This window comes from Collinsella sp. AF28-5AC (assembly GCF_003457875.1).
Taxonomy (GTDB): Bacteria; Actinomycetota; Coriobacteriia; order Coriobacteriales; family Coriobacteriaceae; genus Collinsella.
In genome coordinates this window covers 57672-115342 of sequence record NZ_QRTA01000004.1, presented here as the reverse complement: position 1 = coordinate 115342, position 57671 = coordinate 57672, and the positions used below count along the sequence as shown (strand labels likewise).

General features: G+C 58.7%; 53 protein-coding genes and 1 riboswitch (2 of these 54 cut by a window edge). Of the genes, 22 read left to right on the top strand and 31 right to left on the bottom strand.

Annotated elements, in window-relative coordinates:
• Window positions 1-1421 carry the 3' portion of an RNA helicase gene (locus tag DWZ01_RS04625; protein ID WP_117769816.1) on the top strand. Its footprint begins 1261 nt before the window's first position, so the window shows 1421 of its 2682 coding nt (coding positions 1262-2682); the start codon falls outside the window, past its left edge; its stop codon occupies window positions 1419-1421.
• Between the two features lie 79 nt (window positions 1422-1500).
• Here the strand turns inward: DWZ01_RS04625 and DWZ01_RS04620 are convergent, their stop codons facing one another.
• The 6 genes from DWZ01_RS04620 to DWZ01_RS04595 form a co-directional block, all read right to left on the bottom strand.
• On the bottom strand, window positions 1501-3258 hold the full coding sequence (locus DWZ01_RS04620) for a DUF2130 domain-containing protein (RefSeq protein ID WP_117769817.1): 1758 nt from the start codon (window positions 3256-3258) through the stop codon (window positions 1501-1503).
• Window positions 3259-3408: 150 nt separating this feature from the next.
• Window positions 3409-3954: a metallophosphoesterase gene (locus DWZ01_RS04615; RefSeq protein ID WP_117769818.1), complete on the bottom strand. Its 546-nt coding sequence runs from the start codon at window positions 3952-3954 to the stop codon at window positions 3409-3411.
• A 66-nt stretch (window positions 3955-4020) separates the two neighbouring features.
• The gene (locus DWZ01_RS04610; protein ID WP_117769819.1) at window positions 4021-4200 is read right to left on the bottom strand and encodes a hypothetical protein; all 180 of its coding nucleotides are present in this window, start codon (window positions 4198-4200) and stop codon (window positions 4021-4023) included.
• 18 nt (window positions 4201-4218) lie between these two features.
• Window positions 4219-4545: an HIRAN domain-containing protein gene (locus DWZ01_RS04605; RefSeq protein ID WP_117769820.1), complete on the bottom strand. Its 327-nt coding sequence runs from the start codon at window positions 4543-4545 to the stop codon at window positions 4219-4221.
• Between the two features lie 425 nt (window positions 4546-4970).
• Window positions 4971-6350, bottom strand: coding sequence for an aldehyde dehydrogenase (locus tag DWZ01_RS04600; RefSeq protein ID WP_117769821.1), 1380 nt, complete (start codon window positions 6348-6350; stop codon window positions 4971-4973).
• A 9-nt stretch (window positions 6351-6359) separates the two neighbouring features.
• Window positions 6360-7580: an iron-containing alcohol dehydrogenase gene (locus DWZ01_RS04595; RefSeq protein ID WP_117769822.1), complete on the bottom strand. Its 1221-nt coding sequence runs from the start codon at window positions 7578-7580 to the stop codon at window positions 6360-6362.
• Window positions 7581-7833: 253 nt separating this feature from the next.
• On the opposite strand from DWZ01_RS04595, the gene DWZ01_RS04590 reads away from it, so the two are divergent.
• Complete coding sequence (locus DWZ01_RS04590; protein ID WP_070097113.1) at window positions 7834-8397, top strand: ferritin family protein; 564 nt, start codon at window positions 7834-7836, stop codon at window positions 8395-8397.
• A 241-nt stretch (window positions 8398-8638) separates the two neighbouring features.
• On the opposite strand, the gene DWZ01_RS04585 is transcribed toward DWZ01_RS04590, so the two are convergent.
• From DWZ01_RS04585 to DWZ01_RS04580, 3 genes are all read right to left on the bottom strand, one after another.
• Window positions 8639-9520: a hypothetical protein gene (locus DWZ01_RS04585; protein ID WP_117769823.1), complete on the bottom strand. Its 882-nt coding sequence runs from the start codon at window positions 9518-9520 to the stop codon at window positions 8639-8641.
• A 325-nt stretch (window positions 9521-9845) separates the two neighbouring features.
• Window positions 9846-9989 (bottom strand): hypothetical protein, encoded by a 144-nt coding sequence (locus DWZ01_RS10710; protein ID WP_158556896.1) that lies wholly within the window; start codon window positions 9987-9989, stop codon window positions 9846-9848.
• A gap of 67 nt (window positions 9990-10056) precedes the next feature.
• Window positions 10057-11502, bottom strand: a complete 1446-nt coding sequence (locus tag DWZ01_RS04580) for a PLP-dependent aminotransferase family protein (RefSeq protein WP_117769824.1) — start codon at window positions 11500-11502, stop codon at window positions 10057-10059.
• Between the two features lie 139 nt (window positions 11503-11641).
• On the opposite strand from DWZ01_RS04580, the gene pdxS reads away from it, so the two are divergent.
• On the top strand, window positions 11642-12532 hold the full coding sequence (gene pdxS, locus DWZ01_RS04575; protein ID WP_117769825.1) for a pyridoxal 5'-phosphate synthase lyase subunit PdxS: 891 nt from the start codon (window positions 11642-11644) through the stop codon (window positions 12530-12532).
• Window positions 12533-12552: 20 nt separating this feature from the next.
• Window positions 12553-13140, top strand: a complete 588-nt coding sequence (pdxT, locus tag DWZ01_RS04570) for a pyridoxal 5'-phosphate synthase glutaminase subunit PdxT (protein WP_117769826.1) — start codon at window positions 12553-12555, stop codon at window positions 13138-13140.
• A gap of 285 nt (window positions 13141-13425) precedes the next feature.
• Here the strand turns inward: pdxT and DWZ01_RS04565 are convergent, their stop codons facing one another.
• Both DWZ01_RS04565 and DWZ01_RS04560 read right to left on the bottom strand, forming a co-directional pair.
• A complete protein-coding gene (locus DWZ01_RS04565; protein ID WP_117769827.1) occupies window positions 13426-14337 on the bottom strand; it encodes a hypothetical protein in 912 nt (303 codons plus the stop codon).
• Between the two features lie 152 nt (window positions 14338-14489).
• Window positions 14490-15905 (bottom strand): MFS transporter, encoded by a 1416-nt coding sequence (locus DWZ01_RS04560; protein ID WP_117769828.1) that lies wholly within the window; start codon window positions 15903-15905, stop codon window positions 14490-14492.
• Between the two features lie 204 nt (window positions 15906-16109).
• Between DWZ01_RS04560 and DWZ01_RS04555 the strand changes: the two genes are divergently transcribed.
• Complete coding sequence (locus DWZ01_RS04555) at window positions 16110-16520, top strand: peptide deformylase (protein ID WP_117769829.1); 411 nt, start codon at window positions 16110-16112, stop codon at window positions 16518-16520.
• 75 nt (window positions 16521-16595) lie between these two features.
• Here DWZ01_RS04555 and DWZ01_RS04550 read toward each other — a convergent pair whose 3' ends face one another.
• Together DWZ01_RS04550 and DWZ01_RS04545 are read right to left on the bottom strand one after the other, a co-directional pair.
• Window positions 16596-18077, bottom strand: a complete 1482-nt coding sequence (locus DWZ01_RS04550; protein ID WP_117848274.1) for an aminotransferase class I/II-fold pyridoxal phosphate-dependent enzyme — start codon at window positions 18075-18077, stop codon at window positions 16596-16598.
• A gap of 201 nt (window positions 18078-18278) precedes the next feature.
• Window positions 18279-19136 (bottom strand): LysR family transcriptional regulator, encoded by an 858-nt coding sequence (locus DWZ01_RS04545; RefSeq protein ID WP_233506171.1) that lies wholly within the window; start codon window positions 19134-19136, stop codon window positions 18279-18281.
• Between the two features lie 118 nt (window positions 19137-19254).
• Here DWZ01_RS04545 and DWZ01_RS04540 point away from each other — a divergent pair, with 118 nt between their 5' ends.
• Window positions 19255-20166: a DMT family transporter gene (locus tag DWZ01_RS04540; RefSeq protein ID WP_117848246.1), complete on the top strand. Its 912-nt coding sequence runs from the start codon at window positions 19255-19257 to the stop codon at window positions 20164-20166.
• 139 nt (window positions 20167-20305) lie between these two features.
• Window positions 20306-22555 (top strand): KUP/HAK/KT family potassium transporter, encoded by a 2250-nt coding sequence (locus DWZ01_RS04535; protein WP_117848245.1) that lies wholly within the window; start codon window positions 20306-20308, stop codon window positions 22553-22555.
• 79 nt (window positions 22556-22634) lie between these two features.
• On the opposite strand, the gene bsh is transcribed toward DWZ01_RS04535, so the two are convergent.
• A complete protein-coding gene (gene bsh / locus DWZ01_RS04530; protein ID WP_117848244.1) occupies window positions 22635-23600 on the bottom strand; it encodes a choloylglycine hydrolase in 966 nt (321 codons plus the stop codon).
• Between the two features lie 131 nt (window positions 23601-23731).
• Complete coding sequence (locus tag DWZ01_RS04525) at window positions 23732-24151, bottom strand: peptide deformylase (protein WP_035137017.1); 420 nt, start codon at window positions 24149-24151, stop codon at window positions 23732-23734.
• Window positions 24152-24344: 193 nt separating this feature from the next.
• Between DWZ01_RS04525 and DWZ01_RS04520 the strand changes: the two genes are divergently transcribed.
• Together DWZ01_RS04520 and DWZ01_RS04515 are read left to right on the top strand one after the other, a co-directional pair.
• On the top strand, window positions 24345-25655 hold the full coding sequence (locus DWZ01_RS04520; protein WP_117769832.1) for an NCS2 family permease: 1311 nt from the start codon (window positions 24345-24347) through the stop codon (window positions 25653-25655).
• Between the two features lie 137 nt (window positions 25656-25792).
• Entirely contained in the window at window positions 25793-26458 is a 666-nt protein-coding gene (locus DWZ01_RS04515) for an alpha/beta hydrolase (protein WP_147332623.1), read from the top strand.
• A gap of 60 nt (window positions 26459-26518) precedes the next feature.
• Here the strand turns inward: DWZ01_RS04515 and DWZ01_RS04510 are convergent, their stop codons facing one another.
• From DWZ01_RS04510 to DWZ01_RS04495, 4 genes are all read right to left on the bottom strand, one after another.
• Complete coding sequence (locus DWZ01_RS04510; protein WP_117848242.1) at window positions 26519-27853, bottom strand: uracil-xanthine permease family protein; 1335 nt, start codon at window positions 27851-27853, stop codon at window positions 26519-26521.
• A 123-nt stretch (window positions 27854-27976) separates the two neighbouring features.
• Window positions 27977-29110 carry a 5-methyltetrahydropteroyltriglutamate--homocysteine S-methyltransferase gene (locus DWZ01_RS04505; RefSeq protein WP_233504606.1) on the bottom strand — a complete coding sequence of 378 codons (1134 nt, stop codon included), beginning with the start codon at window positions 29108-29110 and terminating at the stop codon, window positions 27977-27979.
• Between the two features lie 155 nt (window positions 29111-29265).
• Entirely contained in the window at window positions 29266-30162 is an 897-nt protein-coding gene (locus DWZ01_RS04500; protein ID WP_117769836.1) for a LysR family transcriptional regulator, read from the bottom strand.
• Window positions 30163-30172: 10 nt separating this feature from the next.
• A complete protein-coding gene (locus DWZ01_RS04495) occupies window positions 30173-31081 on the bottom strand; it encodes an HAD-IIB family hydrolase (protein WP_117769837.1) in 909 nt (302 codons plus the stop codon).
• 163 nt (window positions 31082-31244) lie between these two features.
• Window positions 31245-31355, top strand: a riboswitch (TPP riboswitch).
• Between the two features lie 51 nt (window positions 31356-31406).
• On the opposite strand from DWZ01_RS04495, the gene thiM reads away from it, so the two are divergent.
• From thiM to DWZ01_RS04480, 3 genes are read left to right on the top strand one after another with little or no spacing between them, the layout of a single operon-like run.
• Complete coding sequence (thiM, locus tag DWZ01_RS04490; RefSeq protein ID WP_117769838.1) at window positions 31407-32246, top strand: hydroxyethylthiazole kinase; 840 nt, start codon at window positions 31407-31409, stop codon at window positions 32244-32246.
• Between the two features lie 3 nt (window positions 32247-32249).
• Window positions 32250-32591 carry a thiamine-binding protein gene (locus tag DWZ01_RS04485; protein ID WP_233504607.1) on the top strand — a complete coding sequence of 114 codons (342 nt, stop codon included), beginning with the start codon at window positions 32250-32252 and terminating at the stop codon, window positions 32589-32591.
• Window positions 32588-33283: a thiamine phosphate synthase gene (locus tag DWZ01_RS04480; RefSeq protein ID WP_117769839.1), complete on the top strand. Its 696-nt coding sequence runs from the start codon at window positions 32588-32590 to the stop codon at window positions 33281-33283. The genes DWZ01_RS04485 and DWZ01_RS04480 overlap by 4 nt, the downstream gene beginning before the upstream one ends.
• Window positions 33284-33395: 112 nt before the next feature.
• Here DWZ01_RS04480 and DWZ01_RS04475 read toward each other — a convergent pair whose 3' ends face one another.
• Window positions 33396-34265 (bottom strand): patatin family protein, encoded by an 870-nt coding sequence (locus DWZ01_RS04475; protein ID WP_199411352.1) that lies wholly within the window; start codon window positions 34263-34265, stop codon window positions 33396-33398.
• Between the two features lie 324 nt (window positions 34266-34589).
• Between DWZ01_RS04475 and DWZ01_RS04470 the strand changes: the two genes are divergently transcribed.
• The 6 genes from DWZ01_RS04470 to DWZ01_RS04445 all read left to right on the top strand — a co-directional run bounded on the left by DWZ01_RS04470 (window position 34590) and on the right by DWZ01_RS04445 (window position 41927).
• Window positions 34590-37307 (top strand): EAL domain-containing protein, encoded by a 2718-nt coding sequence (locus DWZ01_RS04470; protein ID WP_117848240.1) that lies wholly within the window; start codon window positions 34590-34592, stop codon window positions 37305-37307.
• A 127-nt stretch (window positions 37308-37434) separates the two neighbouring features.
• Window positions 37435-38964 (top strand): diguanylate cyclase domain-containing protein, encoded by a 1530-nt coding sequence (locus tag DWZ01_RS04465; RefSeq protein WP_117848239.1) that lies wholly within the window; start codon window positions 37435-37437, stop codon window positions 38962-38964.
• Window positions 38965-39038: 74 nt separating this feature from the next.
• Window positions 39039-39662 (top strand): flavodoxin family protein, encoded by a 624-nt coding sequence (locus DWZ01_RS04460; protein ID WP_117820872.1) that lies wholly within the window; start codon window positions 39039-39041, stop codon window positions 39660-39662.
• Between the two features lie 11 nt (window positions 39663-39673).
• Window positions 39674-40015: an arsenate reductase family protein gene (locus DWZ01_RS04455; RefSeq protein ID WP_117769844.1), complete on the top strand. Its 342-nt coding sequence runs from the start codon at window positions 39674-39676 to the stop codon at window positions 40013-40015.
• An 86-nt stretch (window positions 40016-40101) separates the two neighbouring features.
• Window positions 40102-41232 (top strand): GTP-binding protein, encoded by a 1131-nt coding sequence (locus tag DWZ01_RS04450; RefSeq protein WP_117635529.1) that lies wholly within the window; start codon window positions 40102-40104, stop codon window positions 41230-41232.
• Between the two features lie 95 nt (window positions 41233-41327).
• Window positions 41328-41927 (top strand): tRNA (cytidine(34)-2'-O)-methyltransferase, encoded by a 600-nt coding sequence (locus DWZ01_RS04445; RefSeq protein WP_117820871.1) that lies wholly within the window; start codon window positions 41328-41330, stop codon window positions 41925-41927.
• Window positions 41928-42030: 103 nt separating this feature from the next.
• On the opposite strand, the gene DWZ01_RS04440 is transcribed toward DWZ01_RS04445, so the two are convergent.
• From DWZ01_RS04440 to DWZ01_RS04425, 4 genes are all read right to left on the bottom strand, one after another.
• A complete protein-coding gene (locus DWZ01_RS04440) occupies window positions 42031-43419 on the bottom strand; it encodes an EcsC family protein (RefSeq protein WP_117848237.1) in 1389 nt (462 codons plus the stop codon).
• 11 nt (window positions 43420-43430) lie between these two features.
• Window positions 43431-44075: a DUF4230 domain-containing protein gene (locus DWZ01_RS04435; RefSeq protein WP_158556994.1), complete on the bottom strand. Its 645-nt coding sequence runs from the start codon at window positions 44073-44075 to the stop codon at window positions 43431-43433.
• 144 nt (window positions 44076-44219) lie between these two features.
• The gene (locus DWZ01_RS04430) at window positions 44220-45014 is read right to left on the bottom strand and encodes an FxLYD domain-containing protein (protein ID WP_199412390.1); all 795 of its coding nucleotides are present in this window, start codon (window positions 45012-45014) and stop codon (window positions 44220-44222) included.
• A gap of 213 nt (window positions 45015-45227) precedes the next feature.
• Window positions 45228-45830, bottom strand: a complete 603-nt coding sequence (locus DWZ01_RS04425) for a recombinase family protein (protein WP_117848231.1) — start codon at window positions 45828-45830, stop codon at window positions 45228-45230.
• Window positions 45831-46067: 237 nt separating this feature from the next.
• Here DWZ01_RS04425 and DWZ01_RS04420 point away from each other — a divergent pair, with 237 nt between their 5' ends.
• The gene (locus DWZ01_RS04420) at window positions 46068-47168 is read left to right on the top strand and encodes an AAA family ATPase (RefSeq protein ID WP_117848229.1); all 1101 of its coding nucleotides are present in this window, start codon (window positions 46068-46070) and stop codon (window positions 47166-47168) included.
• 40 nt (window positions 47169-47208) lie between these two features.
• Here the strand turns inward: DWZ01_RS04420 and DWZ01_RS04415 are convergent, their stop codons facing one another.
• The 5 genes from DWZ01_RS04415 to DWZ01_RS04395 all read right to left on the bottom strand — a co-directional run bounded on the left by DWZ01_RS04415 (window position 47209) and on the right by DWZ01_RS04395 (window position 54368).
• Entirely contained in the window at window positions 47209-49701 is a 2493-nt protein-coding gene (locus DWZ01_RS04415) for an excinuclease ABC subunit UvrA (protein ID WP_117848227.1), read from the bottom strand.
• 52 nt (window positions 49702-49753) lie between these two features.
• Window positions 49754-50308, bottom strand: coding sequence for a GNAT family N-acetyltransferase (locus tag DWZ01_RS04410; protein ID WP_117848225.1), 555 nt, complete (start codon window positions 50306-50308; stop codon window positions 49754-49756).
• Window positions 50309-50359: 51 nt separating this feature from the next.
• Window positions 50360-51478, bottom strand: coding sequence for an AAA family ATPase (locus DWZ01_RS04405; RefSeq protein WP_117848223.1), 1119 nt, complete (start codon window positions 51476-51478; stop codon window positions 50360-50362).
• Between the two features lie 93 nt (window positions 51479-51571).
• Entirely contained in the window at window positions 51572-53575 is a 2004-nt protein-coding gene (locus tag DWZ01_RS04400; RefSeq protein ID WP_117848222.1) for a translation factor GTPase family protein, read from the bottom strand.
• A 304-nt stretch (window positions 53576-53879) separates the two neighbouring features.
• Window positions 53880-54368: a GNAT family N-acetyltransferase gene (locus tag DWZ01_RS04395; RefSeq protein ID WP_117736485.1), complete on the bottom strand. Its 489-nt coding sequence runs from the start codon at window positions 54366-54368 to the stop codon at window positions 53880-53882.
• 76 nt (window positions 54369-54444) lie between these two features.
• On the opposite strand from DWZ01_RS04395, the gene DWZ01_RS04390 reads away from it, so the two are divergent.
• Window positions 54445-54741: a hypothetical protein gene (locus DWZ01_RS04390; protein WP_055310006.1), complete on the top strand. Its 297-nt coding sequence runs from the start codon at window positions 54445-54447 to the stop codon at window positions 54739-54741.
• 67 nt (window positions 54742-54808) lie between these two features.
• Here DWZ01_RS04390 and DWZ01_RS04385 read toward each other — a convergent pair whose 3' ends face one another.
• The gene (locus tag DWZ01_RS04385) at window positions 54809-55513 is read right to left on the bottom strand and encodes a class I SAM-dependent methyltransferase (protein ID WP_117758262.1); all 705 of its coding nucleotides are present in this window, start codon (window positions 55511-55513) and stop codon (window positions 54809-54811) included.
• 434 nt (window positions 55514-55947) lie between these two features.
• On the opposite strand from DWZ01_RS04385, the gene DWZ01_RS04380 reads away from it, so the two are divergent.
• Complete coding sequence (locus tag DWZ01_RS04380; protein WP_117848220.1) at window positions 55948-56349, top strand: hypothetical protein; 402 nt, start codon at window positions 55948-55950, stop codon at window positions 56347-56349.
• Between the two features lie 128 nt (window positions 56350-56477).
• Here DWZ01_RS04380 and DWZ01_RS04375 read toward each other — a convergent pair whose 3' ends face one another.
• Window positions 56478-57293 carry a putative RNA methyltransferase gene (locus DWZ01_RS04375; protein ID WP_117848219.1) on the bottom strand — a complete coding sequence of 272 codons (816 nt, stop codon included), beginning with the start codon at window positions 57291-57293 and terminating at the stop codon, window positions 56478-56480.
• Window positions 57294-57537: 244 nt separating this feature from the next.
• Here DWZ01_RS04375 and DWZ01_RS04370 point away from each other — a divergent pair, with 244 nt between their 5' ends.
• Window positions 57538-57671, top strand: partial view of an MATE family efflux transporter gene (locus DWZ01_RS04370; protein ID WP_117848217.1) — the 5' portion only. It continues 1249 nt past the right edge of the window; the window shows 134 of its 1383 coding nt (coding positions 1-134); its start codon is at window positions 57538-57540; the stop codon falls past the right edge of the window.

Sequence of the window (57671 nt, the reverse complement as noted above, 5' to 3'; positions counted from 1 at the left end):
ACGAGATCGAGAACGCTAAGCTCATGGCCAAGGCGGGCGACGACCCCAAGAAGCTCCGCAAGATTAAAAAGAAAAAGGCCCCCGAGGGCTTTGTCACCTGGAACAAGCAGACCTTTGAGCGCCTGATCGAGACGCAGCCCGAGACGCTCAAGCCGCGCCTTCGCATCACACACTCCATGGTGATTAGCGTGGTCGAGCAGGGCGGCGATGCCCGAGCCCGCGTACACGACCTCATCGAAACGAGCCTGCAGACTCCCGAGGAAAAGGCCAAGCTCGAGGTTCGCGCCGACGAAATCTTCGCCACACTCATCGATTCCGGCGTCGTCGTTCGCACCGAGGTGCCGCCCGCGCCCGACGCTCCGGCTGACGCCGCGCCGGACATCGACTACGCGCTGACGGTCGATCTGCCCGAGGACTTCGCACTCGATCAGCCGCTCTCGCCGTTCTTGCTTGCCGCGTTGGAGCTGCTCGACCCCGAGAGCGAGACCTATACCATGGATCTGATCTCAATGGTCGAGGCAACGCTCGAGGATCCCAAGCAGGTATTGCGCGCACAGGAGCGCGCCGCGCGCGACCGCGCGATGGCCGAAATGAAGGCTGACGGCGTCGATTATGAGGAACGCCTGGAGCGCATCCAGGATGTCACCTACGAAAAGCCGCTCGAGGACTTGCTCGATGCCGCCTTCGACAAGTACTGCCAGGAAGTACCCTGGGCCAACGACTACCAGCTCTCTCCCAAGAGCGTCCTGCGCGATATGCTGGAAAGCGCGAGCGATTTTAAGGGCTATATCCAAAAGCTCGGCATCGCCCGCTCCGAGGGCATTTTGCTGCGTTACCTGGCAGAGGCCTACCGTTCACTCGACCGCACCGTGCCCATCGAGAAGCGCGACGAGCGCCTGCGCGACATTATCTCGTGGCTGGGCTTTGTGGTGCGCTCGGTGGACTCGAGCCTGGTGGATGAGTGGGAGAACGCCGGCAACCCGACAGCCCTCGATGCTGCGCCGCCGCAGGGCATCGACGAGGTCGTGGCGGACCGTCGCGGCTGCACGCTATTGGTGCGCAACGCGCTCTTCCGCCGCGTGACCCTTGCCGCCCGCGAGCACGTTCGCGACCTGGGCGAGCTCGACGACGACTGGGGCATGAGCGAGATCCGCTGGCAAAAAGCACTCGACGCTTACCACGAGCAGCACGAGGAAATCCTCACCGACGGAGATGCCCGCAGCGCCGCGATGTTTTCCATTGACGAGTCCGACGAGAAGACCGCGCACATATGGCACGTGCACCAGATCTTTGCCGACGAGGATGGCGACCACGATTTTGGCATCATGGGCGATGTCGATCTGGACGCCACGCAAGACGGCGGCGAGGTCATCTTCAAAAACTACCGCGTCGGCTTTATCGAGGACCTGCTCGAGGACTAGCCGAACATGCTGGAACGAAACAAGCGGGGCCGTTGGCAATATCGCCAGCGGCCCCGTTTTTTGCGCGATACGCTATCCCCTACTCGGTATCCTCGACCTCATACGAATCCGCCTCGGCTGGCTCATCGTTTGTCTCTGTCGCAGCCCCGCGCGCCTCGTCAAACGCGGCCTTCATGGTCTTGTTGCCCCACGTGAGCTTGCGAATGGTAAGATCGTCGGCCTTCTTGTTGGCTAGGCGCAGATTGTTCTCGGAGGACAGCAACGCCTCCTTGGTTTTCTGCAGATGGCTAATCGTCTTGTCGATCTCATCAATCGCCGTTTGGAACTTGCGGCTCGCGATCTCGTAGTTGCGACCGAAATCATTCTTGAACTTTTCCATCTTGGCTTCGAAGTTCGTGACGTCGATATTCTGCTGTTTGTACTCCGCCAGTTCCTGCTTATAGCGCAGCGAACCCATGGCGGCGTTGCGAAGAAGCGTGATCATGGGAATAAAGAACTGTGGGCGAATCACGTACATCTTCTCGTAGCGATAGCTCACGTCCACGATGCCGGCGTTGTAAAGCTCGCTCTCGGGTTCGAGCAACGTGCAGAGCACCGCGTACTCGCAGCCTTTTTGGCGGCGATCGTGATCGAGCTTCTTAAAGAAGTCCTCGTTTTTGTGCTTGGTCGCAGTCTCGTCGTTCTCGTTTTTCATCTCGAACATAATCGAAATGACCTCGTTGCCGCTCGCGTCGCACTCGCGGAAGATAAAGTCGCCCTTGGTACCCTCGGACGCATCGTTATCCTTCTCGAAGTACGCGTTAGGAAACGCCGTCATGCGCAGACGGTTAAACTCGGTCTCACAGTGCTGCTCGAGCGACTCGCCCACCATCTTGGTGGACAGGCGGACCTTCATGTCCTTAAGGCGCTCGATCTCTTCATCCTTGTAGCGAATCAGGTCATCGCTCGCACGCTTGGCCTGCGCAAGCTCGAGCTCGTGTGCCGCCTTGGCCTGCTCCTCGCGAGAATCGCGCACTGCCAGCTCGCTCGTCAGTTTGGCACGTGCCTCATCGCGCTCACGCTCCGCCGCGGCGACCGCCTCTGACAGGTTCATTTTTGCCATCAGTTCCTGCTCGCGCAGCTGGGCACGCAGGCCCTCGGCCTCTTGCTCGGACTGAGCCTTTGCGGCGGAGAACTTCTCTTGCACCTTCGCGCGATAGTCAGTAAGCGCGCGCTCGGCCTCGCTGCGAGCGGCATCGAGCTCACGCTGCGACTCTGCCGCGGCAGCGGCAAGCGCCATCTCCTGGGCTTTGTCCGCCGCGGCGAGCCTGGCCTGCAGCTCGGCAATCTGAGCGTCGCGCGCAGCTAAATCGTTTTGAGCAGCGTTGCGCGCCGCCGACTCGGCAAGCTTTGCTTCGTCATCTTTGCGCCCAAGCTGCGCACGCAGGCTATCAATCTCACGCTGGAGTTCGGCATTTTCCTTTTGAGCATTGGCTCGTGCCTCTACCGCCGCGCGCTGGCTTGCACTCTCGCGCTCTGCGGCAGCGCCCTCGAGCTTAGCGCGCAGCTCGGCAAGCTCAGCATCGCGCTTGGCAACCTCTTGCGCCAGTTTCTGATCCGCAGTGTTCTTCTGCTCGACAAGCTGAGCGTTGCGCTGAGACTCTGCCTTTTGCAAGGCAGCCGTCGAACGCGAGCGCTCAAGCTCCAGCGCTTGCTCGCCCTCGCGCTGGACTGCCTTCACACGCTCGTCCAGGTCGCGCGAAAACTCGGCATCGCGTACTTGCTTGACGATATCCGCATAGCCGGACGCATCGACCTTAAAAACTTCGCCGCAATGCGGGCACTTAATCTCGTTCATAGCAGCTCCTCGATGGACGCAAATTTCGACCGCCTACACTCTACCGCGCCGCACGGACAAAAAAGGCGCCGCCGCCATAATGGCAACGGCGCCAGAACCACCACAAAGGTGCCTGTCCCCTTTGTGGTGGTTTGAGTGACAGTTTGAAAATTACAGTCCAAAATAGCCGAGGATTTGATCACGACTTACGGGCTTGTAGTCATTGGCGTCGAGGCCCACATCGTAGCGGTAAATGGGGCGCTCGCGATCGCGGTTGCGTGCGTTGGTGCGGTCACCCCTGCTGTGGATATGCCCATGCAGCATAATGGCGCCACGTGCCTTGCCGTTCCAGCTGAGCATGGGGTAGTGGCTCATCACCAGACGATGACCCTTGGCATAGCCGGGAGCAATCTCCAGGTAATCGCGCACGTCTTCCCAAATTTGCGGGGCGTCGGGATCTTCCCAGTCGCCGTCATGGTTACCGCGGATGAGCGTCGCATTCTTGCATTCGATACGCTCGCGCAGGCGCACCGCCTCCGCCATGGGCAAGCGATACGTAAAGTCTCCCAGGATATAGAGGCGGTCGTCCGCAGCCACGCACTCATTGATGGCATCGATGACCTTGCGGTTCATCTCCTCGACCGAATCAAACGGTCGATCCATGTCGTGCAAGATATTCGTATCGCCCAGGTGCAGGTCGGCGGTAAACCACATCATCGTCTATGCCCTCATTTCGCAATGCATCCAACTCGTGCTAAGTATACAGACACAGCGATGCGGCGGTTAGCCAAAGAGCCCGCCGAACAGTCCGCGGCGGCACTCGTCCTTTTTATTCGAACCTTTGCCCTGGGCGTTCTTATCCTTTTGCTTTTTGCGATCCTGCTCCAGCTCATCGTCATCGAGTAGCATATCCCACTCAAACGGATCATCCGTCAAATCGAACAGGTCATCGTCGTCAAGCATGGCAGCCTCCCTTACCGATTAGCGGGCATCCACCACATAGAGGCCAACGCGCACCTGGTGCCACGGGCTGCGCTCGGGGGCAACCTGTTGCACGCGGGCCTCAAACACGTCCTCGTGGCCGTAATACATCATCAAGGACAGTGGACCGACCTCGTTTCCCGGAACGCAGCCAAGTTTGGTCTTGCCATAGTAGATCGCAACTGCCTCGGGATCATGGGGATTATCGCGCTCGGCACACAGTGTCAGTTTATCGCCCGCTTTAAGATCGCCTAGGACCAAAGCGCCGTCGGCATATTGAAATCCTGCGATATGAAACGACAGAAGAACACGCGAAGGCTCGTACATAGCAGCTCCTCTAACGGCCGGATAAACCGGTGTGTAACCTTATTGAGAAGTCTACGGTCCCGTGCGGACACAAATACATCCTGTCTGCGTCCTTCAATCGTTTGCCTCAACGCTTGCGCGACAGAACGCTTGCAGATAAGATAGGAACACGGATGGCACCCGTTGCCGCGGGTCTTGCCAACTCCGATACACGTTTTCATCGTGAGAAGTGGCCGTCTTCGCTTACGCGGGGGCGGCTATTTCATTCGGCCGATAAACAGACCGAGTTCGATAGCCGCAATCAACAACGCCAATAACGAAATAACATCGCTTACGTTCATACCAAATCCCTTCTAAAGGGAGTTGGCCCATCCGTGCTCCATAACAGTAGTCTAACGCAAAATGCAGGTAATAGGAACACTTGTTCGTATTACCTGCGCCCTTTTCTAATGCACAAACATGCGCACGAACTTGTGCTTCCAGCTTGCGTAGGGCGCATACCGAAACGGCACGTCCAGCCAAGTTGCCTTGTTCACGATACTCTTCTTGTGGCTAAACGTATCGAAGCTCTCGCGTCCATGGTACTGCCCCATACCGCTCGCGCCCATGCCGCCAAAGCCCATATGGCTCGTAGCCAAGTGCATGATCGTGTCGTTGACACAGCCACCGCCAAAGGGCACGTAACGCACGAAGCGCTGCTGAACTGCGCGGTCCTGACTAAAGATATACAGGGCCAGCGGCGTCGGACGATCCGTAATAAACGCTTCGGCCTCGTCTAGGCTCTCAAACGTCAGCACCGGCAAGATGGGACCGAAGATCTCCTCCTGCATCACGGCGTCATCGGGGGTCACGCCGTCTAGGATCGTCGGCTCAATCTTGAGCGACGACTCGCGCGCCGTGCCTCCCAGCACGACCTTATCGGGATCGATCAGCCCGCGCACGCGCGCAAAATGCTTAGCATTGACGATATGCCCGTAATCCTCGTTATCGAGCGGATGCTCGCCAAACATACGGCGGACCTCTTCCTTGATGAGGCCCAGCAGCTCGTCGTGCACGCGCGTATCGACCAGCAGGTAGTCGGGCGCCACGCAGGTCTGCCCTACGTTGAGCCATTTGCCAAAGGCGATACGCCGTGCCGCGACCTTCAAGTTTGCCGTCGCATCCACGATGCAGGGGCTCTTGCCGCCCAGCTCAAGCGTCACGGGCGTGAGGTTTTTACTCGCGCGCTCCATGACGAGCTTGCCGACCGGAACGCTACCGGTAAAGAAGATCTTGTCCCAGCACTCATCGAGCAACGCTTCGTTCTCGGCGCGCCCGCCCTCGACAACCGTCACCAGGCGCGGATCAAATGCCTCTTCACAGATTTGCTTGAGCACCGCGCTCGATGCCGGAGCATAGGCACTCGGCTTGATGACCACGGTATTGCCCGCGGCAAGGGCGCCGGCGAGCGGCTCGAGTGTTAGCAAAAACGGGTAGTTCCACGGAGCCATGATGAGCGTGACGCCATAGGGCACGGCTTGCGTTTTGCACGCGCTCACGGCGTTGGCAAGGTCACACGGACGCAGGCGCGGACGACTCCATCGAGCCACGTGAGCGATCTGATGACGAATCTCGGAAAGCGACGTGCCGATCTCGCACATATATGCCTCGTCATGCGACTTTCCCAAATCGGTCTTGAGTGCATGGGCGATATCGGCCTCGTGCGCCCGTACCGCATCGCGTAAACTCACGAGCGCGCGACGTCGGGCATCAACATCAAACGTAGCGTGCGTTTTAAAGTAAGTGCGCTGATCGCCGACGATGCGCGCAATTTCCTCGGTGTTCATGGCACCCTCCTAGTTCTCGTCCTCAAACATACCACCCGCGACGACCTCGTACATACGCTCGAGCTCCAAGCGGTCCATCAAAAGCGGAACGGGGTACAGCGGATTGGCCTCGGCATCGGCATGCGCCGCCATCTCGGGAATGTCGGAGCGGCGAATGCCCGAGACATATTTGGGGATTCCCAGGATCTCGTTCATGCGGTCGACCCAATCGATAAAGGCCTCGGCCGCAAGACTATCCTGCGCGGTAGCCGGCGCAATGCCCGCCATGCGAGCAAGATCGGCAAGCTTGGGGGCGGCGGCGTCACCATAAGCGCGAAGCATGTGCGGCAGGATGATCGCGTTGGCCAAACCGTGCGGAATTCCGTATCGGCCGCCCAGACTGTGCGCGATGGCATGCACATATCCGACATAGGAGCGGGTAAACGCAACGCCCGCCTTATACGCCGCCGAAAGCATATTGCGACGAGCGCGCATGTCGTCACCATGTTCATAGGCCTCGAGCAAATTGTCGTGGATAAGCTGCACCGCCTGTCGCGCCATCTTGCGCGTATAGGGCGTGGTGCTTCGCCCGATAAAGGCCTCAACGGCATGCGTCAGGGCGTCCATGCCCGTCTGCCCCGTAATGGAAGCGGGCAAGCCGCACGTAAACTCGGGGTCGTGGACTGCAAAACGCGGGATGAGCACAAAGTCGTTAATGGGGTATTTGTAGTGCGTCCCGTCATCGGTAATTACCGCCGCAAGCGTGACTTCGCTTCCCGTACCGGCGGTAGTGGGAACGGCGATGAGCAGCGGCAGGCGACGATGAATCCGCAGCAGGCCACGCATCTTGTTGATGGGCTTGTTTGGCTGCGCAATGCGTGCGCCCACGCCCTTGGCACAGTCCATGGCCGAGCCACCGCCAAAGCCGATAATGGCCTGGCAGGCGCTCTCTCGATACAGGGACGCCGCTTCTTCCACGTTTGAAACCGTGGGGTTTGCACGCGTTTCGGCATAGACCGTAACGCCAATCCCCCTGCATGCGAGCGCCGTCTCGAGCGGTGCCGTGAGCCCCAGACGGGCAATGCCGGGATCCGTCACGATAAGGACCTTCTGGATCGAGCGCTTTTGAAGCACCGCGGGCACATCCTCGGCATGCTCTAAAATGCGCGGCTCGGTATAGGGCAGGATCGGCAATGCAATGCGAAAAACCGTCTGATATGTTCGGCACCAGGCACGACGGGCTAGATGCATAAAGGAAACTCCTTCATTTGTTGATAGGTCAACATTTGCTCGCCCGATTGTACTCAGCGGCGGTCAAAGACGGCCTGCCAATCGTTAATCAATCAACATCTTCATATCTCAAAATTGTTTTATTAAAAATCATTCCTAATAGGCTTCACATTTGGTTGCATTTATGGATAATAGAACTCGTCAAGACGCACGTCCGGAGAGGGCCCTTACGGGACCGGACGAGCGCACAATCGCCATCGATCGAAAGGATCGAATCATGAAGTTTGTTTGCCCCGTTTGCGGTTATGTGGAAGAGTTCGACGGCGACCAGCTGCCCGAGGATTTTAAGTGCCCCCAGTGCGGCGTTCCCGGTTCTCGTTTCCTGAAGCAGGAGGAGGGTCAGCTCGAGTGGGCTGCCGAGCACGTCGTGGGCGTCGCCAAGATGGAGGGCGTCTCCGAGGACATCGTTGCCGACCTGCGCGCCAACTTTGAGGGCGAGTGCTCCGAGGTCGGTATGTACCTGGCCATGGCTCGCGTCGCTCATCGCGAGGGTTATCCCGAGATCGGCCTGTACTGGGAGAAGGCTGCCCACGAGGAGGCCGAGCATGCCGCCAAGTTCGCCGAGCTCCTGGGCGAGGTCGTGACCGACTCCACCAAGAAGAACCTCGAGATGCGCGTTGAGGCCGAGAACGGCGCCACCGCCGGCAAGACCGATCTTGCTAAGCGCGCCAAGGCCGCTGGCCTCGATGCCATCCACGACACCGTGCACGAGATGGCTCGCGACGAGGCTCGCCACGGCAAGGCTTTCGCCGGCCTGCTCAAGCGCTACTTCGGCTAAGCCAGCAACCTGAGACATAACCTCTAGCTCGATGAGGCCCGGACCGCATGGTTCGGGCCTTTTTCGTGCCTCATAAACTTGTTAACTACCTGAAATAGGACCGCCTTCGGCATCGGCTTCTCGTCAAAAACTAAGTGAGTAGACTTTTTGGAACTTGCCGAGCAGACCATCCATATCACTTTATAAAGCCGCAGGTAAATGCCTTGTTGCAAAACGACCTAGTCGCCAAAGTGCCAAAAGTCTACTCACTTAGATTCGCAGCCGTCCACGATCGAGCCATTTTGTGTCTAACGGGCATCTTTCCGTCGATTACTCCCAATTTTGTCCAGTCAACGAATAGTTCAGACCTGAGTAATGTCTCAGCCCTTTGCTCATCTGAGCTTTTATCACGATATTCAGCATCGAGCATCCTGCATACGGCCTTAACGATCGCGCGGAATCTATCCTCATCCGATATCTGTCTGTGTGTCAGGAGAAGCACATCGTAGCCCATGGCCTGAAGGGCCGTCATGCGGTCAGCGTCACGCAAGCCATCCCCTGCGCGTCCGTGCGAGGCCTTTCCCTGACATTCAATGGCCACCTGTCGCCTGCCGTCCGGCGAAGACAGAAGTATGTCGATATATACACGGGACTTTCCCACAATCGCTCGAGCACTTGTGCTTAGCATCACTTCAACATTAAGCTCTATGTCGCAAAAGCCTACGCCTCCCAGGGATCGCGGCAGTGCAAGTAGCAAATACGCCTCGACCTCAAAAGGCGACGCGGCACCCAATGGAACAAGTTGCGACACCGTCCTAAATCTATTGCCGTAACGTATCCCGCAAACATCTGAACAAAAACGGTCAAGGTCTCCGCCCAAAACCAAAGCGTCTCGACGCCATAAATTTGAAGCGGCGCCGCTCTCGGACGGGCAGCGCACCCAACCGAACGTTGTCGAAATCGCACCCGAATCAATTGCACGCGAAAGCTCCGCCTCGAGTGCCGTCGGCAGGGCGCACACCGCAAACAAGCCGCACATCTCCGCCAATACAAAAAGAAGTTGGAGATCCGTCAGATGCCGCGACATGATAAATGCCGTCAGTAGAGGAGACGTAACCAAAAATCCATGCTCCGTTTCCAGCACGGATTCCCTGGGGAGCTCACCAAGAAACAGCCGCTGCTTAATGCTGGCAGGGCAAGTCCGTTTGTTTCTCGTCCGAACCAATGTATACAACGGAAAACCGAGCGCAACCGCAGCTGTCGGGTTGCGGGCGAGATCATATCGCTGCCGGTCTTCTTCCGGTCGTGGAAGCGGCGGGCACAAAGCGCGGACTTGAGGAGGCAAACGCCAGTACCTAAAAGCCGATATGTCACAAAGTAGATCCTTCATAGGCACAGGAAAACACGGATTTCAACCCAGTCGGTCTCCCATTGGCGCAAACGCAACAAAAATGGCACCGAACGGACTGCTAAGTTTTCAACAGCCCTCCCCAACTGGCCAAAAGCTTGCCAAGAGCTGGACGAAGCCCTGTTGAAAACTCATTTTTTCTCATGCGGAAGCTTTGCACGGCAAGTGAGTAGACTTTTTGGAACATCCCGATCAGACCGGTCATCCTGCTTCTCAAAACCACAGGTAGATAGCTTGTGGCAAAACGGCCTGGTCGCCAAAGTACCAAAAGTCTACTCACTTAGATTGCAGAGCTCCCCCATTAGCTGCAATTCCAAGGTATTAAGCACTTTCGGACTCAGGTCGTCATACTGGACAAGAATTTGAGTTGAGTTTTCAGGAACAAATGCGCCATCGGCGCACCAATAACAGTCACTGATATCGATGAACGGAATGCCCGAGCGCGTGAGAGCCCGCGCAAAAGAGCTTCCGCCCGTTCCGCGCTCCGCAAATACAGTGCAGTAAAGACCCGCGTCTGCATGCTCAATCGAGACCTCCCCTGCCGGAAACGCTTTCCGCACAAGCGACGCCAGGCCATCACGCGCCTCGCGAGCACGAACGCGTACGCGGTTCGCATGTCGCTCGTAATCACCCGATTCCAGCAAACGAGCCAAAGCGACCTGGTCAACAGAACTCACCGACGAGGCGTAAAAACCAAGGTTGCGCCTAAACCGCTCAATTAGCTCATCAGGCAACACCATGTACGCTAGACGCAACGCCGATGAAAGGCTCTTCGAAAACGTGTTGGTGTAGATGACCGATTGAGCGGCATCGATCGACGCGAGCGCGGGAATCGGCTTGCCGGCTAGACGAAACTCGCAATCAAAGTCATCCTCAATGAGATACCGACCTGGTCGCTCGGCGGCCCAGCTCAGCAGCGCATATCGGCGCGCAATGCTCGTCACAAGGCCGGTCGGATACTGATGGGACGGCATCAGGTGAAGGACATCGGTCCCGCTTTTCTGCAGAGTGTTCAAGTCCACGCCCTCATCATCCAACGGGATATGTCGAACTTTGCAGCCCATAGCCTGGTAGATGCGCGTCAGACGCAAATAGCCCGGGTCCTCAACGGCATACACCTTGTCAGCGCCAAGCAACTGAACCAACATGGTATCGAGCAGCTGGGCGCCCGCGCCGATAACAATGTTATTAGGATCGATATTCATGCCCCTTGTCCCGCGCAGATGGTGAGCAATTGCGCGTCGTAGCCGAGCGGTGCCCTGTGCCGGTGCGGGCGAAAAGATCTCGCGTTCGTCTTCGGATGCCAGCGTCGCCCGTAGCGCGCTTTGCCAAAGTCGCGCCGCCTCCAAAGCGGAAGGAGAAAGTGCGTCGAATCGCTCGACCTGTCTGTTGACATCATGCGCGCTGGGGCCCACAGAGACGGCATCTCGGTCGATACTCCCCGTAGCCAAAGGCAAAACTGGTGCATCCGGAAGCTCGCAAGCGTAGTAGCCACGACGCGGCATTGAGCAAATATAGCCCTCGGCAAGTAGCTGGCTATATGCATTCTCGATGGTAATGACACTGATTCCCAGATGGCTGGCAAAGGCGCGCTTAGACGGAAGATGCTCCCCCGCCGCAATGCGCCCAGCAACAATATCGTCTCGAATTTGCTGGTAAACATATTCATAGAGCGATGCTTCGCCGCGTTTTTCCAAATTGTAGTCAAGCATGAGCATATCACCTGACCTTATTAAGCCATTCAATCTGGTATTAGTCTGACCTTGTTATTATCTCGAAAACTGAGTATTTCGCCATACCCAGCTCCCCGATAGGATGTTCCGTCAAGCAATGCACATGCCAACCAAGGGAGCAACCATGGCAGAACAGACCAGCAAGGCCGATCGCGTCAAACTCAATCGAGAGCTCGCGCAGATGCTCAAGGGCGGCGTCATCATGGACGTCACCACGCCCGAGCAGGCACGCATCGCCGAGGAGGCAGGCGCCTGCGCCGTCATGGCACTCGAGCGTATCCCGGCCGACATCCGTGCCGCAGGCGGCGTCTCGCGCATGAGCGACCCCAAGATGATCAAGGGCATCCAGGAGGCCGTCTCCATCCCCGTTATGGCCAAGTGCCGCATCGGCCACATTGTCGAGGCGCAGGTCCTTCAGGCCATCGAGATCGATTACATCGACGAGTCCGAGGTTCTCTCCCCTGCTGATGACGTCTATCACATCGACAAGACCCAGTTTGACGTGCCGTTTGTCTGCGGCGCCCGCAATCTGGGCGAGGCGCTACGCCGTGTTGCCGAGGGCGCCACGATGATTCGCACCAAGGGCGAGCCGGGCACGGGCGACGTCGTTCAGGCTGTGCGTCACATGCGCAAGATCCAAAAGCAGATCCGCGACGTTGTCGCTCTGCGCAATGATGAGCTCTTTGAGGCAGCCAAGCAACTGCAGGTTCCGGTCGAGCTGGTACGCGAGGTTCATGCCACGGGCAAGCTTCCCGTGGTGAACTTTGCCGCCGGCGGCGTAGCGACCCCCGCCGACGCCGCGCTGATGATGCAGCTGGGCGCCGAGGGCGTCTTTGTCGGCTCGGGCATCTTTAAGAGCGGCGACCCTGCCAAGCGCGCCGCCGCCATCGTCAAGGCCGTGGCGAACTTCACCGATGCCAAGCTCATCGCCGAGCTTTCGGAGGACCTGGGCGAGGCCATGGTGGGCATCAACGCCGACGAGATTGAAATCATCATGGAGGAGCGCGGGCGCTAGTCCAGCAGAAAGGATCGCACATGAGCGATTATGCAGACCAAACGGTCGCCGTGCTGGCGGTCCAAGGCGCTTTTGCCGAGCACGAGGCAAGACTATCCGAGCTGGGCGCACACTATATTGAGCTGAGGCAGGCGGCCGATTTGCGGCAGAACTTTGATCGCCTGGTCCTCCCTGGCGGCGAGTCCACCGTTCAGGGCAAGCTGCTTGACGAACTGGGGATGCTCGAGGAGCTTCGTGCCCGTATCGCTGAAGGCACGCCGGTCCTGGGCACCTGCGCCGGCCTGATTCTACTGGCTCACGACCTTGCCGCCCACGATGACAAGGGAACACCGCGCCTGGCAACCATGGATGTGCTCGTTGAGCGTAATGCCTATGGCAGACAGCTCGGCAGCTTTCGCACCAAGGGGTGGGTAGGAGGTATCGAAGGTGAAGTGCCGTTAACGTTTATCCGTGCACCCCGCATCGTCAAGGTGCACGGCAATGCCAAGGCCTTGGCCGAAGTCGATGGCCGTATCGTCGCCGCCCGTCAAGACAAACAGCTCGGTGTCACCTTCCACCCCGAGCTCGACGACGACACGCGCCTCCACGAGTTCTTCCTCCAAATGTAGGCAGAAAACAAACGAGCGTTGATTTTCGGACGCATAGCGATAGACGACCACATTTGCCCAGATAAAGCCGACCAAAATAAACCTGTCCCTTTTTGGCAGGTTTGGACTATGGGAACGCCGATGTTTTTGTACCGACAGCGAGCGCCGCCCAGGGCGAACAAGTTGGCATGAAAAAGGCGAGGCATAGACCTTCTGGTCATGCCTCGCCTTTTGAATGACAAATTGTCGCCCTGGGCGGCGCGCAGCGTCAACTAGTTACGCGGTTTGGTAAAATCGCGTAACTAATTAGAAACGGTTGCCGCGGAAGCCGCCGCCATTGCGGCCGCCACGATCGCCACCGCGACCGCCGCGGTCGTTACCACGGTTGCCGCTAAAGCCACCACGGTTGCCGCCGCGGTCGCCATAGCCACCACGGTTGCCGCCAAAGCCGCCTCGACCGCCGCGGTCGCCGCCACGGTCACCAAAGCCGCCGCGGCCGCCGCGATCGCCACCGCGACCGCCACGGTCGCCGCCACGGCCACCGCGATCACCAAAGCCGCCGCGACCGCCGCGGTCGCCGCCACGGCCACCGCGATCGTCACGGCCGCCGCGAGGACCGCGGTCCTCGTCCAGGCCCATGGCGACGAGCGGAGCGATAACCTTATCGAGAGCGGCCATCAGCTCGGTGGCCTCCTCGTAAGAAAGCTCGGGCAGGAGCTTCTCCTTCTTGTTGGCAAGCTCGACCAGACCCTCAGCGGCATCCTCGGCAGCGAAGACGACGATCTTGCGCATATCGCCCTCGGCGTCGTCGATGCGGCCGACCAGATCGGCAGCCTCGGCCTCGGCCATCAGACCATCGAGCTCACGAAGGCGCATGCCCAGCAGGTCGGACATTTCCTTCTGCTCCATCTTGGGCTTGAGGTCAAGGAGCTTGATGGCGCGCTCGATGTTCGCCATGCGCTCGGCCTTGGCCTCCTCCTCCTTGGAAATAGCAAAGCGACGGCTACGCAGCAGGCGGGCGGCCTTCTGCATCTTGTCCATCAGCTCTTCGTCATCGTAATCAGCGGCGGCCTCGACAACCTCGGCCTCCTCCTCGGCGGAAACCTCGTCAGCAGCCTCAACCTCGGCAGCTTCGGTCTCCACGGTCTCGACTGCCTCGACCTCGGCAGCCATGGTCTCGTTCTCGGTCTCGTTCATGATCTCTTCGTTCTCTGACATGAGACTCCTTCTTGGCCCTCTCGGGCATCATCGCCCCATTCGCGGGGCCCGTCGCGCACTCTTTGCGCTTTAAACATTCATGCCTCTCGGCAAAACGTCCATTAGTTTATGGTGTCGCCATCCAATCTAGCTGCAGAATCTATGTGCACACATTAATGCGACATGTGCGACTCGCGACGAGCGTACACCAGCGACGTCACGAACCCGACCACGGCAATTACAGCCGCCACACGCACGGCAGCTGCAAATCCAATCGCCTGGTCAACGTCGATCGCAGCGCCAGCGACGCTGGCAGCCGCCGCAGAACTCGAGAGCAGACCGATAAACAGCGACGGGCCAAACGATGCGGCAATCATGTTCCACGTGTTAAGCAATGCCGTTCCGTGAGGATGCTCAGCGGCAGGCAGCGTCTCCAAGCCGGCCGTTTGCGAGGGACTCAGCACCAAACCGACTCCGGCATACACCACAACGGTCAGCGCCACGACGACGCCGATGTTCATGCTTGCCGCCGTCATCGAGATGGCAGTCTGTCCCACGGCAATCAGGGCAAAGCCGACCGGCAGCAGCGGCCATGCGCCACGGGCGTCCATCACGCGTCCGCCCACAATCGAGGTCACGGCGTTGCAGGCAATCGCCGGCAAAATGAGCAAGCCCGCAACAAGGGCGGTCATGCCGTATGCGCCCTCAAAATAGAGCGGCAACAAAACGCTCATCGAGAACGTCGTCATCATCGACACCACCACAAGCAGGCACGCAGGCCAAAAGCGAACGCTCGCCATGGGACGCACGTTAAGCACCGGATGTTCGAGCTTGAGCTGACGGGCCGCAAACAGGCCGAGCAGCACAATGGCGGCGAAAAGTGCCACGATACCGGCAATCAGATTGGTCGAGAACTCGCCTACGGAATACACAAATGCCGTAATGCCGGCCGCGAGCAAAACAACCGACAGAATATCAAGCGTGGTATTCGAGCGCTCTCCGACATTCTGGACATGCTTTACGCCCGCCGCAGCGACCACAATGCCGCCCACCAGCGGCACTACGAACACCGCCCTCCAGCCAAACAACGTGCACATAAGACCACTGATCACGGGTCCAAACGCCGGCCCCAACGTAATGCAGGCACCGCCCAAGCTCAGATACAGGCCGAGCTTCTCGCGCGGAGCGCAAGACAGCACCACGTTCATCATGAGCGGGAACAAGATGCCCGATCCCGCAGCCTGCAAAATACGACTTGACAGCAAAACGCCAAACGACGGAGCGACCAGGCACAGAACTTCGCCGGCGACCATGCATCCGCATGCGAAAAACAGCAGCTTGCGCGTCGAGAAACGGCCGGACAGGAAGGCCATGATGGCCGTAAAGATCGACGTCACGATCATGTAGCCCGAAACGAGCCACTGCGCCGTGGTGGCACTCACCGAAAAGGCCGCCATAATGTCGTGCAACGCCACGTTAATGATGTTCTCGTTAAACGCGGCAACAAAGGCTGCAATATACATTACGACGAGAATTGCCGCAGTGGCCGATGGCGGTGCTTGAACTTGTTGCTGAGATTTGCTCCCCATGCATTTCCTTCCTCTTGGAACGACAGTCGCATCGCCCCAGAGGAACAGTCCAGGGCGAAAATGAGCCCTAGACTTACGCCAGACGCCGTACACGACGAGTCTGGCAACATGGTCCAACATCGAAAGATTGTAACGCGGACGCACAGCTTTCCTTCCGCGCTATTATTAAAAGTCCACGAAAGCATGAGACATGAGGAGCCCGCCATGATTAAGCCCATCATGAAATCCGAGTTCTTTTTGCGCCTGTCTTCCGAAGACGCGGGACCCGACGATGCCGCGACCGGGCAGGACCTCCTGGATACGCTCCACGAACATGAGCATGAGTGCGTGGGGCTCGCCGCCAACATGATCGGCGTACGCAAACGCATCATCTGCGTAAAGGACGGCAATAGGGCGCTGCTGATGTACAACCCTCAAATTCTTGAGCAGGTCAATGCCTATCAGACGAGCGAAGGATGCCTCTCGCTGATCGGCGAGCGTCCCTGCACCCGCTATCGCCGCATTAAGGTTGAGTATTTGGACGAGAACTTCGTCCACCGCATCAAAAACTTCTCGGGCTACACCGCCGAGATCATCCAGCACGAAATCGACCACTGCAACGGAATCGTTATTTAGTTCCGCCGATTCAAGAAAGCCCCCCGCAGCCAAGCAACTGCAGGGAGCTTTTCATAGTGCGGAGCTTCTATCCCACTAGTTCTGACGGTAGTGATCGAAGAAGTCGGCGAGGTCTTCGAGCGACTCTTTGAGCACTTCCATGCGCGGCAGGTACACGATGCGGAAGTGGTCGGGCTCGGCCCAGTTAAAGCCGCCGCCGCGCGTGATGAGGATCTTCTTCTCGTGCAGCAGATCGAGGGCAAACTGCTCGTCATCGGTGATGTTGAACTTCTTAACATCCATCTTGGGGAAGATGTAGAACGCCGCGCGCGGCTTGACCACCGAGATGCCGTCGATCTTGCTGAGCGCCTCATACACAAAGTTGCGCTGCTCGTAGACGCGACCGCCGGGGCGGATGTAGTCGTTGACCGACTGATGGCCGCCGAGCGCCGTCTGGACGATCGACTGGGCCGGCACGTTGGAGCACAGACGCATGTTAGAGAGCATGTTGACGCCCATGATGAAGTCGCTCATGCAGCGCTGGTTGCCCGAAAGCACCATCCAGCCAATGCGATAGCCCGCGATCATATGCGACTTGGACAGGCCGCTAAACGTAATGCAGGGCAGATCGGGAGCGAGCGAGGCAATCGAGACGTGCTCGTAGCCGTCCATGCACAGACGGTCGTAGATCTCATCGGCAAAGATCATCAGCTGATGCCTGCGCGCAACCTCGACGATGCCCTCGAGCACCTCGCGCGGATAGACAGAACCCGTGGGGTTGTTGGGGTTGATGATGACGAGGGCCTTGGTCGCGCTCGTGATCTTGGACTCCATATCCTCCAGGTCGGGATACCAATCCGCCTGCTCGTCGCATAGATAGTGCACGGGATGACCGCCGGCAAGGGTTGCGCACGCCGTCCAGAGCGGATAATCGGGGCTGGGGATCAGAATCTCGTCACCATTGTCGAGCAGCGCGTTCATCGAAAGCTGAATGAGTTCGGACACGCCGTTGCCCGTGTAGATATGCTCCATCTGAACATTGGGCAGCCCCTTGATCTGCGAGTACTGCATGATCGCCTTGCGCGCAGAGAACAGGCCGCGCGAGTTGGAATAGCCTTCGCAGTCGGGCAGCTGCTGGCGCATGTCCTTGATAACCTCGTCGGGCGTGCGGAAACCGAAGGGCGCCGGGTTACCGATATTGAGCTTGAGGATGCGCTCGCCCTCGTCCTCCATACGGGCGGCCTCGTCGACGACGGGGCCGCGCACGTCATACAGGACGTTATCGAGCTTGGTGGATTTAGAAAAAGTGCGCATGGTGGTGCTCCTTGCAATTTGAGCTGAGGGATGGGGTTCGGGCTTGGAATCGTTGCGGGGTGATGATGCCTCGCCTTGATCGGCGTCGCCGGCAAGCAGCCAGGTAACATCGACCTCCAAAATACGGGCGAGCAGCTCAGCCACATCGCGCCGCGGGATCGTCTTGCCGCTCACATATTGGCTCATCTGACTCTTGCCGAGTTTTTTGCCGAGCATCTCCGATGCGCGGATCACGTCCGACTGGCGAACGTCGCGATCGGACATAGCCTGTCGCAGGCGATCGCTAAACGTCTCTTGGGCCACTAGAACCTCCTTGCTGGCAAAGTTCAATTTATAGAACACGAATTGAACCAGGGTTCAATTTAGCAAGCAGTATAGCGCCGTACCTCATTCGAAAGTTCAATTTCATAAGAAAATGTATCGGACTCCGAGATTTGCCCAAAGCGAACAATGGTGTGTACACGTTTAGAGGTATTCGAGGAAACGGGCGGCGGCAAGCGAAACATCGGCCGTTCGATATATGGCGTTGATCTGCCGATGGGGATGTCCCTCGAGCGAACGCACGGCAACATCGAACTGACAACGGCGCAAGATGAGCGCGGGAAGAATGCTCACACCCAGGCCGTCCTCAACCATGGCCATAATCGCATAGTCATCCCAGGTCGACAGCTTGGAGCACACCGTCAGTCCCGCCCGACGGAACAGCGGCGTAATCTCGTCATCGGTGCCGCGTTCTAGCAGAATAAACTGCTCGTTGGCTAAATCGGCAAGAGAAACGACCTCCGCCGTGGCAAGCAAAGAGTCTGCCGGTACTACCGCCATCAACTCGTCGCGCACCAAAGACCGCGATGCCATGCCGTTTTCTCGGGGCTCACGCGGGATAAAGCCCAGGTCACAACGACCCTCAGCCACCCATTGTTCAATCTCTGAGTAATCGCCCATCAGCAGCTCGTAATCGACATCCGGATGATCGGCGCGAAAGCGCGCGATCACCGGCGGCAGTACATGAGTCGCCACACTCGAAAACGTACCGATACAGATCTTGCCGCGCATGAGCCCTCGCATCTCGTCCACGCGTCGCTGCAGGCGGCCAAACTCTTCGCATAACGCCTCGACTGCCGGCATGACCTGCCGCCCGTCGGCAGAAAGCACCACGCCCTCGCGGCTGCGATCAAGCACCTTAAAACCCCAGTCTGCCTCAAGGTCGCCCACCATGCGGCTCACGCCCGACTGCGAATAGCTCAGCCGCTCTGCAGCACGCGTAAAGCTGCCGGCACGCACCGTCTCGAGCAGCACTTGCATCTTTTGGATATTGGTCTCCATGGCACGTCCCCACCCTTGTATGAGTTTTTGTCATGTTTTCCATGCATTATATTCGCTTTTCTTCTAAAGCCAGTTCACCCATAGTGAACATGCTCGGATATAGAGGGGATGGAAGCGCATGAACAACGGACTGTTTACGTACTTAGCAGCATTGCTATTGTTTGGCTCCAACGGCATCATCGCCGCTGCCATCGCGCTGCCGAGCTCCGATATCGTGCTGCTACGCACGTTTTTGGGCGCTCTCTCGCTTGTCACTATCCTCGCCATCACCCAACACCATAAGTTGCAGGCGCCATCTCGTCCCCGCGAAGCCGCGGCCCTCCTCCTCTCGGGAGCTGCGCTGGGCGCCAGCTGGATTTTTCTGTTCCGCGCCTACCAGACGATCGGCGTCGGCGTATCCTCGCTGCTGTACTACTGCGGCCCCATCATTGTCATGGCGCTCTCCCCGCTCATCTTTGGCGAAAAGCTGACCGGCGGCAAAATCGCCGGCTTTGTCGCCGTTGCTTGCGGTGCTTTTCTCATTGCAGCGCAAGGTCTAGGCGGCAATATGCCCATTGCGGGCATCGTCTGTGGAATCGCCTCGGCCTTCTGCTATGCATTGATGGTCATCGCCAGCAAGGGTGCGCCGCACATCGAGGGCCTCGAGAACTCCGCGCTCCAGGTGAGCGCCGCCTTTGTGACCGCACTGGTCCTCACGCTCATCACGCAGGGCGCTCCCTCGTTCCTGTCCGCCGGCGTCGCCGCCAGTATTGATTGGCACGCCGTCGCTATGCTCGGCGTCGTCAACACCGGCATTGGTTGCCTGCTCTACTTTAGCGCCGTCGCCAAGCTGCCCGTCCAGACCGTCGCCGTCGTCGGCTACCTCGAGCCGCTTTCGGCGGTCGTGTTCTCGGCCGCCCTTTTGGGTGAAGCCATAACACCGGTCCGCCTGCTGGGCGCCGCGCTTATCATCGGCGGCGCGATTTTTTGCGAACTCGCCGGCAAACGCGCAAACGCCAAGGCTGGCATCGCCCAGACAGCACGTGCTTAAAAGCCCCTGCTTTGAAATGCTACCTGCGTAGATAAATAATCCCCAGCTGAGGATTATTGTCTAAAATAACCCGATGTGCCAAACTGCTCTTGTATGTATAAAGACGGCATAAAGTTTTTTGTCCTAGACAGATAACCGGATGTCTAAGGGAGTCCTCGTGGCACACAACAAACTGGAGGCAAACCTCCAAGGCCAGCATGGGCAGGGCGGGCACGGAGCCATTCCCCTCTCCGCTGGCATGCTGCTCGTAACGCTCGGCGTCGTCTATGGCGACATCGGCACGAGCCCCATGTACACCATGAAATCAATCGTCGCCAACAACGGCGGCATCGGTACCGTCAGCGAAGACATGATCTTGGGAGCGCTTTCGCTTGTCATCTGGACCATGACGCTCGTGACCACGGTCAAGTACGTGGTTATCGCCATGAAGGCCGATAACCACAACGAGGGCGGCATCTTCGCCCTATTCAGCCTCGTGCGCAAGGTGGCGCCATGGCTGATTCTCCCCGCCATGATCGGCGGCGCGGCGCTGCTCGCCGACGGCATCCTCACCCCCGCCGTCACGGTTACCACGGCCATCGAGGGCTTGCGCACTATCGAGTGGGGCCACGCGCTTTTGGGCGACGGCCAGACCAACGTCATCATCATCACCATCATCATTATCTGCGGCCTATTTGCCATGCAGCGCGCCGGTACCTCGTCGATCGGTAAGCTGTTCGGCCCGCTCATGACGCTGTGGTTCCTGTTCCTGGCAGGCGCCGGCCTGTTCAACATGCTCGGCAACCTATCCATCCTGCGCGCGCTCAACCCCATCCGCGGCATCATGTTCCTGTTCTCGCCCATCAACCACTCGGGCATCATGGTGCTCGGCTTTGTCTTCCTGTCGACGACCGGCGCCGAGGCCCTCTACTCGGACATGGGCCACGTTGGCAAGGCCAACATCTATGCATCCTGGCCGTTTGTTAAGGCGGCCCTTATCCTCAACTATCTGGGTCAGGGAGCTTGGCTGCTCGCCAATAACTCCAACCCCCAGATGCTCGCGATGGATATCGTCAACCCGTTTTATATGATGCTTCCCGAGCCCCTGCGCCCCTTTGCCATCGTACTTTCGGCCGTAGCGGCCATCATCGCCTCGCAGGCGCTCATCACCGGCTCGTTCTCGCTGGTATCCGAGGCCACGCGCCTCAACCTTATGCCGCATCTGCGCATCCACTACCCCAGCGACACCAAGGGCCAGCTCTATATTCCGCTCGTCAACAACATCATGTGGGTCGGCTGCATCTTCATCGTGCTGCTGTTCCAAAACTCCGAGCGCATGGAGAGCGCCTACGGCCTCGCCATTACCGTGACCATGCTCATGACCACGACGCTTTTGACGAGCTATATCGCTGGCATTCTCAAGCACAAGCTGGGCGCCTGCGTCTTCGCCCTGCTCTTTGGTGCCATTGAGCTGTGCTTCTTCGCCTCGTGCCTCACCATGTTCTTTGACGGCGGCTATGTGATGATCTTCCTGGCCGCACTGCTGTTTGGCCTTATGTACGTGTGGCGCCGTGGCACCGCCATCGAGCGCACGCAGACGATTCTGTTGCCCGTCTCCAAGTACATCGATCAGCTCAACCGCCTGCGCAACGACGAGACCTATCCCGTGCTCGCCGACAATCTGGTATTTCTCACCAACAGCCCCGACCCGCTCACGCTCGACCGCGACGTGCTCTATTCCATCCTGGACAAGCACCCCAAGCGCGCCAAGGCATATTGGTTCATCAACGTGCACGTTACCGACGAACCCTATACGCACGAGTATTCCGTCGAGACCTTTGGCACGGACTTTTTGTTCCGCGTGCGCTTGGACCTGGGCTTTAAGGTCAACCAGCGCATCAATGCCTACCTGCGTCAGATCGTTGGCGACTTGATGGCATCGGGCGAGCTGCCGCCGCAGCATCACACCTACTCCATCTACGAGACGCGCGGCAACGTGGGCGACTTCCGTTTTTGCATGCTGCGCAAGATGCTTGCTCCCGAGACGGACATCAACCGCAACGACCATCGCGTGATGGCCATCAAGTATGCCGTCCGCCGCGCCTGCGGAAGCCCGGCACGCTGGTACGGTCTTGAGAACTCGGCCATCATCATCGAGTACGTACCGCTCTTTGCCCGCATGCGTCCAGCAGTCAAGCTCGTACGCACCCAGGTGCCACTCGAGGTCCAAATCGAGGAAGCCGAGGAAATGGAAGTCGATATCTTCTCGGACGACCTGGTCAACGGCAACGAGGCCGGTAAGGACATGAACGTCGATCCCACCGAGCTGCTCGAGAGCGTCGCCGATACGCCCGAACAGCAACAGCTCGACGGCCTCGAGAGCGAACAACTCAACGACGCCAACTTCTAGCAACGCCACAAATCAACGACAGCGGCCCTGCGCCTCACGAGAGACGCAGGGCCGCTTTGCATTGCAGTAAAGCTAACGGCTACGAACGGCGCGGCTCGGGAACCACGAGCCTATCGGGGCTCGCGCCCTCGGCATCCATCAGGCTCACGTAGCGAATCGACGGATCCCCATACATCGCGTAGTAATAATTGCCCGTGCGCGCACTAAAGCATCCGGTGTAGATAGTCTTCTCGAACTTGCCATCGCCCATCCTGGACGCTCCCTCGATCATCACCACGCCCTCGAGCGAGCGGAACATGCGAACGACGTTTTCGGTCTCGCTCTCCTTTTGCGGGTAATTGGCATTGAGGTACGCCGCCTTTACAAAACGGCTCGGCGAATAGCAGTCACCCGGAATACCGCGCATGCCGGCACCCGCGCCATAGGGCTTGAGCTCGGCGCCACGCCATGTCGCCGTCTGCGGAAAATCGCTTGTGGCCGTGATATAGGTGCGCAGGTTTTCCATGTGCCACGGGAAGGTGGGCTGATTGGCAAGGGTATCGACCGGATCGTCGTATACATGCAGGCCGTCAGCCATCATCTCGACCACGATGCTGCGCTGGCTGTCGCCGATAATCCAATGGAGCAGCGACACGCCCAGCCCCTCTCCGGCAGATTTGGCGACAATCACCGTGTCGCGCAGCGCGTCCTCGACCTCATCGACCGTCGAGAACGTCGCTGCCACCCACAGGGGAAACTCATAGGCCGCGATATTGTTCTTGCCGTCGACAGGGCCCTCGGCATACTCGGCATAACCCGGGAAATTGAGACCCGCCACGGCGAGGCCCGCATCGTTGCCGCAGTCGAAAAACATGGGATAGTTCTTGTAATCGATGCACATACCAATCACCGCGTGTGCCGCTGTCGCGTCGTCGATAAACGAATACGGAATGTGGAACCCGCGCGGCATCACACGAACCTGTTGGCCGTAGTCAAAGCTCCAGTCGAGGTTGCGGCCTAGATACATGTGGCCAGAATTATCGGTAAATCGAATGCTCGTACACATAGCGCCTCCTAGCTTTACGTTCCTGCTAAGGTTATTGTCACCAAACAAAAAGGCGCTAAACACAAAAGCCCGGACATGACAACAATGTCACGCCCGGACCAAAAGAGACGAAGTGTGGTGCTTTGTTCCCCTTAGACCAACTTTCCTAGACAGTGGTCAATCATGTGCTGGATCATCTGTGCCTCAAAGCCCGCGTAGTCGCGGCGGCACTCCTTCATCTTGCCGTCTACGATCTGATCAAAGGCGACCTTGCACTTGATATAGCGCGTGGACTTGGTGACCTCCTCGTGCGTCAGGCAGCTCTCCTCCATCTTGCTGGCGCCCAGGCCAAACACCAGACGGGGGTTGTAGAGCACGTGGGGCTCGCCGGCATCGTCCAGGTAGACGCAAACCTTCTTGGTAACGCCAATCTGGTTAGCGGCCAAGCAGCCGGCATCGTCGAGCGACTTGATGGTATCGATCAGGTCCTGAGCAACCGACTCGTCCTCGACGGTCGCAACCTCGCAACGCTGGGACAGAATAGCCTCGTCGTGGCAAAGCTCTTTAATCATACGTTCCTCCATAGGGGTCGTTGTAACCGCTTAAGTATACGGTACCCACACATTTTCATGCGAAAAATACCGTCCGTCTGCTACAAAGCGCCGAACATCAACATGCGAGGAACAACAGCGTCGTAAAGGGGCTATAGTGGGTGAGTTCGTGTCAATCGGCCTAAACTCGGGGCCGAGCAAGGAAAGGGTATGCATGGACGAACTATTTCACGTCAGCGAGCGCAAGTCCACAATCGGGACCGAACTGCGCGCTGGACTGACAACATTCCTGGCGATGGCCTACATCATCGCCGTCAACCCCGCAGTGCTCTCGGGCGCTGGCATCGATGCGGGAGCGCTCGCCTGCGCCACCTGCCTGGGCGCCGGCATCATGACCATCTGCATGGGCATCTTCGCCAACCGCCCGCTCGCCTGCGCGTCGGGCTTAGGCGTCAACGCGATGATCGCTGGAATCACCACCACCGTCTGCGGCGGTGACTGGCACGTGGCCATGAGCGTCATCTTCCTCGAGGGTATCGTCATCTTGCTGCTCGTGCTTTGTGGCCTGCGCGAGGCCATCATGGACGCCATCCCGGTTGTCCTGCGTCACGCCATCTCGGTGGGTCTGGGCCTGTTCATCGCCATGATTGGCCTGTGCGATGCCGGCATTATCACCGCTGGCGCCGGTACACTCGTCGGTCTGGGCGACATCACCTCCCCCACCTTCATCGTCGGCATCATCTCCATCCTGGTGACAGTCGCCCTCGCCTGCCGCAACGTCCCCGGCTCGCTGCTCATCGGCATCGTCGTCGCCGTCATCGCCGGTATCCCCCTAGGTGTGACCCATGCTCCGACCGGTATCATCGCCCCGCTCGACTTCTCGAGCATCGGTGGCCCCATCGCCGACGCCGGCGGCGTGCCCGCCATCGTCAAGGTCCTTACCGACCCCACGCTCCTCGTCATCTCGTTCTCGCTGCTCATGAGTGACTTCTTCGACACCATGGGCACCGCGATGGCCGTAGCCAAGCAGGGCGAGTTCCTCACCGACGACGGCAACGTCGAGAATATCAAGGAGATCCTGATCGTCGACTCCGCCGCCGCTGCTGTGGGCGGTTTCATGGGCGTCTCCTCCATCACCACCTTCGTCGAGTCCACTTCCGGCGCCGCCGACGGTGGCCGCACGGGCCTCACCTCCGTCACCACCGGCGTGCTGTTCATTCTCGCCGCGTTCTTCTCCCCCATCGTCACCATCGTTTCCAGCGCCGCCACCTGCGGTGCTCTGGTCTACGTCGGCTACCTCATGATGAGCGAAGCCTCCGAGATCGACTGGTCCGACGTGTCGCAGGGTTTCCCGGCGTTCATGATCGTCGCCGGCGTGCCCTTCACCTACTCCATCTCTGCCGGCATTGGCCTGGGCTTTATCGCCTACGTGATCGTCGCGCTCTTTAAGGGCGAGGCCTCCAAGATCAAGCCGCTCATGTGGATCGCAGCCCTTGCCTTCCTCGTCTACTTCTTCGTGGCGTAACGGCATAGTCTGCTAAAGCAGAACATCAAGGCGCGGAGTCGCATCGAGCGGCTCCGCGCCTTTCTTTTAGCGTCTGCCCCCGCGCCAGCGTGCGACAATTGAGGCTGTCAATATCACAACACCGAGAGAAGCCTGCCTTGGAAGCGCATCATAAGCAGATAACCGTTTATTCAGAGTGTGTGGAAGGCGCGCCCGTCATCTACCTTCCCGTGGTTATGGGCGACGGTAGTGAAGTCTACGAGCGCTGCCGAGAGCTCGACTGCCCGCCCTTCACCCTTGCCGCCATTGGAGGACTCGATTGGAATCGCGAGCTGAGCCCCTGGGAATGCGACGGAACTATACGAGATGCCGAGCCCTTTGGCGGACAGGCGTCTGAGTTTCTCGATGAGCTGCTGAATCAGATAATCCCAGAGGCCGAATCATCACTTCCCTGCCCGCCCACCTGGCGCGGCATTGCCGGCTACTCGTTGGCGGGTCTTTTTTCACTGTGGGCACTTTGGCAAACAGATGTCTTTGAGCGCGCGGCAAGTGCATCGGGGTCGCTGTGGTTCCCCGGCTTTATCGACTACGCGCGCGAGCGCACGATGACAGCCACGCCCGACGCCGCCTATCTGTCGCTCGGTAAAAAGGAAACCAAGACGCCCAACCGCATGATGCGGCACGTACTCGACGATACGCGTGCGATGGAAGAGCTGTTTATCGAGCGTGACATTCCAACAACGCTGGAGCTCAACCCCGGCAATCACTTTGCCCAAACTGACCTGCGCATGGCGCGCGGCATCCACTGGATACTGACGCATTAAAAATGGCGTCCACGCGTACATACGCATGGACGCCATTTTTAATTTGGCTGAACGCAGCTACTATTCAGCAGTCTCCTCAAGCTCGGAAGTATCAAACTCAAAGTCATTACCGGGCAGGATGGCGTTGAGCACAATGCCCACCAGCGAGCCCACGGCAAGGCCCGAACGCGAAATCGTCACGCCGCCCAGCTCCAGCACGATGGCACCGGCGGTACTGTAGGCAATGCCGAGCGAAAGCACGAGCACCAGAGCCGCCACCAGCACGTTGCGGTTGTTCTGGAAATCAACCTGATTCTCGATGAGGTTACGCACGCCAACGGCGCTGATCATGCCGTAGAGCACGAGTGACACACCGCCGATAACGCACGCCGGCATGGCGGCAATCACCGCAGCAAACTTGGGGCAGAACGAAAGCACAATGGCGCAGCAGGCGGCAATGCGAATCACACGCGGGTCGAACACACGCGTCAAGGCAAGCACGCCGGTGTTCTCGCCATACGTCGTATTGGCGGGGGCGCCAAAGAGCGATGCCAAGATGGTCGCCAGGCCATCGCCGAGCAGGGTACGGTGCAGACCGGGATCGGCAATGTAATTGCGTTCGCAGGTAGAGCCAATGGCGGAGATATCGCCGATATGCTCGATCATAGTTGCAAAGGCCAGCGGCATGATGGTGATGATGGCCGTCGTGGCAAGACCGCTATCGAACTGCGGGCCAAAGAGCGCAAACACGGTGTTGTCCCACACGATGGGCAGACCGACCCACGGAGCGGCGGCAACGCCCGAAAAATCGACCTCACCCAACGCGGCCGCAACGGTATAGCTCACCACGACGCCCAGCAGGATCGGCACGATCTTGACCATGCCGCGGCCCCAAATATTGCAGATGACGATGACGGCCGCAGCGACAACGGCAACAAGCCAATTGGTCTGGCAGTTGGCAATGGCAGAGCTCGCTAGGATCAGGCCGATGGAAATGACGATGGGACCGGTCACCACCGGCGGAAAGAAGCGCATGACACGCTTGGCGCCAAAGGCACGGAACAGGGCCGCGAGCACCGGATAGAGCAGACCGGCGCAGGCAACGCCCAGACAGGCGTAGGGCAAAAGCTCGGCCTCGCCGTTGGGCGCAATGGCGGCATAACCCGCGATAAAGGCAAACGACGAGCCCAGGAACGCAGGCACCTTACCGCGCGATAGAAAATGAAACAGCAGCGTGCCGATGCCGGCGAACAGAAGCGTCGCCGAAACGGAAAGGCCGGTGAGCACGGGCACGAGCACCGTTGCTCCGAACATCGCAAACATGTGTTGCAAACCCAACACGAACATGCGCGGGCGGCCGAGCGACGATGCGTCGTAGATGGCATCGGTGACGGCGGGCGTCGAGGATTGGGACATGGAAGTCCTTTCATGATGGAAGGGCGATCAGGCATATCGGATAACCTGCCCGAACGATACGATCCGAACCATTGTACGTGATACACCATGTCTCGCGCGCGCCGTCACCTGCAAGCGGTAACGTTACTTCCAAACGCGCTCAGCAATGCGCTTGACCAGCGCGATCTTTGCCCACTGTTCGTCCTCGGTCAGCTTGTTGCCAATCTCGCAGCTGGCAAAGCCGCACTGGGGCGACAGGTACAGGTTCTCGAGCGGCACATACTTTGCGGCCTCTTGGATACGTTCGACGATAACGTCCTCGTCCTCAAGCTCAGCCGCCTTGGTGGTCACCAGGCCCAGCACGACCTTCTTGCCGGGAGCAACGTACTTAAGCGGCTCAAAGCCACCGGCGCGTGGCGTATCGAACTCAAGGTAGAACGCGTCGACGTTCTCATGTGCGAACAGGTACGGCGCAATGGGATCGTAACCACCCTCGAAGGCATACGTGGAGTGATAGTTGCCGCGGCACACATGCGTGTTGATAACCAGATCGTCGGGCTTGCCCGCGATGGCAGCATTGTTGAGCGCCACGCCCAGCTCGCTCACCTTTTGCAGGTCAACCGGGCTCATGCCAGTCTTGGACACAAAGTCCGTATCGCAATAGATGCCCCAGGTGCAGTCATCAAATTGGATGTTGCGGCAGCCCGCGGCATACAGGTCGGCGATCACCGTGCGATAAGCGGCTGCAATGGCGTCGGCAAGTTCCTCATCGGTCTTGTAGACGGCGCGCAGACTCTCCTGCTGTCCATCGCAGCGGTCGAGCGTAACCTCCGAGAACGTCTGGATCGGCGCCGGAATGGTTTGACGCGCGACCTGGCCCTCCCCCTCAAGCGCCTTGACAAACTTAAAATGCTCGACGAACGGGTGGTTCTCGCCGCTAATGGGACCGGTAACCACGGCGGTGTCGGCCGTCGTCTCCTCGTCATGGAACATATAACCCGTGCGTGAGGTGCGGCGCTCAATGCCGTTAAGGCCCCACATAAAATCGAGGTGCCAGTAACTGCGGCGGAACTCGCCATCGGTGATCACCTGCAGGCCGGCGGCCTTCTGCTTGGCCACTAAGTCGCGGATGGCCTCGTCCTCGACGGCCTTAAGGCCGGAAGCGTCGAGTTTACCCGCGACATAGGCGGCACGGGCATCCTTTACAGCCTGCGGACGAAGAAAACTGCCGACGATATCGGCACGAAACGGCGCGTTCGGTTGAATCGAAGTGCTCATAGATATCTCCCTTTGCATTGGTTGCTTTACTGGGACAGAGTATGAGCGCTCATATGGTCATCGTAAAATATACGTTTATAACAGTTTGATATAGATGCTTCCTATATCAGTCTGGACTGTCATAAAGAGACTTGAACCGTGCGGAGCACAGCAGCCTAGATATGCTGACGAATCGCGTCGATATAGGCCCGACCGTAGCGCGTGAGCGTCGTGTTCTTGCGCGTGATGATGCCAATCTCCATGTACTCGTCCACGTCGAGCGGAATCGAGATAATGCCGGGGCCGTTGAGCTCGTGGCTGATCACGCCCGAGCATACCGTGTAGCCGTTGAGGCCCATGGCCAAATTGAACAACGTCGCACGGTCGCGCACGCGGATATTTTTGCGACGCTCGAACGTCGAGGTCAGCTCCTCGGAATAGTAAAACGAGTTGTAGCTGCCCTGCTCGTAGGACAGGAACGGGTAGTCTTCCAGATCCTCGAGCGTCACGCTGGAGCGGCCCGCCAGCGGATGGTCGGCGCAGACGAAGACATGCGGCGTGGCGCAGAAGAGCCCTTCGAACACGAGCTCGTTGGCGGCAAGCATGCGCTCGATGACCTCGCGATTGTGCTCCGACAGATACAGGATGCCGAGTTCGCTTTTCATATGCGCGACATCCTCGATAATTTCGTGGGTCTGCTCCTCGCGCAGGGTAAAGTCGTAGCGCGCGGCATCGAACTCGCGGATCACATCGACAAACGCATTAACGGCAAAGGAATAATGCTGGCAGCTCACACTAAAGTGCGGCACCTGCTCGGACGTGCCTTTGTACTTGCCCTCGAGCAGGTCGGCCTGGTCGAGCACCTGGCGCGCGTAGCCCAAGAAGGTCTCGCCTTCCTCGGACACAATGACGCCCTTGTTGGTGCGCTCAAAGATATGCACACCCATCTCGTTTTCGAGATCGCGAATCGACGCGGTAATCGAGGGCTGCGACACAAAGAGCCGGCGCGAGGCCTCGGTGATGCTACCGCATTCGGCAACCTTAACAACATATCTGAGCTGCTGGAGCTTCATAGCCTTCTCCCTAGACGTTCGTGACGCCAAAACCTGCCGCGTCCATTTGACGCATAAACGACGGCATCTCCCCCGTCGCGGCGCAGGCGGCAATCTGATGCAGAGCCCCGGCAACCGCATCATCTGCCGCAGCGCCAATATGCCAGCGTGCGGCAGCCGTGACGGCCTCGTTGGCATTGGCGACTGCAACGGAGTTAGGAACGGCATCGATCATGGGCAAATCGTTATCAGAATCGCCGAATACGGCCACCTCGTCGGGCGTCAGGCCCAAAGCGCGCGCCAGCTCCAGCGCAGCGCAGCCCTTGTCCCAACCAGCCGGAAGGATGTCGAACAGGCGCACTCGGTTGTTGGGAAACACAAGCGAGAGTTCCGGCACCTCAGCGGCAACGCGCTCACGTAGCTCCGCGAGCTCCTCACGCGAACGGGCACTCCAGATATTCGCCTTAAACACCGACGCGTCATCGACGACGGGACGACATGGGGCCTCTTCGCCTTTGAGCCACGCGTTGCCGCCCGACTCCATGGCGCGACGAACGCGCTCGGGGTCACTCGTCACACAATGGGCATCGTTGCCCCAAAAGTCATCGCCCAGGCTGTAGACTTTTAGAAATGTATCGTCGGTCTCTTGCTCCAGATAGTCGGCCAAACGCATCAGAGCATCGTTGTCGATTGCGCGCGAGGCGACTACTTCGCCGTCAACAAACATCACCTGGCCGTTACAGAACGCACCGGTCGAATAACACCCGGAACGGTTTTTGAACATCCAGCCCATCGCGGACGGCTGACGACCCGAAACCGGCCCAAAGTGCAAACCCGCCGCCTGCATGGCATGAATACCCTCAATGGCGTAGTCGCTGGCGCCGTCATGCCCGGCTGGAATCAGTGTATCGTCCATATCGGTCAGCACAAGTTTGATCATAGAGTCCCCTCGGTCATTCTTAATCCCATCTATTGTACCGACCTGCCAAAAAGGGACAGGTTTATTTCGGCAGGTTTCATCTGGGAAAACGCAAAGTCCCAGTTGTTACCTGCCAAAATAAACCTGTCCCTTTTTGGCAGGTGCGCTAGTATAGGGAACAACAGATTCGATGCGGGAGTGCCGGCGGTGCAAACCACAAGGCTGAGAGGGCATGGGGCCCAATCCTTTGAACCTGTCAGTTAATGCTGGCGTAGGGAGCATGCCGCCTTTACAGGGGCGCTGTCTATGCACAGCGCCCCTTTTCTATGCCAAGGAGGCATGTGCAGTGATTGATTCGGAACAGCTTAAGCAACATATGGTCAAGGCCGTGGAGGAGATTCGCACCACCAATCCGATGGCCGGCTCCATCACCAACACGGTGACGATCGACTTTGTCGCCAACGCGCAGCTCGCTGTGGGTGGATCGGCCGCCATGGTCTATCTTCCCGACGAGGGCGAGGCGCTCGTTGCCGGCGGCGGCGCCATCTATCTCAATATGGGCACGCTCTTCCCCATCTACGAGCAGACGATTCCCCGCGCGGCCAAGGCGGCACACGACGCCGGCAAGCCCTGGGTGCTCGATCCGGTGGGTCTGGGCATCGGCAGTCTGCGCACCCAGTTGGTAAACGAGCTTAAGCAGTACAAGCCCGCCATCGTGCGCGGCAACGCCTCCGAGATCATCGCGCTCGCCGGCCTGTGGGGTCTTGAGGGCGAGGCGGCCGATCTGAGCCGCGTGCGCGGTGTCGATACCACCGACACGGTCGACGCCGCCCGCGATGCCGCCGTGGCGCTCGCCCGCTACACCGGCGGCGCCGTTGTGGTCTCGGGCGAAGTCGACCTGATCACCGACGGCATGACCGTGGCCAAGTCCCACGGCGGCAGCCCGCTCATGTCCAAGATCACCGGTTGCGGCTGCTCGCAAGGCGGCGTGCTGGCTGTGTACGCCTGCGCTGCCGACCCGTTTACGGCCGCCGTCTGCGGCACCGCCGTCTACAACGTTGCCGGCTCGCGTGCCGCCGCTGTCGCCGACGCCCCGGCAAGCTTTAAGGTCGCCTTTATCGACGAGCTCTACCGCGCAACCGCCCAGGACATCGCCAACAACCAGCTCGACCTCGAGGAGGCATAGGCCATGTCCGAGCCCGCAACCGATGCCGGCATGAATACGCTCGTCGCCGTGGCCATCGCCCCGTGCGGCACCGGCGATGAGCTGTCCGCCGAGGTCGCCGAGGTCGTGCGCGTCATTCGCGAGAGCGGCCTTCCCAACCGCACCACCTCGATGTTCACCGAGATCGAGGGCGACTGGGACGAGGTCATGCAGGTCGTGCGCGACGCAACCTTTGTGTTGGCGAGCAAGGGCATCCGCACCGAAGTCGTGCTCAAAGCCGATATTCGACCCGGATTTACCGACACCATGACCGGCAAGCTCGAGCGCATGGAAGCTCAGATCAAAAAGCAGGAGGAAACACGATGAGTATCCGCGACAACCTTGATATCTCGGCCTATCTGGTGCTCGGCCCCGAAAACACGCTCGGGCGCCCCGTGGGCGATGTGGTGGCCCAGGCACTCGACGCCGGCTTTACCTGCATCCAGGTGCGCTCCAAGGTGGCAAGCGCCCGCGAGATCATTGCGCTGACCGGCGACGCCGCGCAGGCAATCGCACAGGCCGGCAAGACCGGTCAGGTCGCTTTGCTGATTGACGACCGCCTGGACTGCGTACTCGCCGCGCGCGAGCAGGGCATTGCTGTCGACGGCGTGCACGTGGGTCAGAGCGACATTCCCGTCGAGGTCTGTCGCAAGCTGCTGGGGCCCAACGCCATCGTGGGCCTTTCCGCCCGTTGCGAGGAGATGCTCGAGTACGTCAAGACCGCCGACATGAGCCTAGTCGACTACCTGGGCATCGGCCCACTCCACGAGACCGAGACCAAGCGCGACTGCGGACGCGCGGCCGACGGCTCTATCATCACCAAGAGCTTTGAGGACCTGGCCGCCCTCCACGCGGCAAGCCCCGTGCCCATCGTGGTGGGCGGCGGCGTCAAGACGGCCGACCTGCCACAGCTCAAGGCCACCGGCGTCGACGGCTTTTTCGTGGTGAGCGCCGTCTGCAGCGCCGATGACCCCTACGCCGCGGCCAAGGAGCTCGTCGACACCTGGCAGCAGGCGTAAGTCTAGGCCGAGCAGCTGATTCGCAGCCTCATATCTTCAGCAATGGAAAGCGCATCCCAGTTTGAGCCTCCATTCCGGGATGTGCTTTCCGCCGAGATGGCGGCAGCAGCCTCTACCCTGCCAGATATGCCTCCAGTGCCGGCAAGGTCGCCTCCGCATCGCGGCGACCAATCTGGTAGATGCGCTCAAGTTCATCGGGCTCGCGACACAGCGACGGCACCTTCACCGATTCGCTCGGACGCACCACAAAGATCTCGCCGGCAGCCTCGCGACGTGCCAGGTCATCGAGCGTGGCATTGTAGACCTCATGCCGATGCTCAAGCGCTGCGACAAACTCCGGATAGTGACGGAACACGCGCCGCAGCATGGGCATCACGCTGTTGGGCTGCTTCACAAAGCCCGCCGGCTGCGTGAGTACCACGATATTGCGGTCATACCCCTGCGCAAACAGCCACGCGCTGGGAATAGAATCAGCCACGCCACCATCCAGATACTTATGCCCGTCAATAGCAACGGGACGCGTCGCCACGGGAATTGCCGACGACGCCCGAATCCACTCGATATCGCGCTCGTCGCCATACGGCAGATCGTGATAGACGGCCTTGCCCGTCTCGATATCGGTACACACGCACGTAAATCGCATGGGACAGGTGCGATACGCCTCTAAGTCGATAGGATCGCGCTCGATAGGCACCTCGTGATAAGCAAAGTCGGCATTGTACATATCGCCGGTTCGCAGCCAGCTGGTCACGCTCGCATAGCGCTTGTCGGCGCAATAGGCCTTGTTATAGCGAATGGCGCGGCCGATCTGGCGCGATTTAAAGTTGTAGCCAAACGCCGCGCCCGCCGAGACGCCCACCATATGGTCGCAGGTCAAACCGTGCTCCATCCAAACGTCGAGCACGCCCGCCGTATACATACCGCGGTAGCCGCCTCCCTCGAGCGCCAGCCCCACCGTGCGCGTCATATTTGACTGTGCCATGCGACCATCTCCGTTCCTGCGTTTTAAAACGGGACAAGTATACCCGTCAACATATATCGTCCCAGTCGCATTTTTATCGAACATCGCATCGTCGCGCTACCGCTTGTCGAATAATAGCCGCCCACAGCATGTGCACCCATATATAATTGTGCACTATTGTTTACACTACTCAGCTGTTATCAACAGCGAACATTAGCCGACAAATTAACTCAACAACGCGGCAAGGCGGGGGCCTGGATACATGCAAAGCGCTGAGCAACGACGCGTGTACACAACGAGCTCGCCCGACGCAATCCGCCCCGACCTCAGAAAGTCGCTTAGAACATGGAAACTGTCAGCAATTACACCGAAACGCTCGAAAAGACCGTCCGCGACCTTCTCGAACGGCAGGAGGATCTGATCAGGACTGCCTTTACCGACCAGCTTACCGGGCTTGGCAACCGTGGCGGCTTTGCCCGTTCCCTCGAGGAGCTCTGGGAGCAGGACGCCCCCGTTACCATGGCGTTCATCGATATCGACAATCTCAAGCACTGCAACGACGTCTTTGGGCATGACGAGGGCAACCGCTATATCTTGCAGGTAAGTCTCTATCTTAAGCTGTATATGAAGGTGGGCGAAGCGGCGTTTCGCATAGGCGGCGACGAGTTTGCCATCCTATCTACGATTGCAACCGAGGACGACCTCGCCGAACGTCTGAAACACTGCCGAACGGTTCTGCTCAAAAACAACGATTCCGAGATGCCCCACTCGTTTAGCTACGGAGTGTCACATGCCGACCCCGCCCTGGGCGAAGCTTCCAATCGCATGACGCTCGATGCCGACCATCGCATGTACGACTACAAGCTACGTCATGCCATGCACCTCGATCGACGCAATATCACGCAAGTCCACGCCGACGACTTCGAAATAAGCGATCGTATTTTTGACGCCTTTTCGATGCTCAACGAGGGCCGTTATTTCTTTATCGAGAACTTGGACAAACATCGCACCCTTTGGTCACAAGGTGCCTTGCGCGATCTTGGCCTTCCCTCGGAGCACATAGACAACTGTCGCGATTACTGGAAAACGCGCGTCCATCCCGACGACCTTGAGGCCTGCATCAACGACATCGACCAAGTCTACAACGGCACCAAGCACCGTCGCGTCATGCAGTATCGTGTGCGCAACGCCGTCGGCGACTACGTCCTTTGCCGTGCTCGCGGGTTTCGTATCGACGGCGACGGAAATGTCCCCTCGCTCTATGTCGGCGAGCTCGTCAACCACTCACTTGCCGAAACCGTCGACGCTGCCACAGGCCTCGGAACGCAGCGCATGCTGGTCAACGCCATCGACGCCTGCCGCCGCGATCGTTGCGAGACAGGGCTTATAGCGGTGCGCGTTCGTGGCACGACAAAACTCAACGAGCTCTACGGGGCCGAGGCTGTCGACAACATGCTTGCCGAATACGCAGGCCGCATGCTGTCGATCACCCGCGGCAGGAGCCGGGTCTACCGTTCACGAAGCGTCCAGTTCGTCGTGCTCAGCAACGAACTAGACCACGAGGCATTCGAGCAACTGACCCGCCACCTTAAAGAAGCCGTTTTCGCTCCTGTTCGAATCGCAGGCGACACCATTACTCCCGTCTGCCTTGTCGTCCCGGCCTTTTACGAGCACTTAACCCATCAAGCGACCGCCGTTTTAGGCGAACTCGACCGTCGCCTTCGCACGGCCGGCGGGCTTGTTCCCAACGACAGCCTCCCCATACCCGAGGCGGAGCGCAAAAGCGCCATAGCTGAACGTATCGACTCGCTCACGGGCCTCTATCGACCCAGCGAGTTTATGCGGCGCGCCAACGCATTTCTCGAGGCAAGGCGCAACGGCACCTGGTGCATCGCCACAGTCGACATGGGCCACATGCGCCTGTTTAATGAATGGCACGGCCAGGCCGAGGGCGACCGCGTACTCGCCGATGTGGGCACGGTCCTCAAGGACATCGAGAATGCCGATATGGGCGTCGCAGGGTACTGGGGCCAAGATGACTTTTGTGTACTCATCCCCTTTAAGCACATCACCGTCCATCAAATCTACAACCGCGTTCGCGAGGCCGTAGCCAGACATGATGACGGCGTAGGTTTTTGGCCGTCCATGGGCGTTTACCCCATCGACTCCAATGAGGAAATCACCATCGATGCGCAGGCAAAGGCCATGTTTACCAATCGACGCGCAAAAAACGACTTTAAGGAGCGCATTGCTATTTTCCGCCCCGCGGAGTACGAGCGCGAAGTCGCGTTCCACCGCACGCTGACCGAATTCCAGTACGCGCTGTCAAATGGTCGCATCACGTACTATCTTCAGCCCCAGGTCGATATGGAAACCGGCGAGATTATTGGCGCCGAAGCACTCACCCGCTGGATTGACAAGGACGGCTCTCTCATTTCGCCCACAACGTTTATCCCCGCACTCGAGGAAAGCGGCTTTGTAGTGACGCTCGACAAGTACATTTGGCAGGGTGTCGCCATATGGCTTCGCGAGCGTCTCGATCGCCGTCTTCGCGTGGTTCCGGTCTCGCTTAATGTGTCGCGCGTGGATATCCTTGCCTGCGACGTTGCCGAACATATGGGGGCGCTCGCCGCCCAATACAACCTACCGCCCGAGCTCATGCGTATCGAGATCACCGAGACGGCTTATACGGGAGAATCCGAGGCCGTGGATAAGCTGACCGCAGATCTGCACACCCGCGGCTTCTCGACCTATATGGACGATTTTGGCACCGGTCAGTCCACGCTCGCGATGCTCAAGAACGTCAACGTCGACGTCATCAAGCTCGACCGCACCTTTGTGCCCACCGACCGCGATCAAGGCCGCAGCACGCAAATCATTTCATCGATGCTCGAAATGGCGCAGTCGCTCCATCTGCCCGTCGTGGTCGAAGGCGTCGAGACAAATGAGCAGGCAAACATGCTACGACAAATGGGCGCCCGCTACGCTCAGGGCTTCCTCTACTACCGCCCCATGCCTGCGAAGGATTTTGAGGCATTGCTCGATGGTGGCAATAACAACTGATACGCTCGCGCGCAAAACGCCACCGTCGAAGGGGGCATTTGTCTCCATTAGCTAACTTATATCCCCAATTCAAACCGAATTGGGGATATGATACAAACCGTTGTTCCGCCCAAGGAGGTTATCCATCATGAACGAGTCATATCGCCTGGGCGAGCAATCGATTATTGCCTATCTTCAGCGACTTGCGAACGGCGTCTCGACCGCCGAACTCGATGTTGCCGCGCTGCCTGCTGAGCTACGCGCCGTTGGTGAGCAACTGCAAAAGACGCATGCCATCCTGCAACAAGAGCGCCAGCTGCTTGAGCGCAACGCCTATATCGATCCGCTCACCAACTTGGGCAACCGCAACGGATTCGACCGTCACGTCGAGCAACTCTGGCGCAAAGGCGACCCCTTCACCTGCGCCTATATTGACATCGACCATCTCAAGCATTGCAACGATAGGTTTGGCCACGCCGAAGGCAATCGCTATATTCTGAGCATCTGCCGCACGCTCTCCGAAACCATGGAGCACGATGAGATGCTGTTCCGTATCGGTGGAGACGAGTTTGTGCTCATCTCGCCCTCCGCAAACGAGATTGAACTCGAGCAGCGCTTGGAGCAGGTACGTACCAGGCTGATCGAGGCGAGCTCAGGTGGCAAGGCGCCCATGATCGGCAGCTTTAGCTTTGGCTGCTCGCGCGTCGATCCACTTGCTGGCGACACGCGTCGCCAGATGACGATGGATGCCGATCGCAAGATGTATCGCTATAAGCTTATGCATCGTGTGCAGCAACCGAAAGACGATGACGCGCCGCAACGCCCAATCGTCGATCAGCTTCCCTGCAACGACCGGGTGTTCCAAGCGATCTCCATGAGCTCCGAGACGCGCTATCCGTTTATCCTCAATCTCGATACGGGAGAATCGCAATGGTCGGTTAACGCCGTGCGCGATTTTGACCTGCCCTCCCAGCACCCTTTTAACTCACTCGACATGTGGCTCGCCCGCGTTCATCCCGAGGACCGCGACAACGTACGCGCCGAGCTCGACATGGTGATAAACGGCACGTGGCACTTCCACTACATGCAGTATCGCGTAATGGATGCCACCGGAAAATACGTGCTTTGCGACTGCACAGGTTACCGCTTGGACGGCACCGATACCGAGCCCAGCATGTATGTGGGCACTATCATCAACCGAAGCTTGGCAGATACGACCGACTCGGTAACGGGCCTGGGCGATGTCCACGCGCTGGTCAACGCTATTGGAGAGATGCGCCGCGTGGCGCGCGAGGCAGGCTTTATTGCCATTAAGGTCGACGATATCGCCGAAGTCAATGCCCGCTTTGGATTCGATGCAGGCGACCGCGTGCTCGCCGAAAGTGCCGCCTGCCTCATGGATTGTTCGCGCGGCAAGGGTCGCCTGTTCCGCTCGACGGGACCAATGTTCGTGGCGCTTTTCGATGAGCTCGGCCCCGAGGCAATCGACGAGCTCGCAAACGAAATCGAACGATTCCTGGGTTCTCCCGTGCTCATCGGCTCGCTTGAATATCAGCCGCCCATTCGCGTGGCCACGCTCCATCTGAACAGCGTTGACCGACAGCCCGTTTCCATTTTGAACGAGCTCAAAGCGTTGCTCGGTAAAGCCGTGCAGGTTCCAGGTACCAAACTGGATTAGCACCGCGCCCGCACCGCCTCCCCCATCGTGCGATAATCCTCTGCAGAAGTCACCAACAGCAGAGGGAGTTTGTGATGAAGGTTCTTTTGGTCAATGGCAGTCCCAAGGCAAACGGCAACACCGCCCGCGCACTCGCCGAAGTCGCCGAGCAACTCAACGCCGAGGGTATCGATACCGAGGTGTTCCAGCTGGGCGCCAAGCCCATTCGCGACTGCATTGGCTGTGGCCAGTGCGGCAAGCTCGATTGCCGCTGCACCTTTGACGACGACGTGGTGAACGAGCTGATCGCTGCCGCCGAGCAGGCAGATGGCTTTGTCTTTGGCTCCCCCGTCTACTATGCGCATCCCAGCGGACGCATCCTCTCGGCTCTCGACCGCGCATTCTATGCTGGCAGCAAGGCCTTTGCGCACAAGCCGGGTGCCGCGGTCGCCGTCGCCCGCCGTGGCGGCACGTCGACCACCTTCGATGTACTCAACAAGTACTTCACTATCAACCAGATGCCCGTGGTGGCCTCCACGTACTGGAACAACGTCTTTGGTGCCATGCCGGGCGAGGCCACCCAGGACGCCGAGGGCCTGGCCACCATGCGAAACATCGGCAAAAACATGGCCTGGCTCCTGCGCTGTATCGAGGCAGGACAGGCCGCCGGTATCAACGCACCCGAGGCAGATCGAGCAACGACCAACTTCATTCGATAGAGCGGCGGAGCATGAATATCCAGATTTTTGGAACCAAAAAGTCTTTCGATACCAAGAAGGCCCAGCGCTATTTTAAGGAGCGCCGCATTAAGGTGCAGTTTATTGACCTTAGGGAAAAGGAGATGAGCAAGGGCGAGCTCACGAGCGTGATGCAGGCGGTCGGCGGCATCGACAAGCTGCTCAACCCCAAGGCCAAGGACGAGGAGACGCTCGCGCTCATCCAGCACCTTACCCCTAGCCAGCGCTTCGACAAACTGCTCGAAAACCAGCAGGTTCTAGCCGAACCCATCGTGCGCAACGGCAAAAAGGCCACCGTCGGTTATTGCCCCGATGTATGGGGAGCCTGGGAGTAGCCTGTGTTATTTGCCGGCGCGTGGGTATAAGAGCAGGCGTTTGGCATAAGATTCAACTGTAAGCCATGTCTAACAAAGGAGGGCACATGCCCAACAAACCCGTGAAGATCATCATGCTTACCGGATACCTCGGTGCCGGCAAGACCACGCTGCTCAACCACATCCTCGCTAACGACGGCGGCATCCGCGCCGCCGTGATCGTCAACGATATCGGCGAGATCAATGTCGACGCCAGTCTTATCGCCGACGGCGGCCTTTCCGAGACCGACGACCTCATCCCGCTCACCAACGGCTGCATCTGCTGCACGCTTTCGGACGACCTGGCCAACCAGCTGCAGGGCATTGCCGATTCGGGCAAGTTCGACTACATCATCATCGAGGCATCGGGTATTTGCGAGCCTATCCCCATCGCCTACACCATCTCGAGCTTCTGCGACGAGGCCAAGGTGGGCGGCGAGCCCAAGCTCGCGCTCGACAACATCGTGGCCGTGGTCGACTGCGCCCGCATGTACGACGAGTTCAACGGCGGTCGCGACCTGCTGGCTGAGGATATCGACGAGGACGACATCGAAAGCCTGCTCATCCAGCAAATCGAGTTCTGCTCCACGCTGATCCTTAACAAGACCGATACCGTGACGCCCGAGCAGATCGCCGAGCTCAAGGCCATCGTGCGCAGCCTGCAGAAGGACGCCGTGATCGTCGAGGCCCAAAACGGCGAGGTCCCCATGGAGGAGCTGCTCGATACCGACCGCTTCGACTTTATGCGCGCCTACAACTCCGCCGCCTGGATCGAGGCCATGGAGCATCCCGAGGAGCACGACGACCCCGAAGTGCTCGAGTACGACATCGAGACCTTTGTGTACTCGCGCCGCAAGCCGTTTGACCTGCAGAAGTTCACTGATTTTGTTGAGCAGGAGTGGCCCGACGAGGTCATCCGCGTCAAGGGTCCGCTGTGGCAGACCGGTGATCCGGACATGTGCTACATGTTTGAGCAGGCCGGCCACCAGATGCGCCTGATGGAGAACGGCCTGTTCGTTGACTCCGCGCCCGAGGGCGAGAAGCAGAAGATCATCGACGAGAACCCCGAGATCATGCAAATTTGGGACGACGAGACGGGCGACCGCATGACGAGCCTGTGCATCATCGGCCGTCACATGGACAAGGACGCGCTCATCGCCTCCCTCGATGCCTGCCTGACCGACTGGCACCGCGCCTAGGTTTATCCAAGCGGGCATTTTTCCGCCTATGTAACTGCCAAACCACCACGAAGGTGCCCTTCGTGGTGGTTTTTCGTTCTGAGCCAAGGAGATTCATGTTCAACATTGTGCTGTATGCGCCCGAGATTCCGGCCAATACGGGCAATATCGGCCGCACCTGCGTGGTTACCGGCACCCGCCTGCATCTGGTGGAGCCGCTGGGGTTTTCGCTCGACGACAAGACGGTACGTCGCGCCGGCCTGGGCTACTGGCAAAACTTGGACGTGACGACCTATGCCGGCTGGGAGGACTTCCTTGCGCGCAATGACCTCTCCCCTGCCGACGAACGCCTGCATCTGCTGACCAAAAAGGCACGCCGCACCTATGCGCAGAGTACCTACCGCGATGGCGACTACTTGGTCTTTGGCAGCGAGAGCTCGGGCATTCCTGAGGAGCTACTCGCTGCAGCGCCCACGTGCTGCGAGCGCATCCCGATGCTGCGCGATTGCGATTCGCTTGACAACGCCGAGGCCTGGGAAACCCACGAGGAATCGCTGGGGCATACCGAGGACAGCCACGAGGCCATCCTTCAACAGGACATCTGCGGCAACTTCGTCAATCCGAACGACTATCGTATCAGCGCACTCAACCTCTCCAACAGCGCCGCCATCGTCCTCTACGAGGCGCTGCGCCAAACAGGCTTTCCGGGAATGTGACAAAGGGGCTGTCCCTTTGTCACGCAATTAGGTCCGCACCCCTACCTATACCGATTTGCACCAAACGCCGCCAAAGTTCTCCATCATCGAAGAACACGGTCGGTTATCTTTCCGCATCGCAAGCCTCAACCTCACCGTTCACAGAGGCCGTCTCCATACCGACAAGTATTGCAATACGCTCCTGTTTTTCAATGATGAACCGCTTATGGTAGAAGATGTTGGCATATTGCAAAACACGATTCATCTGCGAGACATCAAACAAGGCGCCGACAACGCCGCCAAACACGGGAATGGCCTTGCCGAGGGATTTTTGAGTGATATTCCTGCCAATTTGTTCGAGTACGTTTTTGAAAACACTATTCTCGAGCGACTTCTTGCCGGCATTCTCGAGTGCCTTACGTGCAGCGGCATTAGCAAGGGCGCGAATCTGCGTGACAAGCATAGCCGCGCCGCCCCGTGCCGCCATTGCCGTCCAGCCTTTCTTGACCGTCTGCTTCACACCCTCCATCTCGGCTACAAGCATCACTTTACCGATTGTGACAGCCATGCCATCAGCAGGGCCTGCCGAAGGAGCCATCGCGTTTGAAAACACATCGCCCGCAATGACCATTTCAGCCGGATCCTCTTTAACGTTAAATCCGTACATCATGGCAACCGACTGCACCGCGCGATAATAGAGAAACATGCTGAATACGATATTGAAGGGCAAACCGGCAAACCCAGGAGCACCCGTCACCGCACCCTCGGTCGCCGCAAGCAGCAAGTGTCTACCGTTCTCGCCTGCCGCAATCCTCGCGACGTCAAAACTGCGAAGCATGAATAACTCGTCAATCGAACGGATAGTAACGCCTTCAAGCGTAGTATTTGCGGCCTCAACAATCTGCGCCTCAGTAACGCTGTACTTGGCAGCTTGCTCCTCGATAGCTTTGAAACCATCGACGACCTGCTTCATAACCTGTGCATATAGCTCTTGTTGCTGAATCTCACTTGTAAGCTCATCGACCGCATCTCCAACGGCAGTGCGAAGATTCTCCGGTATCTTTAGCCCAGCCATATCGGTCAACTGCTTGAGCTTTGAAGGCGCTACCATCTTTTCGTATTGCTCGGTCAATACCTCAAGCTCGGCAAGCTCTTGATTGGTCAGCAACGGATCGGGCAACACCCAATCACCGTTATCGTCAACGAGCGTCGATGGCAGGCCGAGTTGCTCTTGTCGCTTTGCGCTGTAGCGTTCATTCGCCGCGGCTGCAGTTGCAGAAGCAATCCCATTTGCAAAGTCAGTAATACCTTTAAGCGCATTATCCGCCAACGGACTAGCGGCGTCCGCCAATTCACTCGATTTCTTTTGGGTCTCCTTGACCACACCCATAATGGCGTTTTGCGCGCCATTTAATGCTCCAAACATTATGTTCTCCAGCGAAGAAGAACCGACACCGGGCTTCCGCTGCTTTTCGGGCTCCGCCTCACCAAACTGTTGTCGTTTATCGGACACACCATTCACCCTTACTTAAACGTAACGTTAATATCGACATCGTCGCCGCATAGGGCTTTGACCTGTTTTTCGATCAATCCGCTGGCTCTATCATCAGATTCTTTGAGCATATCGCTCTCTTCGACCTTCTTGGTCTGCTCTTTCTTCGCCTGTTTCAACAAACCGTTCAGATCGTCCGTACTTACTTGATTCCAGTTCAGAAAACCATTGTCCTCAACATATTTCTTCAGTGTATTGGGGTCTGTTGAGAAAGAGGTAATTTCCGAGTGAGGCAATGTAACCTTTACGCTCTTGACCTCTGAGTTCTCGTCGTTCATATCAACCCGCTTGATTTCAATCTTCATTTTATCGGCATCGATCCCGATATCAGCCTTGCCGTCAATCGTTGCGACATATCGCTTAGACGTAAAGGGGTTTTCCCACCCAAGCGGATTCCCCGCTTCATCGATTGAGAGCAGCTGCGTAAAGTTATATTCGTACGTCACAAGCTTTACGACCGGCGCGATCTCCTCGCGAATCGAATCATCGGTGACCGTTGTAGGATTACGCGTCAAATACAACCAGATACACCCGGCAGTCGCCACGGCCGTAACAGCCAGCAAACCGCCAAAGATTAGCTTTTGCGTTATTGTTGTAAACAAGTTTGTTTTTGTCATCCTGCTTCGCCTTTCTTTTATGGGCCCGACTTCTCCATCATCTTCCATCGTGTACATGGCGGCACGAATCATTCTGTCAACGGCTTAATGCAAAACGCGACCGTTCGGAGAAAACGGTCGCGCATTCTTTCCAATTCCCGCGAATTACTCCTTGACGCTGTAACTCGATACTGTCGGTACAACCCTCGAAGCGTCAACCTCACTCATTACCTCAAACTTCACTTTCTCGCCAGGCGCCCAGGCGGATGTATCTGCGTAGCATTCTTCCGCCCTTACACCATCGGCATCGTAAAGAGCGACATTTAGAAAAACGTTTTCGAACGATATGTCAGAGGTGTTTTCGACGATTGCGGTGTACGTATAGAGACCGTAGCCGTCGTCACTTTTCTCAAAGGTCGCCGATGAGAGCAGTCCGTTGATAGCCTCATCATTATGCGTCTTCTCCTCCACGGTCCTACCGTTCTTGATCAGCTCGTCAAACGCATCTCGATACTCATCATCGACCGTTAAGTCATACCGATCAACCAGTTTCTTAAGCTGTGCAGATCGTGCGTCATAGGCCTTTTCCCATTCGTCGTAATACTTGGGATCCGATTCCGCATACTTCTTGACAACATCAAGCTGATTATCAAGCAGATTGAGATAGGCAATGACGTCTTCTTGCATCTTAGTGTCTTTAAATGACGCCTTTTTGAGTTCTTTGTCGTTATCGATCTCGGTTTTAATTGCCTCTTTTCGCACTTTATTCGAGCCCAGATCAGCATCCTCTCCCAGTGAATCAAGGTAATCAGACCGCTTTTGATAGCCTTGAGCAATCACGGCCATTGCACGGTCATCGGCATAATCAGGCCCATCGTTTTTCTTCTCAACCTGTGAACAGCCGCTCAGCAGAAGTGCCCCACAAAGCACCGTCGCAAATAGCGAGATCGCCGCAGCCATCCCATAATGCCTTTTCATCTTGTCCTCCTTTAAATACAAAACACGATATCTAGCCCCCTCGTCAAAAAGCAGACGAATTGGCAACGCGGTGGCACTATTTGGTTCCAGGGCGTGAACTGGATAAACATCGAGGGAAGGAGTGGACTCCGTGCAATAAACTCCCCTCGTCAAAATGTCTAGTTAAAGAGGACGGACAGACGGCGAACGGTCATATCAGTTCGTATCCGCCCGTCTCCAACGATCGAACGTCGATGCGCTGACGTTCAGGAGCATTGCGGCCTCTCGCCTCGTAACTTCACCTCCTTCGAATGATTTGATGACATCGCGGTAGCTATCCGGACGTTCGAGCGTCGGTCTCCCAAATCTCACACCCCGCAGACGCGCCGACGCGATACCCTCCGCCTGGCGCTGCTTTATGTTTTCGCGCTCCACCTGAGCCACGTAGCTCAAAACCTGAAGCACTAGATCGGCAATAAAAGTCCCCGTAATTCCATTGGGTTGTTCGCGTGTATCAAGCAATGGCATATCGAGCACCACGATGGCAACGCGTTTGTCCGTCGTTAGGCGACGCCATTCATCGAGAACTTCACGGTAGTCGCGACCCAATCGATCGATACTCTTAATCACCAAAACGTCCCCTTCGCGCAGACGACGAAGAAGACGCCGGTACTGAGGACGCCTGAAGTCCTTTCCACTCGCTTTGTCAGCATAGATCAAATTCGTTTGGACCGGAAACCGCTCCAGCGCATCCAGTTGGCGATCCAGGTTCTGATCTGCTGACGAAACTCGAGCATACCCATAGATTCTGTTTTTCATGATTGCCCCTATCAGCCGCACGATGGCAGCTTCAGCTCATCTGAGAGCCCACTCACAATAGGGCGTGCAAATTTCGCGAATGGGTTGAACCCATTTTCGGGCTCCAACGTAAGCTATTCAAGCACCGCTTCGATAACGCACGACGCCAACCTTATGCTTTGAAATGAAATTAATCGTTTTTAATTGAGATTAACTAGAATAAAATGAAATTAACCCGAGACGCTAAAGGAGGGCATTGTGGAATACCTCGAAAACCCGTTTACCCCTAGCTTTGGCGAGGTTCCTGCCCATCTCGCTGGCAGACAACAGATTATTCGGGATTTGGACCGTGCCTTCTTGAGCCAGCGCAGGCGCCCAGAATTGACCTCGATCTTCTCAGGCGCGCGTGGAACCGGTAAAACCGCTCTCATGTCGTCGCTCGCGACAAGGGCGGAATCCCACGGCTGGATAGCCGTAAAGACGACCGCGCTCTCGGGAATGCTTGAGGAAATCGAGCTCGGGACGAAACGTGCCGCAGCCCATCTCATCGACTCGTCCACCCACTTCGAAGTCACCGGCCTCGGAATTGCACCGCTCGGCAGCATCGAGGTCAATCGCGTTCACGATGCCTCAACCTGGCGTTATCGCATGAGCGACATCATCGACCAGCTCAACGAGGCGGGCACCGGTCTGCTCGTCACGGTTGACGAGGTGGACCCGACACTCGACGAGATGATTCAGCTTGCAGCGACGTATCAGCACTTTGTGACCGATGGGAAACGCGTCGCCCTGCTCATGGCGGGACTTCCCAACAACGTCTCGACGTTGCTGAACCACAAGACGGTCTCGTTCCTTCGCCGCGCCCAACAATATCATCTGGGTCGCATTGCCGACTATGACGTACGCGAGGCCTTGATTCGCACAATCCAGGAAAACGATCGCCTGGCAGATGCTGGGGGAATCGATAGAGCCGTTCACTCGATCTCTGGTTTTCCCTTCCTATTGCAACTCGTAGGCTACCGTGCCTGGGATCTCACAAGCGATTCGAAGGAAATCTCGTCACGCGACTTTGACCTGGGAATCAAAATCGCGCGCGACGAGATGGACGACCGAATCCTCGCGGCAACCTATCGGGAACTCACGGCGGAGGACAAACGATTCCTCATCGCCATGCTCGATGACGAGGAAGAGTCCACCACCGCCGACCTTGTCGAGCGCCTTAAGCGTTCGCCGCAGCAGGTCTCCCGCTACCGACGCCGCATGATAGATGCCGGCATCATTGGAGAACGCGGGCGCGGAATCGTCGCTTTTGAATTGCCATTCTTCCGCGACTATCTCGCCGCTCAATGCGTGAAATAGAAGTCAATGTGACAAAGGGGCAGTCCCTTTGTCACATCGCCTATAGATAACGACCGGTAATGCTCCTGGAGCAAGTAGCGATATCCGCCGGCGTACCGGCGCAGACGATTTGCCCGCCGGCGTCGCCACCGCCCGGTCCCATGTCGATCACGTAATCGGCGTTACGGATAAGGTCAAGATCGTGCTCGATCACGATAACCGTGGCGCCCTTGGCAACAAGGCCGTCGAACACACTCAGCAACACCTGGACATCGAGCGGATGTAGTCCGATCGTGGGCTCGTCGAACACAAACACGGCATCATCCTGCACACGGCCCATCTCGCTCGCAAGCTTAAGACGCTGCGCCTCGCCGCCCGAAAGCGCCGGCGTGGGCTCACCGAGCGTGAGATAACCCAAGCCCAGGTCGTGCAAGGTCTGCAAGCGCGCCTGAACCTTCTTGAGTCCCACCGTGGCGTCGAGGGCCTCGTCCACGCTCATGTCCATGAGCTGCGGCAACGTAAGCAGACTCCCGTCCTTGCCCTCGCGATGGATATGCGAAGCAGCGTCTGCATAACGTGAGCCGCGACATGCCGGGCAGACGATCTCGACGTCGGGCAGAAACTGCACGTCGAGCGATATCGATCCCGTGCCATCGCACGTAGGGCAGCGCAGAGTGCCAGTATTGTAGCTAAAGGCACCCGCCTTGTAGCCGGCTGCTTTGGCCTCGGGCGTACGGGCGAAAGCGCGGCGCAGCTCATCATGGATGTCGGCATAGGTCGCTACCGTCGAGCGCACGTTGGCGCCGATGGGCGTGGCATCAATCAGGTTGGCGCGTGCGATACCCTCGGCGTCGACCCAGCGCACATGGCTTGGCAGGCGCTCGCCAGCTGCCTGCGCCTTAAGCGCCGGGATGAGCGTCTCGAGCACCAACGTCGTCTTACCCGAACCCGAAACGCCCGTCACCGCAACGAGACGGCCGCGCGGGATATCGACTTCGAGCGGCTTGACGGTATGGATGGTATCGGTCGCCATGCGGATGTGGCCCTGGTCGAACATTTCCTCGTCAGTCACCTGCGGGCTCAAGCGCTTGGGGTCTGCGCGCAAAAACGGGGCGATGCGGCTGCCCTGCGATTGTTCGACCTCGTCCACCGTACCTGCAGCGATCACGTTACCGCCGCCTGCTCCGGCAACGGGGCCCATCTCGACCAGATAGTCGGCTTCCGCCAGCACGCGTGTGTCGTGGTCGACAACGACCACGGTGTTGCCGTCGCCTACCAGGTCGCGCATCACGCCTACCAGGCCGTCGACATTGGCAGGATGCAAGCCAATCGAGGGCTCGTCCAGCACATAGAGCACGCCCGTCGATCGGTTACGCACCACGCGAGCAAGCTGCACGCGCTGGCGCTCGCCCGTGGAAAGCGTGGCGCCGGCGCGGTCGAGCGAAAGGTAATCGAGGCCCAGGTCGACCAAGCGACGGGCCGCACTCAAAAACGAATCGCAGATATCCGTCGCCATGGGCTGCATCTCGGCCGGCAAGGATGCGGGCACCCCGTGCACCCACTCAACCGCATCACTAAGCGTCATGGCCGCGGCCTGCGCTAGATTGATACCGCGCACCTGAGGCTGGCGCGCAGTCTCGGAGAGACGCGTGCCGCCACAGTCACGGCATGGCCCCTCGCGCAAAAAGCGTGCAACGCGTTTGAGGCCCTTGTCGTCTTTGACCTTTGCGAGTGCGTTCTCGACGGTATAGACAGCGTTGTAATAGGTGAAGTCGAGCGGCGTGGCCCCCTCGCCGTTTTTGGGAACGTAGAGAATGTGCTTCTTAACCGCCGGGCCGTGAAACACGATATCGCGCTCTTGAGGCGTGAGCTGGTTAAACGGTACGTCGGTGCGTACGCCCATCTCGCCTGCCACCTGCTTCATCAGATCCCACATGAGCGTACCCCAGGGAAGCACCGCACCCTCGTTGATGGTCTTTGACTCATCGGGCACCAGGCTCGCCTCGTCCACCTCGCGCATGACACCGGTACCGCCGCAGGTAGGGCACGCACCGCCACTATTGAAAGCCAGATCCTCGGCACTCGGCGCGTAGAACTCGCGGCCGCATGTCGGACACGTGAGCGACAGACCTGCGGCCACGTTAAGGCTCGGCTCCACACGCGCCCCGCAATGCGGGCACACGTGATGGGCACAGCGGCTAAAGAGCAGGCGCAGGCTATTGTTGAGCTCGGTCATGGTGCCAAAGGTGGAACGCACGCCCGGCACGCTGGGGCGTTGATGCAATGCGAGCGCCGCCGGCACGTGCAGCACCTCGTCCACCTGGGCGTGCTCGGCTTGCGTCAGGCGACGTCGAGTATAGGTGCTGAGCGCCTCCAGGTAACGGCGCGAACCCTCGGCGTAAAGAACGCCCAGTGCCAGCGAGCTCTTACCCGAACCCGACACGCCGGCAATACCCACGAGCTTTCCCAGCGGGATATCGATATCGATGTCCTTGAGGTTGTGGACACGTGCACCACGCACCTCGATAGCACTTGGTTGTTGCGACACCGCCATCGCTCCCCTTCCAGTTGATCGAATATGACAAGAGGGCTGTCCCTTTGTCACATTACTCGTACCGTGCCTGCCTGCGCCAGTCTTCGCAGGTCAAATACGTAAAGCACTCGGTGCGTACATCGCCCATAAGCTCGCAGGGCACGTCGCGCTCAACGTGATGTGGCGCGAACCCACATTTTTGCTGGACGCGTAACGACTTGTTATTGCCCTCATAGTATCCACACCAAAGCGCCTTGCAGCCAAGCGTTTCGAACGCATAGCGCTGCATGGCTCGTACTGCTTCGGGAGCAAAGCCTCGGCCCCAAAATGGCTTGGCGATCCAATAGCCCACCTCGAACTCGAGTCCGCCTCTTTGGCTGTTCGACTCACAGCGAGGCGGCATGAGCCCGATGCTGCCCACGGGCTCGTCTGTCTCAGGCAGGCAAATGGCAAAGGTATGGGGCGCCGTAAAGACCGTCCGAATGATCTCTCTGCTTTCCTCAATGCTTCGATGGGGCGGCCAGCCCGCAGCCGGCCCCACATCCGGGTCGCTCGCATATGTAAACAGGCTCGCCGCATCCGTCTCGCGCCACGGACGAAGCGTCAAACGCTCAGTATGAATCACCATAATTTAGTCTCTCAAATATCGATGTGATAAAGGGGCCGTCCCTTTGTCGCATCACTCATGCCATAAAACGCGGTCGCGGATGTACTCGCCCAGCATGGGCACGGTAAACCGGACGAGGCCGTATCCGGCAGCCTCGATGACGCGCTCGCGAATCAGGCTTGCGCGATATTTGCTCGCCCAGCTCTGAGTACGGTCGCAGCGCTCAATGATGTCCGACATGCGTGTCGGTTTGCCCCCGTCAGCAGCCATGGCCTCGATATAGAGGCGTTGCGGACTGCGCAGCCCGTAATACAGAGGCGCGTCAACCGCTTCGTAGAACTCGGAGACGGCATCCGCATGCCCATCCTCGACATCGCGCCTTTCAATGACCTGCGAGCCACGCCGGACAGCAGAGCGCCACATGTAATAGCCCACCAGCTGAACCATATAGGGATGCCCCATGCTCTTGTGTGCCGCAAGGTCCGCTGTCTCCGCGTCAACATAAAGACCAGCGTCTTTGACCGTCTGGATATACGAATCGCGCACCTTGGGCAAAGATATCGCCCCCAGCGTACGCTGCTGGGCACGCCGCAAAAACGTCACGCTCGGCTCTTCGAGCAGATCGTCAACCATACTGGGTAAGCCGGCAAAAACAAGCGCAAGGCCGCACTGGTCGCTATCGGACAAGCCCGTGGCATCCTGGTCTCCGAGCACCTGCTGATAGAGAACGGCAAGAGCCGCCAGTTCCTCGATAGATGCAGATTGCGCCTCGTCAATCGCAAACAGTATGCCCTTGCCTGGACCGAGCTTCTTGAGGCGTTCGTTGACCAGCCCTCGCAACGTCTCGCCCTTTGCTCGCGCCGCCTCGACCGACATCCGGCCAAACGACGGACCGAATTCCATTGACGTCACAACGGGCCTATTCGAGCGAAGCGCGTCGGCCAAGCGGTCGCATAAGCCAAGCGAAGCGGAATCGGAGACAACCGCCCATCCGCGCTCACTAGCCAAACGCTGTAGCTCCCGCAAGAGAACTGTTTTGCCACAGCCGCGGTTTCCCGTAATGAGCATGAGCCTACCCGGCGCTCCGGCGCCGTTATCGAGCCCTTCCTCGAAATCTTCGATGACCGACTCGCGACCAATGAGTATCGGAGGCCGCTTACCAGCCGTGGGCTTAAAGGGATTTGGATTCATGTCGGCCTCCTCGGATTGGCAAACCCTGGTAATAGTTATACCAACTTGTACCGAGTTATACCAACAGGATGTGACAAAGGAACTGTCCCTTTGTCACATGTGGCCGAAAAACTCGGCATCTGCTGCTCGCCAGGGGCGGAAGGTAGCGGGATCGACCTTTACGTGCGCCGCGGCGGGTACGTCGTGCCATTTGACCGTGTAACCGGCGCCGTGAGAGCAAAAGACCGAATCGGGCGTGTTGGGCAGATCGGCCTCGGGCTCATAGGCGGCCGTCTCAATGACGCGCTCGGCATCGTGACAAGGCGCATAGCCGGCGAACTCCAGGTACAGATGACCGCGACCGCTCGTGTAGGCAGCCACCTCCAGCGCATAATCCTGCACCTCGGATGCCGGCACGCGACCCACAAGCTTCGCCCGGTCGCCCGTCATCGTCGGCGGCTTGCACTCGGCGCCCATACGCGTGGCATCCGAGAGCGCCCGGCCCACGCACTCCCCCGGCACTTCGAGCTCAAAGTGATACCACGGCTCCAGCAGCACGGCTGCGCCGACCTCACGCGCCTGCATCAAACCCTGGCGAATCGCGCGGTACGTGGCCTGGCGAAAATCGCCGCCCTCGGTGTGTTTGGCATGCGCGCGGCCGCCCGTAAGCGTAATGCGCACATCGGTGATGGGCGAGCCGGTCAGCGCACCCAGGTGATCGCGCTCCATGGCGTTGGTGAGTGCCAAACGCTGCCAGTTAAGATCGAGCTCGTCGGTCGAGGTCACGGTGCCAAACTGCACGCCCGAACCCGCTGGCAACGGCTCCAGGCGCAAATGCACCTCGGCATAGTGGCGCAGCGGCTCAAAGTGGCCCACGCCCTCGACCGGCTGCGAAATAGTCTCCTTATAGAGAATGCCGCCAGACTCAAACTCAACCGAAAGGCCAAAGCGATCGACCAACACCCGCTGTACGACCTCGAGTTGCACGGCGCCCATCAACTGCAAATGAATCTGCTCGAGATGCGTATTCCAGCTTACGCCGAGCATAGGATCTTCATCCGCCAACTCAGTCAATGCTTTGAACACCGTGTGGACGTCGTGTTCGCCCGGAAGCACCGTATAGGTGAGAACTGGCGCAATGACGGGCGCATCGCACGCGGGTTCCGCGCCCAAGGCGTCCCCTGGGCGAACGTGCGCAAGACCCGTCACGGCACAAATACCGCCAGCGGCAACTTCTTGGGCAAGCTCATACTTCTCGCCGTTATAGATGCGGACCTGATCGACCTTCTGCTCCCATGCCTCGGCGCCGGAACGTCCGTCAATCATCTGTTTGGCATGCAGCGTGCCGCCGGTCACTTTAACCCAAGCCAAGCGCTCGCCACGATCCCCGCGGCTGACGCGATAGACGCGCGCGGCAAACTCCGGGAGCCACGCCTGTTCGCGCATCAGCGCGCATATACCATCCAACAGCTCGTCCACGCCTTGGTCCTTGAGAGCCGAGCCGGCAAAGCAGGGAAATAGCTTGCGCTCGGCAACCATGCACGACAGCGTTGCAACAGAAAGCTCGCCCGCCTCAAGAAACTCCTCGAGCGCCGCTTCGTCCAACGCAGCAGCGTCCTCCTGAACGGCGCCACCCGCCAGCAGTTCGTTGGCATCCAGGCACCCCTCAGAAAGACGTTGCCCAAGTTGTGCCAGCAAAACATCGCGGCCGGGATTCTCCAAATCGATCTTGTTGATAAAGATGAACGTCGGGATGTCATAGCGCGCAAGCAGGCGCCACAGGGTTTCGGTGTGCCCCTGTACGCCATCGTTGGCGCCTACCACCAGAATCGCGTAGTCCAGGGCACGCAGCGTGCGCTCCGCCTCGGCAGAAAAATCGACATGGCCGGGAGCGTCCACGAGCATAACGTGGGTGTCACCATGGTCGAGCACAGCCTGCGACGAGAAAATCGTGATGCCGCGCTCGCGCTCGATGGCGTTGGTATCCAGGTGCGAGTCGCCATCGTCCACGCGGCCGCGCTTGCGAATGCGACCCGCGCAGAACAGCATGGCCTCGGCCAGTGTGGTCTTGCCGGCATCGACATGCGCCAAGATTCCAACGACCGCTTGCTTCGACATGGCTCTCCTCTTATTGCAAGCCCGTCGCACTCGGCAACGGGCATCCTCGTTCCACACTGGATGATACAATTTACGGGCCGGCGGGCGAAGCGGGCCCTATCCCCCGACCAAGCTCATCGCCCTGCGTTGCCGCGCGGCGATTTTCGTAGGTTCGCGCCTTACGAAAGCCGGCACCTCCCCTTTTGTCTGCCCGGTCTCATCTGAGGCGGTAACAATGCGAGTCCCACAACGACGCGTTTTACCAAAAATGGCCCCACGCGGGGCCATTTTCATTTCGATGAAACGCTGGTATGTGACTCGGCCCTTATGCCTCGCGCAGCCAGTCGAACGCAACGCGCGGCGTGCCGTCGGACACATACACGACGCCGGCGCGCTCGAACCCTGCCTTGAGGCTCGCACCCTGCATGGGCAGGTTGTCCGCGTGCGTATCGATACGCAGATGGTCGGCACGCTCCTTGGCAAAGGCAAACATCGCGGCCGCGATACCGTGCACGGTGCCGTCGGACGCCACGCGGTGCAGCACGGCGTACGGAGTGTCGCTGCGCCACTGACCGTCCTCGATGACGTCATAGCACTCGTCCGGGCCCGGCAAAAAGGCAAACGTCGCCACCACGCGACCGTCGACTTCGCACACATAGCTGCCACCGGCGGCGATATCGGCAGCCAGCTGCTCGGCCGAAGGCGTGCCCTCGGGCCACTGCGTGGCGTTGCCATGCGCGCGCATAAAGGCGCGGGCGGCATCATAGATAGCCATGACGGCGGGAATGTCGGTCTCGAGGGTTTTTCTGATCATCACGCGGCGACCTCACGTTTATTGGTATCACTTTGATTGAGCAATGATACCAGCGTTTGGAAAGGGCAAGGAGCGGATGGGAAGCAAAAAGCGAGCCGCCTGGTCAAAGGCCAAAAGCGAGTTTTTGGGCGCTGCCACCGGCGGCGATATGAGCGACCTGTTTGCGCGCGAGGACGAGCGCCGCGATGCCCTGGACGCCGAGCGCGATGAGGCTTGGCGCTACAAATCGTGCGAGCGCAAAAACCGCTACGACACACGCGCCGAGGCCGAGGCCGTTATGGCCGACTGCGAAAACCGTGGACGGCGTGGTTTGGCCTGCTACAAATGCGAATACTGCGGCGGGTGGCATCTGACGTCGCATCCTTGGAAATAGGCTCCGCAACGGAGCGGCGCTCACGCAGCGGCACGGCACCGACACATCGCCGGCCATCACGCGCAGGCTACGGGCGCGGCGGCACCAAAACATCGTAGCGGACGGCCTTGCCCGCAAGCTGATAGCTCGGCTTAACGCCGGCAAGCAATGGGCCCTTCACCGGCCGTTTGATAACGACCTTGCGCGGCCGCACTGCAAGCGCAGTTTTAACCAGCGTCTCCTCATCGGCACACGGCTGTTCCAGATGGTGCAAGAGCTGGAACTTCTTTTTGACCGCCGCGCTCTTGGTGCGCTCAGGAAACATGGGGTCCAGATACACCACGTCGGGAGCCGCGAGCTCATCGCGCTCGACCAGCTCAGCCGTATGGCGAAGGCCGGCAATGCTGTCCTCGCCCGCATGTAAGTGCATGCGCGCCACGGCGGCCGCAAGCGCCGAATCATCTGCCGCGCGATCCAGGGCATCCTGGAGCAGCGCCGCGATCACGCAATCCTGCTCATACAGATCGACGGTAAAGCCCGCTGCCGCCAGCAGCAGCGAATCCTCGCCAAAGCCTGCCGTGGCGTCAATCGCCCATGGTTGTTCGATGCCTTTTGTGCGCGCAGCCTTTACCAACAGCTCTTGCTGCAGACGACCCTGCTTGAGCCGTGGAAGCATGCGGCCAAAATCGGCACGCAACTCCATCGTGCCGTCGGTGAGCGTAAGGCCCTCGGACGTCCGCACGAGCTCGAGCCCAGCAGCCCGAGCAACAGAAAAGGGATCGACGACGCCCATGGACACTCCTTAGCAAACAAAACGAATACATGGGCGCCATTCATGTCGGCACCCAACCGTCCGTTATTGTCCCACATGCGACATGGTCCACAGCATCCCAATGCAAAGCACCGCCATCAATACCGTGCACACGGCAGCGATCACAGAATCACTCATGCGCCTTCCCAGCGACCGCGGCTCATCCACTTGCTTGACTCCGTACATCATGGCTCCTCCTTCGGTCCAGCTCTTACCATGGCCTCATCATCGCAGCGCCGCGCATGCGCTGCCATCGATTTGACTTACGTCCAGCTTTCCTTTTTGAAAGGTTGAACCGTGCAGGCAAGAGACGCTTTCAGGCGCATGCATCGCCGCGTTGAACTACAATGTGCTTCACCATATGTGCAGCACATAGGGTGCGCCAGGTTGGCGTACTCGTATCGAAAGGACCAGCCATGAGCTTCACTCGCAAGACACTCAAAGTCCTTGCCCTCATTTACTTTGTTTTGGGCATCGCCAGCCTCGTCATCGCCGGCGTCGGCATCGCCAAGGGCAGCCTCGATTCCACGTACGGGTCGAACGCCATGCTCGCCGCGGCCGTACTTGTCATCAAGGGTCTTGTCGATCTTGCCGCAGGTGTTGCGGGCATCAAGGGCGCCAACAAGCCTTCGCAGGTGGATGGTGCGTTTAAGCTCGGCATCGTCGCCGCAATCGCCACGATTGCGCAGGCCGTGCTCACGCTTCCCGCGTTTGGCGGCGACGCCATCAACTTTGGCGCCTTTGTCATCGTGGTGTACGACCTGTTCTTTATTCAGCAGGCACACGACATTAAGGCCGAGAACAAGGACCGCCTGTAAGCGCTCGCTTCTCATAACCTTTGTAGCCAAGCAACTAAAAAGGGCCGATCGCGCATCTCCGCGGTCGGCCCTTTACGTTTGCCCAGATAAAACCTGCCAAAATAAACCTGTCCCTTTTTGGCAGGTTGTTAGCTGTGACGGTACTCGGCAATGATGAAGTCGATATCGGTCTGAAGGGTGTCCAGGTTTGCCAGGCGCTCTTTATCGGCAGGGCGCGTGCGGTAGTAGTACGGCGTCATCTGGAACACCGCCTCGATGTCGGCCTGCGTCTGGAGCGTAATGTTCGCAGATACCCGTTGCGTTCCCACCAACTCGAGCTCGGTCGTCTTCGGCAGCTTCTCATCGTTGAGATATGGCGTGTCGTAGAGCACCTCCTTGAGCCCAAACAGATGCCGAGCACCCGGCACCACGGTGTAGAGCGAGCCCTCGGGCACCAGCACGCGGGCAAATTCACGCTCGTTAAAGGGGGCGAAGAGCTCGGTCACCATATCGAAGGCGCCATCAGCCACGGGGATATCCTTCATGTTGGCCACGAAATAGGTCGCATCGCCGCGCTTGGCAGCCAGGCGCACCATCTCTTTGCCCAAGTCGAACCCGAAAGCCTCCACGCCCGGCACCGCACCCATGGCGCTCGTGTAGTAGCCCTCGCCACAGCAAATATCGAGCAAGGTCATGGGGGTGCCGGTAGATGCCGCACACCCAGGCGCCTGCTCGCGCACCAGCTCGACCATCGCATCGCGCAACGGCGCATAGTAACCGCGGTTCAAAAAGTCGCGACGACTGCGCGCCTGCGACTTGGGATCGCCCATGGAGTCGCCGCTCTTGGACGAGCGCAGCAGATACAGATAGCCCTCGCGCGCACGGTCAAACCGATGTCCGCCCGCGCATGCAGCACCGCGCTCATCGTCCACCAACGGCTCATGGCAAACGGGACACAACAACATGGCAACTCCTTAGCGCGGACAACACAACGCCCACCATTGTCTCACGCCTCCCCCACCTAGTCATTGGGGACGTTCTTGAATGACTAGTCGTTTAAGAACGTCCCCAACGACCAAATGACTAGTCTGAAGGAGTGTCCCCAGCTGCCGGCAGAAAAGGAACGTCCCTAAGTGCCGGCTGGATGCATTAGGAGTATCATCGTCTGCGCAAATATCTAGCGAATCGCATAGTAGAGATTGAGAGCGTATGACTGATACCGCGTCCAAGCACATTGACATGACTACCGGCTCGCTGTGGCGCAATATTCCCCTATTCGCCTTTCCCGTCGCCGCCACGAGCATCCTTGAGCAGCTATCGAACCTCATCGCCACGGTCATCAT

Bases quoted from the DNA above. Each gene is read 5' to 3' on its own strand.
- DWZ01_RS04610 (WP_117769819.1), bottom strand. From the start codon at position 4,200: ATGCTTGACGACGATGACCTGTTCGATTTGACGGATGATCCGTTTGAG.
- DWZ01_RS04430 (WP_199412390.1), bottom strand. From the start codon at position 45,014: ATGGCTGCGGCGATCTCGCTATTTGCGACGGTGCTTTGTGGGGCACTT.
- DWZ01_RS04600 (WP_117769821.1), bottom strand. From the start codon at position 6,350: ATGAACACCGAGGAAATTGCGCGCATCGTCGGCGATCAGCGCACTTAC.
- DWZ01_RS04455 (WP_117769844.1), top strand. From the start codon at position 39,674: ATGAATATCCAGATTTTTGGAACCAAAAAGTCTTTCGATACCAAGAAG.
- DWZ01_RS04595 (WP_117769822.1), bottom strand. From the start codon at position 7,580: ATGCATCTAGCCCGTCGTGCCTGGTGCCGAACATATCAGACGGTTTTT.
- DWZ01_RS04500 (WP_117769836.1), bottom strand. From the start codon at position 30,162: ATGAAGCTCCAGCAGCTCAGATATGTTGTTAAGGTTGCCGAATGCGGT.
- DWZ01_RS04405 (WP_117848223.1), bottom strand. From the start codon at position 51,478: ATGAATCCAAATCCCTTTAAGCCCACGGCTGGTAAGCGGCCTCCGATA.
- DWZ01_RS04375 (WP_117848219.1), bottom strand. From the start codon at position 57,293: ATGTTGTTGTGTCCCGTTTGCCATGAGCCGTTGGTGGACGATGAGCGC.
- DWZ01_RS04535 (WP_117848245.1), top strand. From the start codon at position 20,306: ATGTCTAAGGGAGTCCTCGTGGCACACAACAAACTGGAGGCAAACCTC.
- DWZ01_RS04435 (WP_158556994.1), bottom strand. From the start codon at position 44,075: ATGACAAAAACAAACTTGTTTACAACAATAACGCAAAAGCTAATCTTT.
- DWZ01_RS04380 (WP_117848220.1), top strand. From the start codon at position 55,948: ATGAGCTTCACTCGCAAGACACTCAAAGTCCTTGCCCTCATTTACTTT.
- DWZ01_RS04460 (WP_117820872.1), top strand. From the start codon at position 39,039: ATGAAGGTTCTTTTGGTCAATGGCAGTCCCAAGGCAAACGGCAACACC.
- DWZ01_RS04410 (WP_117848225.1), bottom strand. From the start codon at position 50,308: ATGGTGATTCATACTGAGCGTTTGACGCTTCGTCCGTGGCGCGAGACG.
- DWZ01_RS04395 (WP_117736485.1), bottom strand. From the start codon at position 54,368: ATGATCAGAAAAACCCTCGAGACCGACATTCCCGCCGTCATGGCTATC.
- DWZ01_RS04400 (WP_117848222.1), bottom strand. From the start codon at position 53,575: ATGTCGAAGCAAGCGGTCGTTGGAATCTTGGCGCATGTCGATGCCGGC.
- pdxS (WP_117769825.1), top strand. From the start codon at position 11,642: ATGGCAGAACAGACCAGCAAGGCCGATCGCGTCAAACTCAATCGAGAG.
- DWZ01_RS04565 (WP_117769827.1), bottom strand. From the start codon at position 14,337: ATGTCAGAGAACGAAGAGATCATGAACGAGACCGAGAACGAGACCATG.
- DWZ01_RS04450 (WP_117635529.1), top strand. From the start codon at position 40,102: ATGCCCAACAAACCCGTGAAGATCATCATGCTTACCGGATACCTCGGT.
- DWZ01_RS04520 (WP_117769832.1), top strand. From the start codon at position 24,345: ATGGACGAACTATTTCACGTCAGCGAGCGCAAGTCCACAATCGGGACC.
- DWZ01_RS04480 (WP_117769839.1), top strand. From the start codon at position 32,588: ATGAGTATCCGCGACAACCTTGATATCTCGGCCTATCTGGTGCTCGGC.
- DWZ01_RS04495 (WP_117769837.1), bottom strand. From the start codon at position 31,081: ATGATCAAACTTGTGCTGACCGATATGGACGATACACTGATTCCAGCC.
- DWZ01_RS10710 (WP_158556896.1), bottom strand. From the start codon at position 9,989: ATGACCGGTCTGATCGGGATGTTCCAAAAAGTCTACTCACTTGCCGTG.
- bsh (WP_117848244.1), bottom strand. From the start codon at position 23,600: ATGTGTACGAGCATTCGATTTACCGATAATTCTGGCCACATGTATCTA.
- DWZ01_RS04525 (WP_035137017.1), bottom strand. From the start codon at position 24,151: ATGATTAAAGAGCTTTGCCACGACGAGGCTATTCTGTCCCAGCGTTGC.
- DWZ01_RS04470 (WP_117848240.1), top strand. From the start codon at position 34,590: ATGGAAACTGTCAGCAATTACACCGAAACGCTCGAAAAGACCGTCCGC.
- DWZ01_RS04605 (WP_117769820.1), bottom strand. From the start codon at position 4,545: ATGTACGAGCCTTCGCGTGTTCTTCTGTCGTTTCATATCGCAGGATTT.
- DWZ01_RS04465 (WP_117848239.1), top strand. From the start codon at position 37,435: ATGAACGAGTCATATCGCCTGGGCGAGCAATCGATTATTGCCTATCTT.
- DWZ01_RS04550 (WP_117848274.1), bottom strand. From the start codon at position 18,077: ATGTCCGATCGCGACGTTCGCCAGTCGGACGTGATCCGCGCATCGGAG.
- DWZ01_RS04560 (WP_117769828.1), bottom strand. From the start codon at position 15,905: ATGGGGAGCAAATCTCAGCAACAAGTTCAAGCACCGCCATCGGCCACT.
- DWZ01_RS04510 (WP_117848242.1), bottom strand. From the start codon at position 27,853: ATGTCCCAATCCTCGACGCCCGCCGTCACCGATGCCATCTACGACGCA.
- DWZ01_RS04445 (WP_117820871.1), top strand. From the start codon at position 41,328: ATGTTCAACATTGTGCTGTATGCGCCCGAGATTCCGGCCAATACGGGC.
- DWZ01_RS04425 (WP_117848231.1), bottom strand. From the start codon at position 45,830: ATGAAAAACAGAATCTATGGGTATGCTCGAGTTTCGTCAGCAGATCAG.
- pdxT (WP_117769826.1), top strand. From the start codon at position 12,553: ATGAGCGATTATGCAGACCAAACGGTCGCCGTGCTGGCGGTCCAAGGC.
- DWZ01_RS04545 (WP_233506171.1), bottom strand. From the start codon at position 19,136: ATGGAGACCAATATCCAAAAGATGCAAGTGCTGCTCGAGACGGTGCGT.
- DWZ01_RS04580 (WP_117769824.1), bottom strand. From the start codon at position 11,502: ATGCTCATGCTTGACTACAATTTGGAAAAACGCGGCGAAGCATCGCTC.
- DWZ01_RS04540 (WP_117848246.1), top strand. From the start codon at position 19,255: ATGAACAACGGACTGTTTACGTACTTAGCAGCATTGCTATTGTTTGGC.
- DWZ01_RS04615 (WP_117769818.1), bottom strand. From the start codon at position 3,954: ATGATGTGGTTTACCGCCGACCTGCACCTGGGCGATACGAATATCTTG.
- DWZ01_RS04620 (WP_117769817.1), bottom strand. From the start codon at position 3,258: ATGAACGAGATTAAGTGCCCGCATTGCGGCGAAGTTTTTAAGGTCGAT.
- DWZ01_RS04485 (WP_233504607.1), top strand. From the start codon at position 32,250: ATGTCCGAGCCCGCAACCGATGCCGGCATGAATACGCTCGTCGCCGTG.
- DWZ01_RS04385 (WP_117758262.1), bottom strand. From the start codon at position 55,513: ATGGGCGTCGTCGATCCCTTTTCTGTTGCTCGGGCTGCTGGGCTCGAG.
- DWZ01_RS04475 (WP_199411352.1), bottom strand. From the start codon at position 34,265: ATGGCACAGTCAAATATGACGCGCACGGTGGGGCTGGCGCTCGAGGGA.
- DWZ01_RS04555 (WP_117769829.1), top strand. From the start codon at position 16,110: ATGATTAAGCCCATCATGAAATCCGAGTTCTTTTTGCGCCTGTCTTCC.
- DWZ01_RS04415 (WP_117848227.1), bottom strand. From the start codon at position 49,701: ATGGCGGTGTCGCAACAACCAAGTGCTATCGAGGTGCGTGGTGCACGT.
- DWZ01_RS04505 (WP_233504606.1), bottom strand. From the start codon at position 29,110: ATGAGCACTTCGATTCAACCGAACGCGCCGTTTCGTGCCGATATCGTC.
- DWZ01_RS04390 (WP_055310006.1), top strand. From the start codon at position 54,445: ATGGGAAGCAAAAAGCGAGCCGCCTGGTCAAAGGCCAAAAGCGAGTTT.